Source organism: Prosthecobacter sp. (genome assembly GCF_044227185.1).
Classification (GTDB): Bacteria; Verrucomicrobiota; Verrucomicrobiia; order Verrucomicrobiales; family Verrucomicrobiaceae; genus Prosthecobacter.
The window spans coordinates 342,705-400,375 of the sequence record NZ_JBGAFO010000004.1 but is presented as its reverse complement, the minus strand read 5'-3'; the positions used below and the strand labels follow the sequence as shown (position 1 = coordinate 400,375).

Genomic DNA, 57,671 nt, shown 5'->3' with positions numbered 1-57,671 from the left:
GCATGCAGTGCGCGCAGTGCCATCATCATCCCTTTGAGAAGTGGAGCCAGCAGGACTACTACGGTTTCGCCGCCTTCTTCAGCAATGTCAGTCGCAAGCCCTCCACCTTTGTGGGCGAGGAGATGATCTTCAACAAACGCGGCACCGCTCAGACCACCAACATCCGCACCAAGGAGGCCGTCATGCCCACCAGTCTCGGCGGCCAGGCCCTGAAGCTGAAGCCCGAGCAGGATCCCCGTCTGGCCCTCGCTGAATGGATGAGCCAGAAGGAGAACCCGTTCTTCGCTCACACCCTGGTGAACCGTTACTGGAAGCACTTCTTCAATCGCGGCCTCGTCGAGCCCGAGGACGACATGCGCGAGACCAATCCGCCCGTGAATCCGGAGCTGCTCAGCGCCCTCGCAGGGGACTTCGTGAAGAGCGGCTACGACCTCAAGCACCTCATCCGCACCATCACCAATTCCACCACCTACCAGCTCAGCGCTGTTCCCAACGCGCACAATGCCCGGGACCGCCAGAACTTCAGCCGCTACTATCCGAAGCGCCTGAATGCTGAAGTCCTCTACGACTCCGTCAACACCCTGCTCGATGTGCAGACCGCCTTCGCTGGCCAGGCCCCCGGCACTCGTGCCGTCGCACTGCCGGACAACAGCTACAACCAGAGCACCTACTTCCTCAGCGTCTTTGGCCGCCCTGACTCCTCCAGTGCCTGCGAGTGCGAGCGCACGCAGGAGGCCAGCCTCGCCCAGAGCCTGCACCTGCTGAACGCCGCCGAAATCCAGACCCAGCTCTCCCGTGGCAATGGCCGCGCCGATACCCTCACCAAGGACACCCGCCCTGACGATGACAAGATCTCCGATCTCTACCACATCGCCCTCAGCCGCGACCCCAACGCCAACGAAATCAAATTCGCCCACACGCATCTCGATAAAAAAACGGCGGGCAAAACCGGGGATGAAGCCTTCAAAGGCAAGAAGGAGGCCTATGAAGACATCCTCTGGGCGCTGCTGAACACCAAGGAGTTCCTGTTCAATCACTAAGCTCCCCGTATCATGCCCCTCTCCAATTTTCAGTTCTCAGTTTTCAGTTTACAATTTTCAGTCCTGCTGGCCTTCGCCGCCCCGGCATTCTCCCAGGCCACCTTCCCCTCTCCCACACTCACATCGATCTCACCCCTCGGTGCCAAACCCGGCGCCACCCTCGAGCTCACCCTGCGCGGTTCCGATCTCGACGCTCCCCAGTCGGTCCTGCTCAATGACCGCGTCATTCCGGTCAAAAGCATCAAGCCCAACCTCCTCAGCGTCACGCTGCCCGCGGACTTAAAGCCCGCCTTGTACGACTTCCGTTTTCTCGGTCATTACGGCGTCTCCAATCCGCGCGTGTTTGAAGTCAGCACGCTCGATTCCGTGGTCTCCTCGGGGGCAAACGCCAGCCCGGACAAAGCCCTCAAGGTGGCGCTGGGTTCGGTTATTCAGGGTGCCTTCAAATCCAGCTCCCCGCAATGGTTCACCATCGAACTGAAGCAAGGCCAGCATCTCACTGCGACTTTTGACGGCCGTCGTTTCGACACACGTACCGAGCTTCTCGGTACGCTGAGCGATTCCACGGGGCGGGAACTCGCCCGCATGCGCGGCGGTGTTCTCACCTTCACCGCGCCGGCCACCGCCAGCTACAGGCTGCGCTTCAATGAGCTCATGTACCGCGCGGGCGATGACTATGGCTTCTGCATTGCCCTCTCACCCGCGCCGCCACCGGTCATTGCGGCCGGCAAGCCGGGCGCGGTGCGCCCCATCCAGATCGGCCAGACCATTCGTGACACCTTCCTCCCGCATGGTCTGCCACAGGTCTTCGATCTCTCATTCAAGACCGGCGAGAAATTCATCATCGAGGTGCATTCCCACCAGCTTGGCCAGGCCACCGATCCGTATTTGGTGATCGAAAATCTCACCAAGGACGCCGCTGGAAAGGAAGCCCTCAAGCCGCAGGCCGAAGTCGCCGACGCACCCGCCATCACACCCGTGCCGGACATCAATATTCCCAACCGCGATCCCTCCTATCCTTACGAGGCCAAGGCGGACGGAACGTTCCGCATCACCCTCGGCGACAACTTCAACACCACGTTTCCCTTCGAAATCCGCATCCTCAAGGAAGCGCCGAAGCCCGCGCCGCTCATCGCGCTTAATGCCATCCTGCCTGGCGCCAAGACCAAGGGCGCGGAACTCGGCAGCGCCAATGTCCCGCGTGGCGGCATTGCCGCGCTGGAAATCATCGCGCCCAACCGCAACTCATTGAGCGAACCCCTCGAACTCAAGGCTGCGAAGCTCCCAGCGGGTGTCACCTGCCTCGGCGGCTTCATCGGCAAAGGCCAGTCGCTCGGTTACCTCGCCTTCCAGGCCAGTGCCGATGCACCTCCCGGCGCCAGCATTCTCAGCGAAATCCCTCACAGCCGCTTCGTGTGCTTCCCTGTCACGGACGCCGCCAGGGACAACGTTCTCTACCGCACCACCGGCTCCCCCGCGCTCGGTGTCAGCGCTCAGCCCGCCGCCGCATCCGTGCAGACGGAGAAGACCGACATCCTCGAAGTCGCCGCCGATGCCAAGCTTGAAATCGCGCTCAAGATCACCCGCCATGCCGATTTCACCGACGCCCTCAAGCTCAAGGCCCTCGGCCTCATCGACACCGCCAAAGCTCCCGACGCCGATATTCCCGCCAAGGCGAATGCAGGCAAATTCACGCTGGATGTGAAAGCTCTCAAACTCGCCCCCGGCGACTACGGCTTCATTCTGCAGGGCCCAGCGAAGATGAAATTCCGCCGCGGCCTCGAAGAGCTCAGCGCCGCGGAGGCCGATGCAAAAAAAGCCGCGGAAGCGCAAGCCGCTGCCAAAAAGCAGCTCGATGCCGCCAATGCCGACGCCACGCCCAAAAAGGCCGAGCTCGTCAAAACCGCCACCGCCGCGCTTAAAACCGCAGACACTGCCAAAACCACCGCCGACAAACTCGTCAAGGACCTCACGGCCAAGTCCGCCGCCAAGGAGGCCACCTTCGTCGTCTGTTCCAACCCCATCCGCATCCGCGTGAAGGAGCCCGCCAAGAAATGAGATTCATCCTTCCATTCGTCATTCTGCATTCGTCATTCGTCATTGCCGCCAGCCCGGCTCCCATCGACTATGACAAACAGGTCCGTCCGTTCCTGAAGGACAACTGCATCGCCTGCCATAACAAGACCACCACCAAGGGAGGCCTCAACATGGAGACGCCTGAGCTCATGGCCAAAGGCGGCGAAAGCGACAAAGGCATCATCCCCGGCAGAGGCGCGGACAGCGTCATGTATCAGGCTGCCGCGCATACCTGGGATTCCGAAATGCCGCCGAAAGGCAACAAAGTCGGCGCCGTGAATCTCACTCCCGAACAGCTCGCGCTCTTCAAAGCGTGGATCGATCAAGGCGCCAAAGCCTCGGCGAAACAGGAGATCGTCATCGCCTGGGAGCCGCTGCCGCCGGGCCTGCACACCATCTACTCCGTGGCCGTCTCTCCCGCGGGTGACTATGCCGCCGCGGCCCGTGCCAATCAGATCAGCATCTATCATCTGCCCACACAGAGCCTCGCCACCCGCCTCACCGATGAGACGCTGCTCAAATCAGGCCTCTACAAGCAGCCCGGTGTCGCTCACCGCGATCTCGTTCAGTCCCTTGTCTTCAGCCCCGATGGCACGCGCCTCGCCACCGGCAGTTTCCGTGAGGTGAAGCTCTGGAAGCGCAGTGCTCCCGCGGTCCCCGCCTTCGCCCCTTCCGCCAAATTCACCGCCACCCAGGAGGCGGACAATTCCATCAAGCTCACCGAAACCGCCGGTGGCAAGCTCATCGCCCACATCAAGTCCGACCTCGCTGCCGAGCAGACCGCGGCTCAGCACAATGTCGCCGCCGTGCGCGCCGCTCTGGAAGTCACCTATCAAAACGAAGCCATCAAAAAAGCCGAGACCGACGCCACCGAGCAGGGCAACCGCCTGAAGAAGGCCAACGAACTCGCCGACCTCGCGAAAAAGGCGCTCGAAGACAAGAAGAAGGACATCAAGCCGAAGGAAGACGCGAAGGCCGCTGCGGAGAAAGCGGCAAAGGAAATCGCCGATCAGGTCGCCAAGGCTCCGAAGGACAAGCCCGACGAGGCCCTCGCCAAAAAGAACACCGAGGCCCAGGAGAAGGCCACGAAGGCGGCGTCAGACCTCAAGCTCGCGCAGGAGGCTCTCACCCGCGCCGAAGCGGCCATCACCGACACCGCGAATGAAATCAAGCTCGTCACCGAAAACGAAAAGAAGGCGAAGCAGACCGTCGCCGATGCGAAGGCCCGCCTCGAAGTCGTGAAGAAAGCAGCGGAGAAGGCGAATGCAGATCGCGACCTCTTCGCCAAAACGCTCACCACCGGCCTGAAGAAAGCCAGGGCACTCCAGTTCTCCGCGAACGGACTCGAACTCGTCGCCGAGCAGGACAGCGGCCCGCCTCTCGCCTGGAGCACCGTGAACGGCAAACCCATTGTGCCCGGCAGCACCGGCACCACCTGGACTCTCGAGCGCACGCTCGGCACCGGCGATGGCAAATCCCAGATCACCGACCGCGCCAACAGCCTCGCCTTCAGCCCTGATGGCAAAACCCTCGCCATCGGCAGCGGCGAACCCTCCCGCAGCGGCGACATCACCCTGTGGGACATCGCCACCGGCAAACTGACCACGAACTACGCCGAGCGCCATCTCGACAGCGTCTTTGCGCTCGACTTCTCGCCCGATGGCAAACTCCTCGCCTCCGGCGGTGCCGACAAAGCCGTGCGCATCACCGACTTGAGCACCGGCAAGGTCGTGAAAGTTTTCGAAGGCCACACCCATCACGTGCTCGGTGTTTCATGGCGTGCCGATGGCCGCCTGCTGGCCAGCAGCGGTGCGGACAATGTCGTCAAAGTCTGGGACTGGACCACCGGCGACCGCCGCAAGAGCGTCGATGGCTGGGACAAGGAAGTCACCGGCATCCACTACCTTGGCGCTGCAGATCAGATCGCCACCAGCGCGGGCGACACCAAAGTCCGTCTCATCACCAGCGACGGCGGCGAAGTGAAACAGCTCCCCGGTTCCACCGCCTTCCTCCAATCTCTCGCCACCACCAAGTCCGGCGATGTCGTCCTCGGCGGCGATCAGGACGGCAACCTCCGCGCCTGGGATGTCGCCACGGCCAAGGAGATCGCTGTCTTCAAGCCCTGAGTGCAACGCAGGCCTGGGAGCGCGGGATTCATCCCGCTGCACTCCGCTACCTCCCCGGCTCCGCTTGAGTCATGGTGGCCGGCTTCAGTGCACTGAACCGGCAGTCCCTGGAAAGGATGCGTGCAGCACACCGTTTGCCTGCTGTATCTCACATTCACACCCAGTCATCATGCACCGCCTCCTGCCTCTCCTCGCCGTTCTCGCACTTCCTCAATTCTCTCGGGCCGAAATCGCCGTGAAAAACGGCGATAAAATCGCCTTTCTCGGCGATTCCATCACCGCCGGCGGCTGGGGCAACCCCGCCGGATATGTGCGTCTCGTGATGGCCGGTCTGGAAGCCAACGGCATCAAGGCTGAAGCTGTGCCCGCGGGCATTGGAGGTCATAAATCGGATCAAATGCTCGCCCGCCTCGAGAAAGACGTGCTCAGCAAAAAGCCTCAGTGGATGACGCTGAGCTGCGGCGTGAACGATGTCTGGCACGGCCAGCGCGGCGTTCCTCTCGATGATGCCATGGCCAAGGCCGGTACTTACGATGACAAGGTCACCACCCGCGGCACCTACAAAAAGAACATCACCGCCATCATCGATCAGGCACAGGCCGCTGGTGTGAAGCCGGTCATTCTGACGGCCACGGTGATTCAGGAGAACCCCGCCAGCAAAGAAAACGGCCTGCTTGCTCCTTACAATGCCTTCCTCCGTCAGCTCGCGAAGGAAAAGAAAATCCCGCTCGCCGACCTGAACGCCATGTTCCAGGAACGCCTCAAGTCCGAGAACAAGCCCAACGAAAAAGTGCTCACCAGCGATGGCGTCCACATGAACGTGGAGGGCAACAAGCTCATGGCCATCGGCGTGCTTCAGGCCTTTGGCCTCAACACCGCCGAACTCGCCAAAGCCAAGGCCGCCTGGCCTCCGCTGGAGGCCGCCGGAATCGAGGCTGCGAAGAAAGCCGCTGAAGCCCGGGCCAAAGCCGCCGCTGAGAAAGCAAAGCAGAAACAGGACGCCAAGCAGAAGTGACCGGCAGTTCGGTATCTCCATCATGAAATTCCTGATTCTCTCATGCGCTGCGGTGGCACTGAGCAGCCCGCTCTTTGCCGCGGATGACATCACCTGGCTCATCACCTACGAAGGCAAAACTCTGCCCGAGGCTCCCTGGACCACCGTCGGCAAAACGAACGCCAAGGTCGAGGCGGAGGGCCTGCGCATCGCGGACGATGGCAATGAATTCGGACACTTCCGTGCTCCGTGGGCTGCGCATCCTGGGGACGAAATCATCGTGGAGGCCACGGTAAAAACCGGGGCCATCACCGGCTCGCAAAAGAAAAAACCCGCCACCTCGCTCTGGCCCTGGCGCGATGGCGCTCCGGTCATGGTCCAGGTCAGCGATGGCCATCATCAGGAGGGGCTGGTCCTGTTCCCCGCACAGGCCACCAGCTTCACGGACCGCTTCATCCCGATGGACACAGCGAACCGTTTTCACACCTATCGTCTCGTCATTAAAAAGACCGAGATGAGCATGTGGGTGGACGGCGTGCAGAAGATCGTGGGCCAGAATGCCTTCTGGAAACCTGCCGATTCACCCGAGCCCTTCATTCAATTCGGATCCAGCGCCAAAGCCGCCACTGGCGAGGCCGTGTGGTCCTCCGTGAAACTCGGCGTGCGCAAAGCCGCCACACCTCCGCTGCCCGACCCCGTCAAGATCAAGGTCAGCGAGCCATGGCAGATCCCCCGCGAAGACGTGAAGCAGACGCGCCCCTATCTCTATGACATGGGGAAGGGCCTTCTCCTCACCAGCGTCGCTCAGGGACCTGATGCTTTCTACGAGCCCTACGGCCTGCTCAAATCCACCGATGCGGGCAAAAGCTGGACTCCCATCCCCGGCCTCGACCAGATCGACACCACCCCGCTGCCCTGCCTCCGCCGCCCGGATGGCACCATCCTCGGCATCTCGCGCTGGACTCGCACCCAGCCAGACGGCCGCGTCGTGGGCAAGACCGTGCGGCTCAATGCAGACGCCACCAGTTTCACCATGGTGGACAATGAGATCATCCTGCCAAAGCAGTACGCCAATGAATCCAAAAGCGACCAGACCATCTGCGAACGCCACATCTGGAACGATGATGACGGCGGCATCACCATGGTGGTCTGGAGCCGAAAATCGGTGAAACTTCCAACCGGCCGCAACAGCACCGAGCGCTGGTCCCACCTCATGCGCAGCACGGACGAAGGCAAAACATGGACGCATTTCTCTGTCGTGGGTCCCGGCGGCGAGCCGGCCGTCGTGCGCCTCAGCGCCACCGAACAGACCGCCGTCATTCGCGGCGACCGCAATTCACTCATGCGGCAGATGTTCTCTCACGACGGGGGCAAAACTTGGAGCCAGCCCGTTGATCTCGAAGTCGGCAAAGTCCTCCCCGATCTCGTGCTGATGAGCAACGGCGTGCTTGCTTGCAGTTACGGCCGCCCTGCGAGCTGCCTCATGTTCAGCCTGGATGGCGGCAAGACCTGGCCCTCCCATCATGTGATTTCTGAAAGAACCGGCTTCAATTACACCAGCATCCGCGAGATCAGCCCCGGCCGGCTTCTCTATATGCATGATGCGCCCAAGCTCAGCGGCTTCTACATTGACGTGGAACCTGCTCCGTAAATCCATGAAACGTTCTCTCTCGATCCTCCTCGCCTCAGCGCTTCTGCCCCTCACAGCCATGGCCGGCGACGATGCCGCCTGGCTTCGCGAAAAAGGCCAGATGATCTTCCACGACGCCTTTGAGCGCGAAGAAAACGGCAATCTCGCCAAGGCCATCGGCAACGGCTGGAACAGCGCTACGGCCGACCGTGTGCCGCAGATCAAGATGGCAGATCTCGACGGCGGCATCCTGAAAATCGCCAGCGCCACAAAGAAGGCCGGTCATGCCGCCCATATCCATCACGAGGCCGGCTTCACCGATGGCGGAGCGGTCGTGCGCTTCCGCTTCCCCGGTCTCAATCCCGGCGAATCACTCCAGCTTGGCTTTGTGGACCGCGAGCTGAAAGGCGTGCACGCCGGCCACCTCTGCTACGGCATTCTCAGCCAGAGCAGCATCACCCTCATCGACCACAAAACAGGCGTCATGAATCTGGAGGTCAAGAAGAAGCGCGATGACTTCCTGGCCCGCAAAGAAAAGCTGCCTGCCGACCTGGAAGCCCTGCTCAATTCCAAAAAGGTCGTCGTCCCGTGGAAGGCCGACCATGAATGGCACGAGCTCGTCCTCGTCACCGAAGGCGATGAAATGCGCCTCAGTGTGGATGGCAAAGTGCTCGCCAGCCACCATTCGGAAGGCTACGCCCATCCCATGAAGCGCTGGTTCAGCTTCCTTGTGCCCAGCACCGTGTGGATCGACGACGTGAAAATCTGGAAAGTGAAGTGACCTCGCATGAAGCCCGCACATCTCGCCATCGCCGCCCTCCTGCTCACGCTCACTTTCGCCTGGCGCACCACGGCTGTCGAACCCGCTGCGGAGCGCATCGTCGTTCTCACCTTCGATGACTCCGTGGCCAGCCACGCCACCTTCGTCGCGCCTCTGCTGAAAAAGCACGGCTTCGGCGCCACCTTCTTCATCACCGAAGGCTTCGAGTTCCTCGTGGACAAGGAGCACTACATGACCTGGGAGCAGATCAAAGCTCTCGACACAGACGGATTCGAAATCGGCAACCACACCCGCAAGCACGCCGGTGTGGCAAAGCAGAAGCCCGACCAGCTCGCCGCGGATGTGGAGTTCATCGAGCAGCAGTGCGTCAAATACGGCATTCCCAAGCCCGTCAGCTTCTGCTTCCCCGGCTATCAGACCAGCGAACCGGCCGTCAAGCTCCTGCGCGAGCGCGGCTACCAGTTCGCCCGTGCCGGCGGCGCCAGAGCCTACGACCCCGCCACAGACGATCCTCTCACCCTGCCACAAGCCTTTGACGGCAAACCGGATAGCACGCTCGAGCAATTCAAGGCCGCCGTCGCTCAGGCCAAGGACGGCAGGATCGCCGTCATGACCTTCCACGGCGTGCCTGACATCAAGCACCCCTGGGTCAACACCGACCCCGCCAAGTTCGAAGCCTACATGCAGCACCTCAAGGACGAAGGCTGCAAAGTCATCGCCCTGCGCGATGTCGCGAAGTACGTGCCTGCGCGGAAGTAAGCCGGAATGCCAGCGTATTGGTCACAAGTTCTATCAACCATGAAACTCGTCCTCCTCGCCACTCTCGCGTTTGCCGCCACCGCGTTTTCCCAGAACGTGAAATCCAACATTCCCTACATGGAGGATGGCCACGCGCGCCACGTGCTGGATGTTTACTCCCCGCCGAACGCCAAAAATCTTCCGGTCGTCTTCTGGATTCACGGCGGCGGCTGGCAGCAGGGAGACAAATCGGACGTGGCCCTCAAGCCGCAGTGGTTCATGGACAAAGGCTTCGTCTTTCTCGCCATGAACTACCGCCTCCTCCCCGAGGTGGACATGGGCACCCTCACCCGCGATGTCGCCAAGGCCTTCGGCTGGATGGAAAAACACATCGCCGAATACGGTGGCGATCCCAAGCGCGTGCTCGTCGGCGGCCACTCTGCCGGTGCCCAGCTCGCCGCTCTTCTTTGCACCGATGACCGCTATTTGAAAGCCGAAGGCGCGTCCTTCGACTGCCTCATCGGCTGCGTTCCCGTGGACGGCGATACCTACGACGTCCCCGCCATCATCGAAACAGCCGAGACCCGCCTGCGCGTCCACCACCTGCCACCCCGCGTGAACGGCCACCGCGAAAAATTCGGCGGCACTCCCGAGAAGCACATCGACTTCTCCGCCGTCACCCACATCGCCAAAGGCAAGGGCATCCCGCCCTTCCTCATCCTGTACGTGGCCGCACATCCGGACACCGGCGCCCAGGCCGCCCGCCTTGGCAATGCCTTGAAGGAAGCCGGCGTGCCTACCACTGTTTTTGGCGGCAAGGACACCAACCATTCCAAGCTTAACAACGACCTCGGCCTCCCCGATGATCCCGCCACGAAAGCGCTGGATACCTTTGTGAGCAGTGTGCTGAAAAAGTGACCTTCATGTCCGATTCGGCCAAAATCATGTCTGTATCATGCTGAGGCCGGTGGTTGTATAAGCAGGTTGCCAACCCTGCTCCGACCGCCATGAAACTTCTCTGCGCCCTCCTGCTGGCAGCACCGCTGCTTCACGCTGAATCGATCTTCGACGGCAAGACGCTCTCGCACTGGTCTGGCAAGGCCGAGCACTGGCGTGTGGAAGACGGCGCCATCACCGGTGAAATTCCCGCGAACCAGCAGCTCAAAGGCAATGAGTGGATCTTCTGGGATGGCGAGGTACACGACTTCGATCTCACCGTCGAGTTCCGCATCACCGGCGGCCCCAGTGCCAATTCCGGCATTCAGTACCGCTGCCAGCAAAGCCCGGACGGCCACGCCAGCGGCTATCAGGCCGATCTCGATCAAGGCGCCGTCTGGCTCGGCCGCATCTACGATGAGCACGGCCGTGCGCTTCTCGTCGAGCGCGGTTCACGCGTGAGCATCGCACCCGATGGCCGCCGATGGGCCGATGTCTTCGCTGAGCCGAAGAGCCTCGCCAGCGTCATCAAGGCAAACGACTGGAACAAGTACCAGATCACCGCCACCGCATCGCACGTCGAGGTTCGCGTGAACGACATCCTCATGAGCGTGCTCGATGACCACGAAGCCAAAGCCGCCGAATGGAGCGGCAAGATCGCCTTCCAGCTCCACAGCGGCCCCGGGCCTGCAAAAATTCAATTCCGCAACATCCAGCTCACCCACCTCGGCAAAACCGCCATGCCGCAGCGCAGTACCGCGGGCATTCCTGCCCGCAGTCCCATCACTGCCGACGTCCCCTCCATCTCACCGCCCGCCGAGCTCAATCTCGGCTTCGAAACCGGCACCCTCTCCGGCTGGAAAGCCGAAGGGGATGCCTGGGACAAGCAGCCCATCGAAGGCGACACCGTCGCCACCCGCAAACGCGGCAACTCCCAGCACGCCGGCAAATTCTGGCTCGGCGGCTACGAGCGCCTCGGCGACAAAGGCACCGGCACTCTCACCTCCACCAGCTTTGTTGCGTCTCATCCTTGGGCCAGCTTCCTCATCGGCGCAGCCGCCGATGCGAAGACCGTCGCCGGCAAACGCATCTTCATCCGCATCATCGACCAGTCCAAGGCCGGCTGGGGCCACGTGAACTTCGACGACTTCGTCTTCCACGATCAAAAGCCCACCTTCGCCATCGCAGCTCCGAGCATCAGCGCAGACCGCTCCAAGCGTGGCGATGAAAGCCCCGTCCTCTGGCACCTCCTGCCCAATCCCGCCAAACCCACCAGCATCAAAGACGAAGCTGCCCAAAAACTCGTTGCTGGTATGAAATTGCAGGACGGCTTCCAGGTCGAGCTCATCGCCGCCGAGCCGGACGTACGCCAGCCCATCGCCTTCTGCTTCGATGAGCGTGGCCGCATGTGGGTGGCTGAGGCCTTCAGCTACCCCAATCGCCAGCCCGAAGGGCAGGGGAAGGACCGCATCAGCATCTTCGAAGACAGCGATGGCAATGGGTCCTTCGAAACCAAGAAAATCTTCTGCGAAGGCCTGAACCTCGTCAGCGGCATCGAAGTCGGCTTCGGCGGCGTCTGGATCGGCGCAGCTCCTTATCTGCTCTTCATCCCCCGAGACGGCGACAAGCCCCTCCCCAGTACCCGGGCCATTCCTGGCCCGAGTAACGCAGGAACCCTTCCCATCGCACAAGTCCCCGGCCTCAACTTCACCGCCCACATCCTCCTCGACGGCTGGGGCTACCAGGACACCCACGAAACCCTCAACAGTTTCACCTGGGGCCCCGACGGGTGGCTCTACGGCAATCAGGGCGTCTTCACCCAGTCACTCATCGGCAAGCCCGGCACGCCCGATGACCAGCGCATCCCTATGAACGCCGGCGTCTGGCGCTACCACCCCGTTCGCCATGTCTTCGAAATCTTCTGCCACGGCGGCAGCAATCAGTGGGGCCTCGACTACAACAGCAACGGCCACTTCTTCATGACCCACTGCCGCAGCTTCTGGGGCAAAGGCGGCACCACAAACGCCATCCGCAACGGCCACTTCTGGAATCAGGCGAACAGCAAATACGCCCCCTTCATCTCCGCCACCGCGCCCGACTTCGCCCCCGATCTGCAAAACTTCCTCCCCGCCTCCGCCCGTTACGACAGCGGCGAAGGCGGCGCAGGCAAGCCCGGCACCACCGCCGTCTATGGCGGCCACTCCCACGTCGGTACCCTGATCTACAACGGCGACAACTGGCCCGCCATCTACCGCGACCACCTCTTCACGCACAACCTCCACGGCCATCAGATCAATCAGCAGCACATGGTCCGCACCGGCAGCGGTTACGAAACCTTCCACGCCGGTTACGACCTCCTCTACAGCCCCGCTCCCGACTACATCCCCGTCGATCTCCAGACCGGCCCCGATGGTGCCGTCTATGTCATCGACTGGACCGACACCCAGCACTGCCACAACCCCGAAGACGAAAAATGGGACCGCACCAACGGCCGCATCTATCGCATCTCATGGAAAGAGACTTACAAGCCGGTGAAGGTGGATTTGACGGGGCTGGAGTGGCTTGCCGGAGCGTTTAGGGACGGTTCTGTGGTGTCAGGGCGGAATATCTTCGAACCTGAGGCTCCAACTTCCAAAATCGATGCAGAGTGGGCCGCGCGGATGGGGCGAAAGATGATTCGGGAGATGGCAAGCAACCCAACAGAGCCACAAAGACAATTCCTTGGCCGATACTTCACACTGAATGACTCTCCTTCACACCCCGACCGCGACCGTAAGCTGAGCATGCTTTGGATCGCGCCTGCTATCTACAATCCTACGATCTTCACTACTGAAGGTTTAACTCGTCTGGAAGAGCACTTTGCAAAAAAACTGACGGACAAAGACGACGTTATCCGCTCCTGGGCCATCCAGCTCGCCACCGAAGAACCCGGCAAGCCCAAGCTCAGCGCCGCCACCCTCCTCAAGCTCGCCCAGACCGACCCCTCACCCACCGTCCGCCTCGCCCTCGCTTCAGCACTGCCAAATCTCGACACCAAAACCGTCTGGGAAGTCGCCTCCGCCCTCGCCATGCACGGCGAAGACAAAGACGACCGCTTCCTCCCCAAGATGATCTGGTTCGGCCTCGGCCGCATCATTGCCGAAGACTGGCCCCGCGGCCTCGCCCTCGCCGCCAAAACACCTCTCCCATCTCTCGCCGATTCCATCCGCTGGTTCGCCTCCACGACTCCCGCAGGCCGCGATGCTCTCATCCCCACCATCCATACCGAGCGCGATCTCAAAATCCTCGCCTTCGGCATGAAGGACGAAGCCAAAGCCGCCATGCCCAAAGCCTGGCCGCAACTGCAAACCAAATTCCCCGGCGCTACTTCCGATCAGCTCTCCGCCCTCTTCGGCGACAAAGCCGTGCTCGCCAAAATGCGCGGCATCCTCGCCGATGACTCTCAGCCACTGCCCCAGCGCCGCACCGCCTTCGATCTCCTCAAGCGCGTCAACGACACCGAAGCCACACCCATCTTCGCCAAACTCCTCGATCAGCCCGCCTTCACCAGCACCGTCATCCCTCTTCTCTCTCGCTCCAGCGATCCCGCCACGGCCACAGCGCTCATGAGCCGCTTCTCCAAACTCAACGACACCGACCGCAGCGCCGCCCTCGGCACCCTCACCAGCCGCGCCGAACTCGCCCTGCCGCTGCTCACCGCCGTCAAATCAGGCACCTTCGAAAAGAAATATCTGAGCTCCCTGCAAATCCGCCAGATGCGCAATCTGAACAACGCCGAGATCAACACCCTGCTCGATGCCACCTGGGGCAAGGTAAACGATTCCAGCGAAGCCGCCAAAGCCAGCATCGCCAAATTCAAGAAAGCCTATCAATCCGCCCCACTCTGGGCATTCAATGCCAGGTCAGGCGAAGAAACCTTCAAGCAAGTCTGCGCCGTCTGCCACGCCATGGGCGGCGTCGGCGGCAAGCTCGGCCCCGACCTCGCCGGATCCTGGCGCAACGGCCTCGACTACTTCCTCGAGAACATCATCGACCCCAATGCCGTTGTGGGCGACAACTTCCAGCTCCACGTCCTCACAAAGAAAGACGGCAGCGTTATCTCCGGCGTCATTGAGCAGGAGACAAACACCGCCATCACCGCCCGCACAGTCACGGAATCGGTCATCATCTCCAAGGCCGATCTCAAAGACCGCCAGAAAATGCCCGTCTCCCTCATGCCCCCCGGCCTCCTCGAATCCCTCCCCGAGCGCAAAGCCCTGGAGCTGCTCAAGTATCTGTTGAGCAAGCGCGAGTAATCGTTCAGCCAAGGTTCTCCGTCGTCAGAAGCGAAACCCAGTCATGAATGGCACTTGGTTAAGGCAGGTTTTCGCGCCTGTTTCACATGTCCACGAGCAGTGGTAATCACACCTGGTCCCGGCACACATCAGCACCAAAGGTGCGGCCTATCGCAGCCCAGGGCAAGCGAGCCTGAGCGAGCACCGCCCTGGGTTACTGCACCACCAATCCGGGCAGCAAATCCATCGTCTTCTTCCCACACCGTGCCCTCCAGCAGCGTTTTCAGCGCTGCTCCGCCGCAGACGGCGTCCGCAGGCTCCCATAATCCTCGATCCCTGTCATTCCAAACATCAGCTTGGCATATCCGCTTTGCTTGATGCGTATGATTCCGATCATGAAGCCCGTTTTCCCGATCCTTGCCTTCGCTTTCGCCTTTGTTCTTCAGACCTCAGCACAGACGCCCGAATGGAAAGCAGCGGCCGCCAAAACGGTGATAACTCCGACAGAGCCGATGTATCTCGCCGGTTTCGCAAACCGTGAGGTTCCCGCAGAGGGAACGGCGATGGAGCTGCACGCAAAGGCGCTGGCGCTTCAGGATGCGCAGGGGGAACGCTTCGTGATGGTCACGCTCGATCTAGTTGAGGTGACAGCTCAGCTTCGCGATGCAGTGGCGGAGGCCGCGAAGACAAAGTTTGGCCTGCCGGAGAAAGCGCTGCTGTTGAACTGCTCGCATACGCATTGTGGCCCGGAACTGCGCTACACCGAGCTCGAATTCATGAGCTTCACCGATCCGCTTCGGAAGGAGCGCTGCCTGCGCTACAACGCATGGCTGAGGGACAGGATCGTCGCCGCCATCGGCGAGTCATTGCAGCACCTTGAGCCAGCCACGATCAGTTACGGCCATGCACGTTGCGGCTTCGCCATGAACCGCAGGCTGAAGAGCGACAAGCCCGCCGGAGATCCCTACTTGAACAGCCCAAATCCCGAGGGCGTGGTGGATCACGATGTGCCCGTGCTTACGGTTCAAACCACGGCAGGCAGGCTGAGCGCCATCGTGTTTGGCTACGCCTGCCACAACACATCCATGAGCATCAAGCAATGGCACGGTGACTATGCAGGTCATGCGCAGCAGTTGATCGAGGAGGCGCATCCAGGCACCATCGCATTGTTCATGATGGGCTGCGGGGGTGATCAAAACGCGTATCCACGTTTCAGTCCCATCTTCAGCCTGCGCCACGGCCAAAGCCTCGCCACGGCGGTGGAGGCGGCGCTGGATGCGAAGCCAAAACCGCTGCATGGCCCGCTTCGCATTGACTGGCAGACCACACGACTCGACTACCAGTCCATTCCCACGGCAGACCAGATCGAAAAACGGCTGAGCACAGGTGAAGGCTATGAAAAAAGCTACGAGGTCTATCAGCGCAAGTGGGATGAAAAGCGGTTGTATGCCACCAAGAACGGCGGACTCCGCGACCACTACGACTACCCGCTTCAGGTGGTGCATTTCGGTCATGACCTGACCTTCGTGGCTCTCAGCGGTGAGACGTGTGTGGACTACTCGCTGCGCCTGAAGCGCGAGTTCAAAGGGCCGGGAGCATTGTGGGTCGCAGGCTACAGCAACGACATCCTCGCCTACATTCCGAGCAGACGCGTGCTGCTGGAGGGGGGCTATGAGGCCTTTCGTTCGCTCATGTACTGGTCCAACCCGCTGCATCCGGACAAGTTCGCGGATACACTTGAGGAGCGCATCATCTCCACGGCGCAGAAAATGATGCAATAAAGGTTCGCCTGTAGCGTGATGAGCCGGAGCCTGATGCAAATACGTTCTTGCGTCAGTGGGGCATTCTTAGTCATGCTGTGAGCATGATCCGTCTCCTCGCATTTCTCAGTCTTGCTTTCGCCATCTCCCTCCACGCTCAGGAAAAGCGCCCCAACATCCTCTGGCTCATCGCCGAGGACTTCGGGCCGGATCTCGGCTGCTACGGCGCCAAGGAGGTTTCCTCTCCGGTGCTTGATGCCCTCGCCGCCAAAGGCATGCGCTTCACCCGCTACTACACCACCGCGCCCGTCTGCTCCGCCAGCCGCTCCGCTTTCAATACCGGCATGTATCAGACCACCATCGGCGCGCACAATCACCGCTCCCATCGCGATGACGGCTACACCCTTCCGGCAGGCGTGAAAGTCATCAGCGAGCGCATGCGCGACGCCGGTTACTTCACCGCAAACGTCAGGGACCTGCCACCCGAGGCTGGCTTCAAAGGCACCGGCAAGACCGACTGGAATTTCAAAGAACCCGCCAGGCCCTTCGACTCCGCCAACTGGGACGACCTGAAACAGCACCAGCCCTTCTACGCCCAGCTCAATTTCCAGGAAACCCACCGCACCTTCCACGCTCCCCCTCATGCCGATCCTGCCAAAGTTGAAATTCCCCCCTATTACCCGGACCATGAAGTCACCCGCAAAGACATGGCGCAGTATCTCGACGCCGCCACGGAGCTTGATCGCAAAATCGCCAAGGTCATGGAGCTTCTGAAACGTGACGGCCTCATGGAAAACACCGTCATCTGCTTCATGGGTGACCACGGCGCCGCGCACGTCCGCGCCAAACAATTCTGCTACGAAGAAGGCCTGCACACACCGCTCATCATGCACTGGCCCTCCGCCATCCCCGCTCCTGCCGGCTACGAAGCCGGAAAAGTCAGCGACCGCCTTCTCATGTCCATCGACCTCACCGCCACCACCCTCTCATGGGCCGGCATTGCCAAGCCCCAGGGCATGCAGGGCCAGGTCTTCATGGGCGCCCATGCCGAGCCGCCGCGCGAGTATGTGTTTGGCGCGCGTGACCGCTGCGACATGACCGTCTTCCGCTTCCGCACCGTGCGCGATGCCCGCTACCGCTACATCCACAATTTCACCCCGGACCGCCCCTTCCTCCAGCACAACGCCTACAAGGAGAAGCAGTACCCCGTGTGGAATCTCATCAAGGAACTCGCCGCGCAGGACAAGCTCACCCCCGCCCAGGCCGTGCTCGCCGCACCCACCATGCCGGAGGAAGAACTCTACGATCTTCAGGAAGACCCCTTTGAGATCCACAACCTCGGAAAATCAAACAACCCCGAGCACCGCGCCGCGCGCGAGCGCCTCAGCTCGGTGTTGGATGCCTGGATCGAGCAGACGAATGACCAGGGTCGCATTCCCGAGCCCGAAGACGTCGCCAAGAATGAAGGCCGCACAAAGCCGGCTCCTCCCGCAAAGCAGGGAAAGGCGAAGAAGAAAAAGGCATGAATGACGAATTCAGAATGACGAATGGGCGGCCCCGGCCATTCTCCCGCGCGTGAAGCTGCTCCCCACTCATCGTGCGCATGACGCACAGCATCTCATCCAGCGCTGGCGCATGCTCGCACGTGCCGCCGGTTGTCGGGCCACGGTCCTGTGCGAGGTGGCAGGCATGCCAGTGCTCGCGCTGGAATCCGCCGCCGCAAAGGCTGGCGAGCCCGCCGTCTATCTCTCCAGCGGCGTGCATGGAGATGAGGCGGCCGCGGCCTGGGGCCTGCTCACCTGGGCGGAAAAGCACCTGAAGGACCTCAGGCGCGGATCTTTTCTGATCGCCCCCTGCCTCAATCCCGCGGGGCTTGTCCTCAACACACGGCTCGATCACCGCGGCCTCGACATCAACCGCCGCTTCCACGATTCATCCGATGAAATCTGCGGCCCCTGGCAGCAGTGGATCACCGGCCGTGCGATGCGCTTCGGCCTCTGCCTTCATGAAGACTACGACGGCCAGGGCATCTACCTCTATGAGCTCAATCACGCGCGGAAGACCCAGGGGCATGAAATCATCGGGCGCTGCGCCCCCACCATCGCGCCAGATCCGCGTACAAACATCGACGGCCAGCGGGCGCGCGGCGGCGTCATTCGCCGCCGCACCCTGCCCACGCACCTTCCCGGCATGCCGGAGGCCATCGAGCTTCACGTGCGCGGCTGCCCCGTCACCCTCACGTTTGAGTCCCCCTCGGAGTTCGCCCTCGACACTCGCGTGCGCGTGCAGGTGAAGTTTGTGGAGTCCGCGCTGGCCGTTCTCCCTTGACCCATGACCGCACCATTTCTCCAGCGCCTGCTCATGCTCACGGTCGTCATTGTCCTGAGCAGCTGCGCTTCCGTGAAAAAAATCACCGGCGGCCCCGCCGCGCTGCGCACCGATGAATGGGTGAGCAACGATGGCAAGACCATGCCCTGCAAATCATGGCCGGTTCCTGCCGGCGTGAAACCGCGCGCCATCATCATCGCGGTGCATGGCCTCAGCGGCGCGAAGTCAGATTTCTGGTATCTGGGCGAGCAGCTCCCCCCGCATGGCTACACCGTCTATGCCTACGATCTGCGCGGGCAGGGGAATGACCCCGTCGTCTCCGAGCGTGGCGACATCAAAAATGCCACCGCCTGGCAGCGCGATCTCGCCACCTTTCACGCTTTGGTGAAACGCAGGCACCCCCGTACACCCGTGTTCTGGTACGGCGAGAGCCTCGGCAGCCTCATCTCCCTGCACACCGCCGCGGACCTCCTTGGAAACCGCGCTGATCCCGCTGGCATCATCATGGCCTCCCCCGTCGCCGGCCTGCGCAAGACCATCAGCGGCTTCCAGCGCTTTCTCCTCGAAACCGCCGCCAGGCTCTCTCCGCGCACACGCTACACTCTCGGCGAGCTCGCCGGCGTGGACGAGAAAAAAATCCAGGTCACCTCCCACTCCACGCACGGCGGCCAGATGGCCGTCACTCCCCACCACGTCAGCTCTTTTTCCCTGCGCCTTCTGTCCACCATCGGCGGCATGCTGGATGGAAACACGGATTCCGCGCATCATTTGAAAATGCCCGTCCTCTTTGTGGCCTCGCCCAATGATGTGCTCTCCTCCGCCGATCAAATCCAGTCCCTCTTCGCCGAGATCCGCAGCCGCGACAAAAAGCTCCTCTGGTACACCCGTTCCTATCATCTGCTGCTGCACGATGTGCAGCGCGAGGAAGTGGTGAAGGACGTCACAGGCTGGCTGGACCTCCACACAGCCACCACCCGCCGCTGACCCGCCATGACTCTCGATCACGCCATCCATGAGGCCCTCACCCGCAGTGAGCTCCCGCTCAAAGCCACGGAGATCACCAGGCTCATCAGGCCGCAGTTCGGTCGTGCCGCTACGCCCAAGGCCGTTGCCGCAGCACTGGATCAGTTGACAGCCGCCGGCACCCTGCACCGCATTCCCGGCGCACACCCGTTCTTCACGCCACACAGCTCCGAGGCGGCTGCCACAGCCCTCTTGAAAAACGCGGTCCATTCCGCCAAAAAAGAGCAGCCCGCCGCAAAGCTGAAAGCAAAGCTCCCCTCCGCGCTGCATCCTCATTTTGAGCCGGCCCTGGCCGGAGTCGTCGCCCAGGGTGCCGCCTTCGTGCTTCCCGGCACCAGGCGTCTCGTCTTCTCCCGCCGGCCCCTGCCTTCAGCACTTCTCAGCATCGCCCAGCGCCGTGCTTTGAAAAAGACGCTCGACGCAGTCAACAGCCTCCGCTCCCAGCCCGCCACCCTGGAAGACCTCCTCGCCTGGCTGGATGCCTCCGCTCCTGCCCAGCCGCTACCGTCACCACCACCGGCGGAGTCCGCCCTCGCTCCTCCCGGCGAGGCCGAGCTGCGCGCCTGGTATGACCTCGACCGCGCCCGCTCCTCCACCATGATGATCCCCATCCCCCGCACCTTCTCCCACTATCAGGCCTGGGCGGCGGAACGCGGCACAGTGGCTGATAGTCAGGTTTTACGAAGTTTGCTTGAGATGCTTTACAACAATGGCCACCTCCTGTTAGAACCTTGTGAAAGGCCGCAAGATCTCCCGGAACATGAACGCGCCCTGCTTGTTCCGATGTCTCTCGGTCCTCCCGGTTATTCCTGGTGCTGGATTTCCTGATCCCGCTCCGTTTTTTCCAGCCTCCCGAACTGACTCCTAAGACCATGCCCTCTTATGCTGACCTGAATCCCTTCATTTCCACGAGCGTGGGCGAGAACGACCTCTGGAATGCCGCCTCCTTTCTGGATGTGCCCTACATCCACTCCGTGCCGTTTGGCGCCCTGCGCATCGCGGTGGACCAGGTCCGCGGCCAGCACCGCAGCCAGGTGCGTTTCGTGCGCGGTGCCGGCGGCTCGGGCAAATCCCACCTCTTCTCCCGCCTCCGGCGCGAGTGTGCGGACTCCATCTTTTACGCCTATGCGCCCAATCCTCCCCTGCAGCCGGAGGCTTTGGAAAACTTCATCCTCACACGCTTTGTCAGCAGCCTGCGTCATCCAGCGCGCAGCAAGGAGGGCAGGGAGGCGCCCTACAGCCAGCTCCGCCTGCTCGCCTACGCCCTGCTGAAGCCCGTGGTGGAGCAGGACTTCACCTTCCCTCAGCTCCATGAAGCCTGGGCGGAGATCAGCCTCGAAACCCGCAAGGAGATGATCCATCAGGCGGTCCAGCTCCTGGAGGCCGAGCACCCCATGGTGCCCCGCAGCGTACTGCGTTGCCTGCTCAATGTCCTGCGCGATGACAAGGAGCACCTCGCCGCGCAGTGGCTCTCCGGCGCCGCCTATCTCACCGAAAATGAGCTGAAGTACCTCGGTGTCGTGGAGCCGCTGGCACGCGCGGAAATGGGTGGCGTCATCCAGCTCTTTGGCAAACTGGCCTCGCAAGCGGGGTCTCCCGCCGTCCTCGTGCTCGACCAGCTCGACCTCGTCATCAGCCAGCCGCAGCTCGATGAAATGCAGCGCCTCCTCTTCACGCTCATTGATCAAAGCGAAAACTGGGTCGTGCTCATCGGTCTCGTGGCTGAACGTTTCGCCGCATGGGATGCCGCCCTCACTCAGGCCCTTCGCGGCCGTGTCGGTGTGCCGGACTCCAATGCCCCGCTGGGCTTCCGCCTTCCGGTCGTTGACATGCTGCCCATCGCCAATGAGCAGAAGCGTCTTCTGCTCCATTGCCGCCTCGAGACTCCTGCGCTTGTCGAGCAGCGCCAGAAAGACGGCATCACCTCATCCATTTATCCGCTGCTGGAGGAAGACGTGGCACGTCTCACCAGCGGCGGGGCCATCTTTCCGCGTCATCTTCTGGCGGCTGCCGCCGAGGCCTACGCCATGCGCACCACTTCGTCGGCTCTGCCGCCTGAAGTCATCGGCGCCGTCGCTGCGCAGCCTGTGGCTCCTCCGTCATCGCCTGCACAGCCAGTCGCTGCGCCGCCGGTATTCGCAGTTCCGCCAGCCCCGGTGGCTGCTCCTCCACCTTCGGCACCCGTGATCGTGGCCGCGCCTGCAGTTCCCATGGTCGCCCCCGCAGCGGCTCCGGCGGTGCCCGCAGCGGTTCCTGTGGCGGAGGTGGCCAGGGAGGTGCATGCAGTGGCTGTTCTACCTGCACCTGCTGCGGTGCCGGTGCCCTCGCCTCTCCCTGCTCCTGCCGCGTCGGCCGTTCCCAAGACTCCCCTGGCGGAGAAGGTGGACGAACTCCTTCAGCAGGCTGTGGCCGCGGCCCGCGCCGAAACCGCCAACCCCACCGCCATCGACCTCGGCGAGCGCACCCGTGATCTCATCCAGTTCATGGTCGCTCCGCCCGTCACCATCACCGAGGGCGACATCCGCAAAACCTACGACAACTTCGACGGCTCCGACCGCTGGTTTGAGTGGGGCGGCGGCCGGGTGCGCATCGTCACCAGCGATGCCATGCGCGGCAGCCTCATCGCCGTGCTGGAGCGCATCAAGGAGGCCGCTGGAGACACCCTCCTGCTGCGCAACTACTTCGCCCCCGTCTCCGGCCAGCTCACCATGGAGCTGCTCAATACCTTCAAGTCGAGGAACACCTTCCATCACATCCCGGCTTCGGAGGCCGCCGTTCTCATCGCGCTCGGCAGCATGCTCGCCGCCCAGCGCGAAGGCTCCTACGACCACCTCGTCACCGAGCCGCCCGCCACAAAGGACAACGTTCTCGCCGCCCTGCGCGCGCACCCGCTTCTGCGGGGCCTCCGCTTTTGGGAGATGATCCAAAAAGTGCACGCCCCCAAGGCGGCGCCGTCCGGCCCTCCGCAGTCTTCCGTGCTCTCCTCCATCATTCGGCCTTCCGCTGCACCGGTGGCAAAGCCCCCGCCCGTGGCTGCTTCACCGGTCGTTCCTCCCGCAGTGGTGGCTGCACCTGCAGCCGTTGCACCGGTTGTTGCTTCTCCCGTCGCTGCCGCACCCATCGCCCCAGTCGCCAAGCCTCCGGTCGCGCCCCCTGCCATCCCGGGTGCCAAGCCGCCACCACCGCCCCCTTCGGGTGCCACCAAGCCTCTCGCCCGCCCGCCTTCACCACCGGTTTCGAAACCCATCGCCAAGCCGCCGGCACCACCCATGATGAAGCCGCCTCCCGGAGCCGCCCGCCCGCCCGTGGCCAAGCTCCCGCCCCCTTCGCAGGGGACGAATGCAGCCTGAGTCAATTCCCGGCTACAAAGCCCGCCTGCGCGACGTTAACCCGCGCACCATGAAAGCACTCGTCTGCCTCCTCCTCGGCACCTTCACGCTGCACGCCCTCGCCGCGGAGGCGAAGCGCCCCAACATCCTCTTCATCTACGCCGACGACCAATCGACAAAAACCGTCGGCTGCTATCCCGGTTCCTGGCCCTGGGTGAAGACACCAAACATTGACGCCCTGGCCAAAAACGGCACACGCTTTCACGCCGCCTATCTCGGCTCCTGGTGCATGCCCTCCCGTGCCACCATGCTCACCGGCCGCTTCCCGCACGGCATCGAGTCCATGTCCATGGAGGGCAAATACCCCGGCAGCACCTACGATCCAAAACAGTGCCCCTTCATCCCCGCCGAGATGCGCAGGCAGGGCTACCACACCGCGCAGATCGGCAAATGGCACACCGGCACAGACACCGGCTGGGGCCGCGACTGGGACCATCAGATCGTCTGGAACCGCCCCCTGCACCCGGAAAACGCCGGCGCCTACTACACCCAGCAGATCATGAGTGTCGATGGCAAGGAGCAGACCATCGAAGGCTACCCCGCCGACAACTACACCCAGTGGTCGCTCGACTACATCCGCGGCAAAAATCGCGATGCCGCAAAGCCCTGGTATCTCTGGGTATGCTATGGCAGCGTTCACGGCCCCTCCACCCCCGCCAAACGTCACAAAGGCAGCTATAAGGATGCCCCGGTTCCCATCCCCGCGGACATCTTCCCACCACGCCCGGACAAGCCCGACTACCTCAGCAAAATGCAGGCCTGGACCAAAGGCCCCGACGGCCACCCCATGGCGGGGAAAGGCGGCGAAGCCTTCGGCGAAAGCAAGAAAGGCAAGCGCTTCGACGACTGGGTGCGCCAGGTGAACGAATGCGTTCCCGCCATCGATGAAGGCGTCGGCCAGCTCATCGCCGCCCTCAAAGAATCCGGCCAGTACGAAAACACCCTCATCATCTACACCGCAGATCAGGGCTTCTCCATGGGCGAGCACGGCTTCCGTACGAAGCTCGCGCCTTATGACGCAAACTACCGCTCCCCCCTCATCATCAGTATGCCCTCCCGTTTCCCCACCGGAAAAGTGTGCGCCGCCTCCGTCAATGCCCCCGACCTCGCCGCCACCTTCCTCTCCATCACCGGCGTCAAAGTCCCCTGGCAGACCCATGGCCGCGATCTCACCCCGCTTCTCGAAAAGCCCGACACCCCATGGCCGCACGCATGCTACTACGAGCACATGGGAAATGAATACGGCGCCAAAGTCAGCCAGACCATCCTCACCGGCGCCAAGCAGGACAATCATCAAGGCGTGCCGCTCTACAGCGCCCTCGTGCAGGATCAGTTCAAGCTCGTCCACTACCTCGACGGCAAGTCCGGCGAAGAACTCTACGACCTCAAGAACGATCCCGAAGAACTCAAAAACCTCATCACCGATTCCTCTCAAGCCGAGCGCCTCAAAAAACTCCGCGCCGCCATGAAAGCCGAACTCAAACGAACCCAATCCGGCTTCACCGATTTCGTCAAATAACGCGCGGCACCACTCCGGAACGTAGGATGGGCATGGCGACAGCCCGCCGTACAGTACTCATCTCGCTCCGCGAGATGAGCCCAGCGCGCTCAACCCGCACAGCGCTCCCAAACACCCATCCCACCTCCGTTCCCCCTTCAAGGCCTCAACACCGCCCCCTGCCTCACCAGCTCTTCCTGCATCTCCCCCACCGGCACCTTCCGCAAATCCACGCCATGCTGGATCGCCAGATGCGCCGCCACTCCCGCCGCCTGCCCCAGCGCCATCCACGTCGGCTCCAGCCGGATGCTTGAAAACGCCACATGCGTCGTGCTCGCAGGCACCGGCACGATCAGGCCATCAATCTTCTTCGGCACCATGATCCGATACGGAATCTGATACGGCCGCGTGATCTTCTTCAGCATGCCCAGGTAACCCTCCAGCACCACCGTGTCCCCCGGCTGCCGCTTCTGCATCGGAAAACTGTCGATCGGAAACTCCCCCACCGCGATCGCATCCTCATGCCTCCTCTCAGACGGCAGTCCCTCCTGCTCCGTGATGTTCCTCTCGCTTAGCGTAAACTCCCCCACCAGCCGCCGGCCCTCCCTCACATAAAGCTGAAACGGAAAGTGCCCATACTCCGGAAACTCATCTTTGCACGGCTGATACTTCAGCGCCGTCTCACGCGCATTCTGCGGCACCTCGCTGTCATGCTGCAAAAACCACAGCAGCCCCAGCGAGAGATCCCGAATCTTCTTGGTGATCCGCTCCCGCTCCGCCCACCCGGCCTCAATGTAGCCCGCATTCTCCTCCGCAAACACAAACCCCAGCGGCAGCGGCTTCATGTTCAGCTCCACCTTCTCATTCGGCAGCTTCCTCACCGTGAAAGCAATCGTCGTCAGATTCTCACCAAACCTCCCACCCTTCAGATCATCAAAATACCCCAGATACCGCGCCCGGTCATACCCCTTCGGCGCAGCAGTCAGCGGCACCTGATTCTCCGGATTCGAAGACAGCGGAATCCGAAACGTAAACGCCTGCATCCGCTTGTCCCCCTCACCCGTGCCACCGATGCGCTCACCGCCAGGCACATTGTAAATATGCCCCGCATGCGGCTCCCCAAACTCATCCCGCCCTTCACGCCCCAGTCGAAACTCCGCCCCCGCCGCAGCAATCAAATCCCCCTCATAAGTCCCATCCACAAACACCTTCGCCTTCAGCTTTCGCTTCTCCTTCGTCCCCCGGTTCAGGATCGTCACTCCCACCACCCGCCCATCCTTCACCTCGGCACTCACCAGTTCATGATGCTTCAGCACCGTGATCTCCGGCTGCTCCTTCACAAAACTCTCAAGCACCTCCTCCGCCACCTTCGGCTCATACCAGTAGCCATCTTTGCACAGCTTCACCGCCTCCGACTTCTCTCCATAAGCCGCCACATAGCGCGCCTTCACGCGATCCACAAACTCGCGAAAAAATCCCTGAATCATCGCACGGTTTTCAATGTCACTCGCCCCCAGCCCGCTCGCGCTCATCCCGCCAATACGCTGGTGATACTCCACCAGCGTCACCGCATGCCCCAGCCTCGCCGCCGTCACCGCCGTGGCGATTCCTCCAGGCGTCCCTCCAATGACAACAACTTCCTGCGCCCGCAGTGCGGTTGCGCACAGCGCGATCAATAAACAAAAGTACTTCATGGCTTCGTTTGCAGTTTTTTCCCCGGCAGCAGAAACAATCTCCCTGCTTCGTTGCAGATAAGGAGGTTCGGCCCGTTGCCACCCAGCATTGTGCCCACCGCGCCCGTTTCGTGCGCACCACCCGGTTGAATGACCTTGCCCTCCGCATCCTGAAACGTCAGCGGCCTCGCAAATTTCATCTTCGCATTCGTCCCCGTGTTCAGCATCACCAGCGGCGTTCCCAGCGTCTTCTTCAGCTTCGTCGGCAGCGTGGAATCCACCAGTTTCCCAATCACTCCGCCCACCACCGGATTCTGCCCCAGAGCCGCCATCGGGTATCCCGTCGCCCGGTCAGGAATCGAGCACACCCGTCCCGTGCCGATCACAAAATCCAGTTTCCCATCCTGGTTCCAGTCAAAGAAGTCCAGCTTGCACCTCCCGCTCATTCCCGCCACGCCACCACTTGCACCTATGGGCTTTCCATCCTCCAGCAGCAGCTTCCCGCCATCCTCCACATTGAAGTCATCAATGCGCCAGTACAGATGAAACTGATCGTCTCCATCCACGATCGCCAGCGCCACCCGCTCCCCGATCTTCGCCAGCGCCGCACGGCAGCGCCACATCCCGTGTAGATCAATGCCATCGCAATAAATCGGATGCGCCGCCTCCAGCTTCGCCTCAGCCTTCGTGCCACGATTCATGTAGATCATGTAGTTCCCCGTGATGTCGCCTGTGATCAGATCCGGCAGTTCATCTCCATTCCAATCCATCACGTTCGGCGAGAGATACCCCCACCGCGCCTCCTGCAGTCCCTGCAAACTCCCCGCATAGCCTGCCTGCACCTGAATCTCACGCCCGCCCGCCCGCACCCGCGTCGCCGGCAGAAGCTTCGGCTCCTCATCGCTCCCCACATTTTTAAAGAACAGCACAAATCCCTCCGAATTTCCCGCCAGGATGTCCAGCACCCCATCGCCATCCCAGTCCACCGTCGTCGGTGCCGGCAGCGTTCCCGCATACAGGTCCGCATGCTCCTGCAGCACCGAAACCGGCTCCGTAAAAACCGGCGCACCCGCCTGCGTGAACTTCCCCGTAAACCGGTAAAAATACAGCGACCCCTCACCGCACGCGATCAGCCCGCCACCATACGCGCACACACTCGGGTTGATGCTCGGATGCCTCAGCGCATTCCCATCCTCCCCCGCAATCAGTCGCTTCGTCTCCAGTTCAAACCCGCTCACCGCTTTGTTCCGGTAATACACCAGATTCCCCTGTCGCGATCCCGTCACCACATCACGCTCATGCCCCGCACCCAGATTCACCCCCGTGATGCCATGCATCGAAAAATACACCTCATTCTTCGTCTTCGTGATCTGCTTCGCTTCTCCTTTGTCCGTCACTCCCATCAGATAGCGATACCTTAGCTCTCCCACGGCAATCCCCGATGAATTAAACGGCCGCCACTCCTCCGTGTTCGGGCTCCCCTCCGGCCCCTTGCCCCCGTTCGACATCTCAAATGCCAGATCATAGCTGCCATCCTCATTCAGCAGCACCCCCACGCTCCCCGGCGACCTCACCGCCCCCGGCAGCTTCACACGTTTCGTCTCCCGAAACTCCAGCTTCTCACGGTCAAACTCCGTCGTCACCAGCGCATCCTTGTCAATCCACAGTCCGACAATCGCACCATCCTTCCGCTGAAACACACTCCCCTTGTCTTTAAACGCGCACTTCACCTCCACCGGCCGCGCAAACACAGGCGCACCCGTCTCCGCCGTATCCACCCACCGGAACAAATGCACCGCCAGCGGCCCCCCATACCCCGCCACAAACAAATCATCCTCCTTCCCCCCAAACACCCGCGCATGCCCCAGCACATGATGATTCAAATTCACCAGCGCCAGCGGCCCCCTCCCATTCACCGCCGCCGAAGCCAGCGCCCTCGTCCCCTCCGGCAGATGCGGCTCTGCCGCCAGACACGTCGCAGCAAAAAAGACGAACACAAAAAGCAGTTTCATAGAAGATCCAATGCGCCTCAAGCCCAAAGCCTCAGCGCATCCACCTAACGCTCGATTCCCCATGTCATTTATCCACCATTCACAGTCACCTGATGCACAATCTTGAACCCCGCATGCGCATCTTTGACATGCGAGGCATTCGCCCATGCATCAACGCTCTCTTCGCTCTCCAGCCCTGAAAGGGCGACGTAATATAGCCCAGGGCAAGCGAGCCTGAGCGAGCGCCGCCCTGGGTTGTTTTGCAAAAACAGGAAAGCAAACCCAACGTTTCGCCGCATCCAGCAACCCCTAGCAGCGTGCACCACCCGCTCCGCCGCACACGCAGTGCCAGCGCTCACTACCGCCACGGCACCCTACTTCGCCGCAGCCCCCGGAGCCCCCAGCTTGCACGACTGCCACGCCAGAAACTTCCATGTCCCTCCCTCAAGCCGCCACACCGCCAAAAATGCCAGCGTCGGCTCGATCATCCCCGCCTGCGTCCCAATTTTAAAGTTCGCGCTTCCCGTCATCAGCGCGATCCCCGGAGCTGGAAACGTAAACTTCCTCTCCACATAATCGATCTCCTGGTACTTCGTCGTGCCCTTCACCAGCACCTCGATGAACGAGCTTTTCGTGTCCACCACACCCGATGAGTGCGCATAGCGCAGCTCATCCGAAAAAATCGCGCCCAGCTTGTCACGATCCGGGGACTTCATCGCCGCCACCCGCGCATCATCCGCCGCCTGCACCGCAGCCAGCGGCGCCTCCTCGGCAAAGGAGACAAAAGCGACAAGGCAGAGCAGGGAGGTAATCAGTGTTTTCATGGCTTGGATGTTTTGGCGGTCAGTTGTTTCACAATGAAATTCCAGATGTCGTCATACCCTTCGGTGGGATGACCCGGATACTTCACGTAGCAGGTGGCTCCGGCTGCAAGCGCCAGCTTCTGAAATCCCACCGCCCACGCCGGCGAATGCACGTCATAATTGTTCTGCGTCAGCGGCGTGCGCACCTTCGTCTTCTTCCCACTGCTGTCCACCTTCGTCTCCACGATGTCATCCGGCTTCGTCATCCCCCACTCGTTCTCAAAATACATCGGTGTCGCGTTCTTGTGCAGCAGCCAGTCCGGCGACCACTTCTTGATCACCGGCAGCAGTTCATCCCGCCGCTTCAGCGACTCTTCAAAGCTGCACCCCAGCGCCGGCGCTCCCCACTGCACCCCCGGCACCCACTCCTGCATCCGCTTCGGATCAATCGTTGGCTGGCAGCGATACGCCGCGATGCACGTCACCAGCTCCGGCGCTTTGCACCCCACATACAGCGCCGGCAGCGCCCCCTGCGATCCACCACCCAGCGCGATGCGCTTCGGATCCAGCTTCCACTTCTCCGCATTCTCCACCACAAACTTCACCGCGCTCATCGCATCCTCCAGCACATAGGAGATCGGCTCCGCCGCCTTGTCCCTCGTCGCATCCTCCATCGTCCGCACCTCCACCGCGATCACCGCAATCCCATGCGGAAAAAAGCGGTTCACATCCACCGCATGCTTGGACGCCTTCCAGATCCCCCCAAACCACAGCAGGGCAGGGAAGGGGCCCTCTCCCTTCGGCGGCACATGAATGTCGATCAGTTGATGCGGATGCACCCCATACGGCACATCCGCCTGCGTCGGCTCCGGCGGATTCGCCGCGCGCGCAGAAGTCACAGCCAAAGCCAGGGCAGCAAACAGAAGACAAAATTTCATGATCATTTCGACTGGGTTTTCTTCAGATACTCCGAAGGCGTCATGAACACAACGTTCTTCGATTTCAGAAACTCAATGATCCCGGTGAATCCTGCCCAGCGCTTGTCATCCCACTGGTCCGGATGCCCCTGCAGCACCAGCACCTCCCGCTTCGCCGCCTTCGCTTCATAGAAGGTTTTAAATTTCTCCAGGTCCGGCACAAACGTCGGATTCTCCAGCGCCATCACCCGCGGAATGCTCAGCCGCTTGTAGTACTTTGGCTTCTCCGGCCCATACAGCCAGATCGTCACCTCCGGCACCAGTTCCATCGCTTCATCCGTGGCCTCAGTCGTCCCGCTCCAGTGCGGGCCAAAGGCCGGCAGCGTGAAGCCCAGCTTCTCCTTCGCCAGCTTTTCTCCCTTCGCCAAAATCGCCCGCTGCTCCTCCGCCGTCCCATGCTCAAACTCCCCCGGCTCACTGGCCGTCTTCATGTGATAGCCATGCATCCAGAACTCGATCATCCCCGCCGCCTGCACTTCCTTCAGCCACTGAAAATACACCGCATTGTCCTTCTCCAGCGACTCCGTGATGATCCCAAACGATCCCTTGATGCCGTTCTCCTTCAGGTAGTCATGCACCTTCAGCCATCGGTCAGACACCGGCTTCGTCCCCACCCGCCGCGCGATCACATCATCCAGCTTCAGCAAAATAATCTGCTGTGCCTGCACCTTGGCAGCAAACAATGAAAGCAGAATAACAGCGGTGAAAAGAAAGGAGCGTCGCATGGCAGAAAGCAAAACTGCCCCGCCCCAGCTTCTTCCGCCAGCCTTTTTCACCTTTGATTTTGATCCGCCCCACGTTAGCTCCGCGCATGATCGAAATCCTGCAAACCATCCCCGTCCTGCGCATCTTCGACGAAGCCAAAGCCCGCGAGTTCTACTGCGGCTGGCTCGGCTGCACCGTCGATTTCGAGCATCGCTTCGAGCCCACCGCCCCGCTCTACATGGGAGTCACCCTTCACGGCCTGTCCCTCCACCTCTCCGAGCATCACGGCGATGGCACCCCCGGCACTCACGTCTTCATCCGCTGCAAAAACCTGCGCGCCTGGAACGCCGACCTCCTCGCCAAAAAATACAACTACAACCGTCCCGGCATCGAAGACGCCTTCTGGGGCGGCATCTGCATGACCCTCACCGACCCCTTCTGCAACAAGCTCATCTTCAGCGAGCAGGACGCAGCCTGAGCACCGCGTCCTGGTCCGTACTGGGAGCGCCGGCTTGTAGCCGGCTCTGGCGCTGCCCCCCTGAGTCACAAGCCACTCACTTCGCCCCATGCTTCAACACAAAGTCCACCAGCTCCCGGCACTCAAAAAACGAAGGCCCCACCTTGTGCCCCTCACCAGGAATCACCTTCACTTCGATCTTCCCGCCACCCGCCGCATACCGCTCCTTCAGCAGCCCCGTGTTCAGTTCATACGGCACCACCACATCCGAGTCCCCATGCACCACAAACATCGGCACCTTGTTTGCCAGCAACCCCTTTAAATTGTCGATCGGATTAAACTCCTTCAGCTTCGCGTTCAGCTCCTCTTCCGTCATCCCAAAATCCGCCAGCGTCTGCGCCTTGGAGTTCTTCAGCGGCCAGCTCGCCAGATTGCACACCGGGTAGATCCCCACCCACGCGCGCACCTTCTCCGGATTCCGAAACGCCCACGCCAGCGTCATCATTCCACCGCGGCTTTGCCCCAGCAGAATCGGCTTCGGCGAGTATCCGCGCTTCACCATCTCATCATAAAAAAGTGTGAACTTCGCCGTGCTCCCCGGCGCCCCGCGCACCTCGCCCAGGTCATATCCCGCGATGGCGATGCCCGCCTTCAAAAACGCATCCGTGTACGTTTTCCGGCCAAACAGCCCGATGCCCTTCAAAGTCGGCGCATACCACAGCCACGGCTTCCCCTCCGCCGGCTTTGGAGCTGCATACAGAAAAGCCTTGTGCCCATCGACCTCAAAAACCTCCGCCGTTTTTGGCAGCACCTCCTGCGCGAAGACCGGGCACGCCAGACTCAGGATGAGAAAAAGAAAACAGCAGCGGTTCATGCTCATAGAATCGAAAGCTCTCATCCGATTATTTCCGTGTTTCAAACGCCCGGAAATAATGCAGCACCGGATATTCATAACGGTTGCCCAGCGCCTCCCTCAGCTTGCCCAGACTCTCCATCCCATGCTCTGCCGCTGCCGCCCGCAGCTCCGCTTCTTCCTCGGCGCTGTAGTAGTCACGCGGATCCGCCTTCACCTCGCCCCGCTGAATCCCTTGCGCGATGTGGCTGTGAATCGTGCTCACCACCAGCCCGCGCAGTGCGGCGATCTTCTCCGCGCTGTGCCCCTGCCGTTGCAGCCGCAGCGTCTCCAGCACCGTGCCTGTCAGTCCATCCTCGCTCTTCATCTTCGGCGGCGGTGGCGGCGCGGCCTCAGCGGCAAATTTCAGCATTTCATGCCCCTCCAGCCACTGCGAGATCACACCCATGAAGGCCGCGCCATAGTCCGCCAGCTTCTGGCTGCCCACGCCCGGAATCGCCAGAAAACCCCGCTCCGTGTGCGGATACTCACGGCACATGTGGCGCAGGCTCGCATCGCCAAACACCACATACGGCGGCACTCCCTTCTCATCGGCCAGCCGCTTGCGCAGCGCACGCAGCTCAGCAAACAGCCCCTCATCACACGCGATGCTCCCCGCCTTCGCCACCTTCCCGGTGCTCGTGCCCGCCTTCACGGCTATCGGTACTCGCGTCAGCATCACGGGCGTGCGGTTCATCAGCGTCGCCAGCCCCTTCTTGGAAAGACTCAGCGTCTGAAACGAATCCGCTGTCGCATCGATGTAGCCTTCCCGGATGAGCTGCCGCCCCAGCACCGCCCATTCCTCGCGCGGCACATCCTTGCCGATGCCATACGTGCTGAGCTGGTCATGGTACCACTTGCGGATCTTCTCCGTGTTTGCCCCCGCCAGCACTTCCACCACATGATTCAGCCCCGTGCTAAATCCGCTCTTCTGCCGGATGCGGAAGATGCAGCTCAGCAGTTTCTGCGCATGCGTCGTCGCGTCCCACTGCTCGCGTGGCTGCAGGCAGATGTCGCACCCGCCGCAGTTGTCCCCCGGCCACTGTTCGCCAAAGTAATCCAGCAGCGCCACACGGCGGCATTCCGTGCCCTCCGCAAAATCCGCCATCATGCGCATCTGCCGCGCCGCGATCTCCGCCGCCTGCGCGTCCGTCATCTCGTCGAGAAACTTCAGGTTCCTCACCAGGTCACCGCGCGAATACAGCAGCACGCACTCGCTCGGCAGGCTGTCGCGCCCCGCCCGCCCCGTCTCCTGGTAGTAGCCCTCGATGTTCTTCGGCAGATCCGCATGGATCACATAGCGCACATCCGGTTTGTTGATCCCCATGCCAAAGGCGATCGTCGCGCACACCACATTCGCCTCATCCCGGATGAAGGCCTCCTGGTTCGCCGCACGCTCCTCCGGCTGCAGCCCTGCGTGATACGCCACCGCCTTCACCCCCTCCGCGGTCAGCGCCGCCGCCAGGCTCTCCGCGCTCCTGCGCGACTGCACATACACAATGCCCGCCTCGCTCGGCCGCTGCCTCACAAAATCATACACCTGGCTCGTCGCCTTCGCCTTCGGCAGCACCGTGTAGCTCAGGTTTGGCCGGTTGAAGCTCGCCAGAAACACCTCCGGCTCATGCAGATGAAGCTGGCGGATAATGTCTTCGCGCACCTGCTCCGTCGCCGTGGCCGTCAGCGCCAGAAACGGTACTCCGGGCAGCGCATCACGCAGTTGACCCAGCGCGCGGTACTCCGGCCGGAAATCATGCCCCCATTGGCTGATGCAGTGCGCCTCATCCACCGCGATCGCAGTGACATTCCACCTTTGCAGATCGCTTACAAAATCCGGCATCATTACCCGCTCCGGCGCCGCATACAGCAGCTGGTAGTGCCCCTCTTCCAATCCCGACCGCCTTCGGTGCGCCTCGCTCCCTTGAATGGATGAATTGATAAACGTCGCCGCCACCCCGCTCGCCACCAGCGCATCCACCTGGTCCTTCATCAGTGCGATCAGCGGCGAAATCACCAGCGTCAGCCCCTCACGCGCCAGCGCCGGAAGCTGAAAGCACAGAGACTTCCCCGCGCCCGTCGGCAAAATCGCCACCACATCCCGCCCCGCCAGCGCCGCCTCCATGATCTCCCGCTGCAGCGGGCGGAACGTGTCATAACCAAAAGTCTGCTTCAGCAGTGGGGCGAGGTTGGCATGTCTCATGTCGTTTGCGCCTTCATAGTGAAATGTCCTCCCCAAATTGCCAGTCGAAGCTGCGCAGTTCACGGCCCCTCCGGCAGCTCCTTCAGCCACGCCAGATTAAAAACATAATGGTTCCTGCTTGTGATGAGCTGCACATTCCCGTCCCGGCTCTGGATCGCGGAAAGATAGCCGCACGGCTCCGCCATCGTGTCACTAAGTGCGAACATCACCCGGTCAATCCCATTGATGCTCCGCTCCTTCCCTCCAGGCGTGATCAGCCTCCGCACCGGCCACGTCCTCCCCTCATCAAACGACACCGCTGCAAACATCCCATATCCGCTAAACTCGCCCTTCTTCGACTTAAACCTCATCCCCTTCCGGTTCTTCCAGTCGCTCCACTGATCCGTAAAACTGCACAGCAAAATGCCACCCTCGCTCAGCCGGATCATCACCGCCCGCTGCACACTGCTGATCGCCGGAAATTCGCTCGCCTCATAGCTCCACGTCTTCCCCAGGTCGCTGCTGTAGCTGAACGGTGTCTTGAACCCAAACTTCGCCTGATCCTCCGCCTTGTCATTGCGACTCACAGCCATGATCCGTCCATCACCAAGCTGCACGATCGGCGCATGAATCCCCGGATAGCGAAAGCCCTTGCCACCCGGCCGAAAATCACTCGCCCGCTGCTTCACATCATTAAACTCCCACGTCTTCCCATCGTCGTGGCTGAAGACCAGGCTGCACTGCCGCGCATCATTCGTGATCACCAGCGTCCCGTCCGCCAGCCGGATCGTCTGATTCCCAAACTCCCCCACCGGCTGCGCCAGGACCGGCACCGACCACGTCACACCATTGTCCTTCGAAGTGCGCACCACATTCTCATCCCGCCCACGCACCAGGTGATACAGCGTGTCCTTGCCATCCCACCAGATCTTCGGCCCATGGTCATTCACGTCCGCCCCATCCCAAAACGGTGATGCCTCCTCCCACTCGCTGCTCCCGCGTCGCAAACGGCTCGCCACATTGCACAGCTCGTTCCCGCCCTCATCCACGCACGAATACCACACCGCCAGCAGATCCCCGTTCGGGCATTCCGTGATTCCCGGGCTGTGATTATGCGTGGAAAACAGCGGCCCATAGGAATCTGGCGCAATCTTCACAAATGGCTTCGGTGCGACAAAGAACGGCGGCTCATTTGGACCCGGCATGTCGTACCTGAGCACCTCCTGCCTGACATTCTGCGCATTCAGGGGCGGCGGTGCGGGAGGCAGCGTCTTTCCAGATGACATCTCTCCCATCACCACCCGAAATCCCACCCTGTTGCTCTGCGTCTGCGGCAGCCATGCCTCACGATTAGCCGACCGCAGCAGCCGCGCAAAGCTCGAGTGATGCCCCCCGCGAATCACCCGAAAATCCCCCGCGCTCCTCCCCATCGCATCGCTCTGCTCCCCCGCCTCATACGGCCCATACCAGTCCAGGCACCACTCGGAAACATTCCCGTGCATGTCATGCAGTCCCCACGCATTGGCCACCGTCTGCCCCACCCGCAGCCCCGCCTTGGCATCTCGCCGATACGGCTGCGGCCACTCACCCGTCCCGAAATACCGTTCTCCGTATCCCTTGTCACTCCACCACGGTTGAAACCCATCCGGCAGCGCATCACCCGTATGAAACAGCGTCGTCGTCCCCGCCCGGCACGCATACTCCCACTCCGCCTCGGTCGGCAGCCGGTACGTCTTGCCCTCCTTCTTCGTCAGCCATTCGCAGAACTTCACCGCCTGCTCCCACGTCACCGCATTCACCGCCTCATCCTCCGCCTCCTTCAGCCGAAAATCCGCATCATACTGCCGATACTGCCCCACCGTCACCTCCGTCATCCCCATGTGAAACCTCTGCGTGATCTTTACCCGATGCGCCGGCTTCTCATCCCAGTCCGCATCATCAAACTTCTCCGGATGCTTCACCATCTTGTAATCCGCCGCCGGCCCGTCCTGCCCCATCACAAAAGCCCCCGGCTCAATCCTCACCAGCCTCATCCCAATCGAATTCGTCACCGGCTCCGCCGCATGCAGAGAAGCCATCAAGGCAAAGCTCAAAACAAAACTCCGTGTCATAAACAAAATCATCAGTTGTTAATCGCACTCAGTTAAGCTCGGATTTCGTACGCTTTGCAACCACCAACGAATGCACGACCTTGAACCCCGCATGAGCATCTTTGACATGCGCGGCACTCGCAATTCGTTCAGCCCTGAAAAGGCGACATAGTACAGCCCAGGGCAAGCGAGCCTAGGCGAGCGCCGCCCTGGGTAATCGACAAGCAATCCGGGAAGATACCCAGCTCTCCTCCACACTCAGGGTTCACCAGCAGCGTCCTCAGTTCGCTCCGCCACACACCTGCCGCTCAACGCACGCCATCCCCCCTCACTCCCTCTTCACCACCACCCGAAACGGCCTCAGCGGCAGCCCCGCCCCGTTCTCCAGCGAAAGAATCGGATTCTCCGCCCACGCATACCGCAGCTCCTGCGGATTCGGCGCCTCCTTGCTCCACACCACCACCTGATTCCCCTCGATCTTCCCTTCCGCCCACACCCACTTTCCCTCGGCATTCTTCAGCACAAAGCCCCGCACATCTCCCCCACGCGCTCTCAGCCCCTCCGCGTGCTTCAAACGCACACGGACCTTGTCCCCCTCGACTGCATGCGATGCAAACTCCGGACTGTGCACCTCCCCCATTTCAAGCCCATACACCTCCGCTAGCGCCAGATTCGCTAGCCGATCACCCACCGGCTTCTTCACCGGAAAATGCGCATTCTCCGCGATCCCCAGATCAATCGCGCTCACCACACCCGTCTTTGGCAGCTTCAGCGCCGCATTCTGTACTTCACGGACCCAGGGCAAAGGCTTGTCCTCATCCGGCTTCGTCTGCAGTGGGTGCATGTTGTTCACCTCCACATAGTAAAACGGCAGCTCCGCATGCCAGTGCGCACGCCACGTGCGGATCAGCGTTTGAATCAGCTCCGGATATTCCTCCGGGTGCTTGCCATTCCCGTCCCCCTGAAACCAGATGACACCTTTCACCGCATAAGGCTCCAGCCCCGCGATCTTCCCATTGTAAAGCCGCGTCGGCACCTTGCTCCCATCCGGCGTGTAAAAAGGCCGCGGCCTCAGCTTCGCATTTTTCACCATGAGCTCCTGCGTCGGATTCGCCTTCCGCCACGCCGCCTCCTCTTCCTTGTACTTCGCCTCCGCCTCCTTCGAGTAGCCCTTCAGCGCCTCCTCATGCCGCTTCCAAATGGCCGCCCCCACCGAGGTCTCATCCAGCTCCTTCTTCGGAAGCCACATCTCCGCTCCCGTGCCGCCCACGGACGAGACAATCAGCCCCACCGGCACATGCAGCTTCTGCTGCAGCGCCAGCCCAAAATACCACGCCACCGCCGAGCATTTTCCAATGGTCTCTGGCGAGGCAATGGCCCAGTTTCCCCCCACATCCTCCTGCGGCTCATCCGCCCCACGGCTGCTCACCACAAAAAATCGGATCGCAGGCTTCACCGTCAGCGTCTGCGCCTTCGCTTCTGCCAGAGTCTCCGGCGCCACATTCGGTGCCCCCACCTGAAACGCCATGTTCGACTGCCCGCCTCCCAGCCACACCTTTCCAATCAGCACGTCCTTCACCGTCACCGTGTTCGCGCCCTTCACCGTCAGCGTCTGCGGCTGCTCAGTGGCCTTCATCGCACCCAGCATCACCTTCCACTTCCCATCCGCACCCGCCTTGGCGCTCTTCGTTTCCGTCGCCAGCGTCACCGTGATCTCCTCCCCCGCCTTCGCCCATCCCCACACCGGCACCTCCGTCTCCGCCTGCACCACCATGTGGTCGGAGAAAAGCGCGGGGAGCTTCACATTGGCACGCACCGAGACGGCGCAGGAGAGGAGCAAAACAAAGACGGCGAATGTTTTCATGGGCTTGGGGGTGCTGCTATCAACGTCAGTTCAAATCACTTCTTCAGCGTTCCTTTGCTCTTCTCAAATGCCTCCTCCATCAGTTGCGGCTCACGGCTCTTGTGCACTCCACCTTCACTATCGGCCAGCCGGTTGATCATCTGCTTCAGCTTGCTCCCCTCCGTCACAATCTTCCCCGCCTTGATGTCCGCTTCGCTGAACTTCGCAAACAAGATCTCCTGCTCGTCCTTCTCATACCGCCCGCGGTCATACGTCACATAGATAAATCCGTTCGCGCCCTCCGTCCCGTCCGGATAGCTCACCCGCTGCCGTTCATCCAGCATCAGCTTGTGCGGCCACGTCTTGCCATCGTCCTCGGAAAGCATCGCCGTCAGCCGGTCACGTCCTCGCGGCACATCATTCACCACCAGCAGCAGCGCGCCGGAGTTCAGCTTGCGCAAAAAGAAGCGCGTGTTCAGCCCCCGCTCCTTGGTAAAAGGCCCCTCGTTCACCCACGTCGCCCCATGGTCAAACGACTCCGCCTGCGCGATCCCATACGTCGTCCGCGCCATCATGAGCAGGCTCCCATCCTTCCTCTCCACCGCCATGTGCTCCGCAAACGACACATCCTTAATGCTGAACTTCGAGAGAAACGAATAGCTCTTCCCCTGATCTTTCGACACATAAAACTGCGTCCTCGTCCCCTGCTTCGTTTCCTGATTATTATCAATCGGCCTCAGCCAGTCACCATTCGAGAGCACCGTCGGCTTGTTCAGCCCCAGTCCAAAACCCGCCAGCACCGGCGCGTTCCACTTCGGCATCGCATCATCCGGATTTTCGCAGCAGAATCCCCACAGCGAGCGGATGCCCTCGGGATGTTTCACCTTCAAAATCCGAAACACAAACCACCACAGCCGCCCCTGCGGGTCGATCCACACATTTGGGTCCCCCGTGCTCCCTTCAAAAAACGTCGTCGGATCATACACCGCCACTGGGTTGCTCCACGTCACCCCATCATCATCGCTCGTCACCAGCAGCGCATGATTTCCGCTGCTCCCCTCGCTCAGCGGCCCCGCATACCACGTCGCCCACAGCCGCCCCTTTGCTGTACGTTCAATGCTCGGAATCCCCTGCCACATCCGCAGGCGCGGCCAATACTTCGGCCCCGGGTCCACCTTGATCACCGGCGGCGTCCTCGTCGTCACCCCAAAATCATCCGGCACCAGCGCAGTCGCCGGATCATTCGGCGGAGCCGCCATCACTGAAACCGCGCGCAGCAAAATCAACCCCAGCGCAAATGGGTTAAAACAAGACCTCTTCATTTGGTTTTCGTCATTGGTTCGATATTCAAAACACTTCCAGCCTCCAACAGCACCCGCTGCACCAGCCCCGGATCCAGCGCCCGCGGTTGGACGTTGTTCTGAATCGACAGCGCTGCGATGGCCCCCACTGCCTGCCCCATCATCATCGTATGCGGCTGCAACCGCGTAGCCCCATTCACCATGCGTGATTGAGAAATGTTTTTCTCCGCCGGCAGAAACCCATCCACTTTCTCCGGAATAAAACTCTCAAACGGAATCGCAAACGGCCCCGACCCCTTCCCGCCAAACTTGTCCGGAATATCCGCCTCACGATCCAGGTCCAGCTCCAGCCACTGCTTCTGCATCGACCCATGCATGTCCACCGGATAATCCCCCAGCGCCACCGTGTGCGGAAACTGCACCGGCTTCCCATTCTTCCGCTCGATCTCCCTCGCCGTCATCGTATGCAGCCCGATGATCCTCCGGCTCTCCCGCACATACGGAATGATCGAGAACTGATAAAAAATCGCGCGATACGGCCCCAGCTCCGGCCTCTCCTGCAGCCACTCATCAATCGCCTCGCGATTGCACGGCGTATCATATCCTTCGTCATTCGCCACCGCCCAGTCCGTCTTCCCCAGCGTATGCTGCATGAAGTAAATCAGATGCAGCGTCTTCAGCCGCATCGCACGATCAGTCGCCTTGCGCTGCACCGGATCCTCAATCTCAGCCACACTCGCCACATAGTCGTTGTTATAGTTCAGATGCGTCCGCGTGATCGGCGGCGAATCCCCCGGCCTCGAACTGTCCGGCATCCCGCGATACCCGATAAACGTCGCCCACGTCCACGGCTTGTCCTGGCTGCCCACCTTCTCACCATCCACCAGCGTCTTCACAAACGCCGCATGCACCTTCTCCGTATAACCCGGCGGCGCCTCAGCGATGCGCAGCTCCTCCGGCACCCCCTTCGAATACTGCTTCACCACCGCCGTCCACGTGTTGTCCTGCACCCGCCGCTTCACATCGATCGCGTCACTCGTGCAATTCCCCACCCGATACCTTGCCCCCGTCAGCGGGATCACATCGCCCCACTCCGTCGCATCGATCAGCACCCGGCATTGAATCGCCCGCGTCTTCCCATCCTTCTCAGTCAAATCCACCACCTCCACACCCGTCACCGTATCACCCATTTTTATGACCTTGCTCACCCGCGCACGCTCCACCAGATCCAGCACACCCTTGCCACGCGCATCACCCAGCAGCACATGCAGCAAATGGCGGCCGACTCGTGGCTCCAGGCACGTGTGGCTGTTCCAATACGCCGTCATAAAGTTGATGCCCAGTGGCTGATAATGCGAAGCCACCAGCCCGCACCATTCACGATAAAGCCCGCGCTTCCTCACCAGCGTGCCGCCTTCATCCATCGAGGTCACCGCCGCCGCGTTCATCTGTCCGCCGATCCAGTCTGTCTCCTCCAGCAGCAGCACCGTGCAGCCCATGCGCGCCGCCTGCATCGCCGCTCCGCATCCACCGGTTCCCGCACCTGCGATCACCACATCATAGCTCTCCTTCAGCTTCGCAAACGCCATCGCCTCCAGCGGCTTCACACTCGCAGACTTCGGTGCCTCCATCGGTAGCCTTCCCACGATGCGATCCAGCACGATTGCCACATTCGCTCCGTTGCACTGGCCACCTGCCACCGCATTCTTCTTCCAATAATCCGGCGAACTGATCAGCGCGCGTTGCACCAGCACATCCAGCGCCTCCTCCTTGGTCGCCACAGGCTTCAGGACTTTCACCAGCTCCACCAGCAGCCCCGCCACCTTCGCCCCGTCGCACTTGCCGCCTTCCACGGCATGCTCCATCCAGTACTCCGGTTCGCTGATAAGCTTCTTCTTTTGCAGCAGCGTGATGTTGTCTCGCGTCGTTTCCGGTTCGCGACCAGCGCCCAGCACCAGGGGCGATATAAGGAGCAAAGTGATGAGAAAAATGTTCAATTTCATGCGCGTGTGAGCTTTCTTTACTTCCAGGTGGAAAAGGGATTCTCGACAATCGTCAGCGGAAAGCTCACTCGCTCACCCTCGCGCACATGCGAAGCCATCACTGCCGTGATCATCTCCACCGTCAGCCGCCCATCCGCCCCGCTGCACAGCGGCTGCCTCTCCTTGTCTTCAATGCACGCGATCAAATCCAGCGCACCCGTCGCATGGCTCATCACCTGCTTGCCAATGTCCGCGATCGGCTCCGGTTCACCCACACCCGCCGCACTGATCGGCACCCACGTCCGCGCCTCCTTCATCGGCTGAAACGGACTCCCCGCGCACAGGTGCGCCAGCGGCGTCTGATCCACGCGAATGTCGATGATCCCCTTCGTGCCAATGAGCTGCAGCCCAAAGCCCACCTTCGGATCACCCGCCTCCTGGATCGAATCAAAGTAAAACGGCACGCCCGATTCCAGATCAAACCGCGCATGCACCTCGTTCCCCGCCATCGGGCCAAAGTCCGCCTTCGTCTTGATCACCTCAGTCTGTGTCACCGGCTTCCCGTTTTGCATGATCGCCCCCGAGCACGCCACCGGCTTGCCCGCCAGAAACACCCCCAGGTTCAGCACGTGCGAGCCGAGAGTCCACAGATCCTCCATCCCGCCTCTCCGGTCTTCCTTCCCACGCCCACGAATCTCCAGCAACCTTCCGATCAGCCCCTCCTGCACCAGCCTCTTCACCACCGGCAGCGTCGGGTGCCATCGGTTGCGATGCGCCAGCGCCAGCTTCACCCCATGCTTCTCACACGCCGCGATGATCTCATCCGCCTCCGCCAGCGTGCGGCAAAACGGCTTCTCCAAATAAATCCCACGCGCACCCGAAGCCGCCGCCACCAGCGCCATGTCCCTGTGCAGCCCCATCGCCGGACCAATCGCCACCACATCCGGCTTCGCTTTCGCAATTTGACGATAGTCCGCAAACCCCTGCGTGATGTTCAACTCCTTCAGCGTCGCCTCCAGCTTCTTCGCATCCGGATCCGCCGCCGCCACGATCTCCGTCCCCGGCACCTTCAGCCACATGGTATCAAGACTGTGCCCATAGCTCCCCTTGTTCCCCAGCACCACCACCCGCCACTTGCGCGCAGATTCAGCGCCACGGGCGGCAAGTACAAAGGTGGAGGCGGCAGTAGTGATGAAATGTCGTCGGTTCATGGTTGGTTCGGAATGTTGTTCAAAGTGTAATGCGCAATTTCAGGCGTGAGCAATGCCTCTTCTGTGGAATGCAGCCCTTTCACCGTCAGCTCATGCACATAGCCCGCGCGCAGCGGCTCGATCTCCAGCTCTACGCTCAGTCCATCTGCGGCCACATCAACAACGCGCACCTCAGGCTCCTTCACATCCATATCCGGTCCTCCGTAGTCAGCGTGATACTCATAAGTGTAGCTCCGCATCTGCCACTTCGCCGCCATCACTGCCTCCTTCGTCACCGGCTGTGTAAACGTACACCGAAACCCCTTCGGCCTCGCCTCCATCGTCCTCATCGAGAACGGACCCTTCCCAATCCACACCACCCGCTCCACGCCATACGGCTTGCTCCCCACCGAGCTCCATCCGCGGCTCGTCTCTCCCACAAACAGTGACCCATCTTCCCCAAACTCCAGCCGCAACACCCCCGACTGAAAGCGCTCCATGAAAGGAAAGCATGCCCCCTGATACTCCTCTCCCACCTTCTCCAAAAACACACGATTGATCGCCGCCTGCGTCAGCTCCCCCACAAAGAACTGCCCCGCAAACGGCCCAAAATTCCCGCCCGTTCCATCATACGCCATGTCCGTCGTGCTCATCCCCATCTTCCGATACGGCATCCACACCGCCGCAGGTTTGTAGATCGGCATCCGCTTCGCCGCCTCGGCCACCGGCACATTTTCCACCAGCTCCTTCGGCTCCGCAAACGGCGCCCCCGGCAGCTTCGCCGAAGCAAACGCCGCGATATGCCCATGAAACCGCCCTTGCTGAATATGATGAATCCCGCACGCCGAATTCCAGTGCCCCTGCTGATCCGTGTAAAACACATCACCCTCTGGATTGATGCCAATGCCACACGGCGAACGCATCCCGCCTGAAACCGGCAGCCACTTCCCATCCGGCGTCATGCGCAGACTGTAGCCGCGCCAGTCCCGGTTCGGCAGCACCACATCTCCCATCGTGCAGTTCAGCGTGATCCACATGTTCCCCGCCGGATCAAACTTCGGCCCATACGTGTACTCATGGTACGCCCCGGTAACTCCCCACCCCTTCGCGATGCAGCGATACTCATCCGCCACTCCATCACCATTCGTGTCCCGCAGCCTTGTCACCTCGCTGCGCTGGCTCACATACAAGTCCCCATCGTGAAACGCCAGCCCCAGCGGCTCATGCAGCGCACTCGCAAACTTCTTCCACACCACCCCGCTGCCATCTTTCGAGTACGCATTCTCCGCGATCCACACATCCCCACGCCTCGTTGCTACAGCGAGTTTCCCGCCCGGCATCGGCGCAATTCCCCCCGCCTCCAGCGTCAGCTCCTCCGGATGTTGCAGCGCAATCCGCCGATACGCCTCCTCCGCAGTGCCATTCACCGCGCAGAGCAAAGCAACGATCCAAACAGAAAACTTCACCATGAGATGTCCTCCACAAATTCCGAAACTCCCTCTTTAAACTCAAGCCGCGTCACCCCGCCCGGCACCGACACCTTCACCTGCGCCACCGGCTTCACCACAAACTGCACCACTTCTGTTGTCTGCCCCGTGATTCGAATCACCCGCTTCAGTCCCTGCGTGCCATTTGGCTCTACTCGGTCCTCTACATGCAGCGCTCCCAGATCATACTCAAACACCGGCACCCCCTCCGCCGTCACCCGATATCCCCGAAACTGCGCCACCACCTTCTCCTCACCCGCAATCGCAATCACACCCACGTCTTCCAGATGCACCAGCGCCTCTCCCAGCGGCTGCTCCATCTTCGTGTAGCGCTGATTCCACGTCCCATCCGCATCAATAAATTTTCCGCGCCACGCCATCGACCACTTCACCGCTAGCGCATCAAACGTCACATTCATCCCGCCCGGAAAACCCACCGCAATCGCATGCGTTCCCGTGCCCTTGATAAACGTGCGGAAAACCATCGGCCTCTCCTTAGGCTCCAGCACCAGCGACGCACGGCTCGCCAGCCCCTCCGGCGGCAGACTCTCATCCACCTCCGCCAGATAGCGCAGCAGACTGTCGATCTGCCGCTCCGTCGTCCCACCGCCCAGCGTCGGATTCATCGGCTGCCCTCCCGGCCAGAACGGCGGCATGCGCGATCCCGTCGGAAAGCCTACCGGATTCATCAAAAAGTCGCGCATCCACTCCGACCTCAGCCGCTTCGGCATCTGCGCCAGATCATACGCCCCGATCCCCAGCGAAGGCTGTCCATTGATGTCATGGCAGATGATGCACGCATACCCCTTGATCCCCACCATCTCACGCCCCCACTCCGCCGTCCCCGCATGCTCCGCATCCTTCGGCCTCACATACGGCTTCACGCTCGCATCCGCATCCGCCTTGCTCAGCAGCTTCCCCAGCTCATTCGCCAGATCATCGCCAAAGCCCGGCATCTTCACCCGCATGTAAGTCCGCACCGGATCACGCCCCCGCAGAATCGCCCCCAGCGCACTCCCGATAAACTTCCTCCCCACTCCATCCAGCGGCGGCGGCAGCCTCCCCAGATCACCCAGATCATCCTTCGTCGAAGTAAAATGAATCCCAATGTCCGGCGTCGGCCCGCCCATCCCGCCACGCTGATGACACGCAAAGCAATTCCTCTGCAGCATCACATGCCGGATCTCATCCTTCGGCTTCGTCGCATCCCCCGCCGCCAGCGTCATCAGCAAAACCTCCCGCTGCTCATCACTCAGCGCATACCTCGGCAGCCCCATCTTTGGCCCTATCTCCAGACATCCGCCCTTCATCGCCACCAGCGGCACCGTCTTCGCCACCGGCTCCTTCCCATGACAAGCCACACAGCCCAGCGCCGCAAAGCTCTTCCCTCCCCGCTTCGCTCGTTCCTCATCCACCACAAAAGCCTCCGCCTTCACCACCTCGGGTGCCAGATAAGCCGCCAGATTCGCCGCATCCTTCTTTCCCACCCGCTGCTCCGGCATACGACCCGCAGGCCGCGCCGCCAGCGGCGACATAAGAAACTTCGCCAATTCTCCCGGCGCATACTTGCCCTCCAGCCCCTTCATCGGCTCCTTGCCATGGCAGGCCACGCAGCCCAGGCTCAGAAAAACCGTGCGTCCCGACTTCGCCGCACCCACCACCGGCTCCACCGTGCTCTTCCGCTTTGCGCGCAGATTCATGAGATGATGCGTCAGATCCTCGATCACCTCCGCCTTCTTCTTCTCCTCGATTCCGGCCAGCATCGCAGGCATCGTCGTCCCCGGCTTCACCTTCGCTGGATCCGCCAAAAAAGCACGCACCCACTCCGCCCGCAGCCTGTCTCCCGCAGCAGAAAGATCCGGCCCCGCCTTCCACATCAGCGTCGGTGTCTTCGGCGTCCCCTCATGATGACACGCCGCACACGAAAGCTCCGAAAAAAGAATCTTCCCCGCCTCCACCTTCCACTCCCCGCCTTCGGCCCGTAGCCGCTCATATCCCGGCACAGCGCACGCTACCTCAGCACCACGCGCACTCGCCACAGCGACAAAACAAAAAATCAAAATCCGCTTTATAGATGGCACTCGGTTAAGGGCCTGCATCGTGCAGTTTGGACCTTCTTTCGCGTCGCATCGAATCAAAGAATCTACCTTTCCAGCACCGCTTCCAATCTCGCTCCAGCCCTGAAGGGGCTGCGGATGATAGCCCAGGGGTGCCGAGCCTTGGCGAGGCTCCCCTGGGTTGCCGTGAGCAAACCGGGAAGCAAAGCCAGCGCTGCGCCGCATCTGCAGGTGACCAGCAGCGTCTGCAAAAGGCTCCGCCACACGCCTGCGCGCAGTGGCACCGACGCACCCGATTAGCCGGCATAACCGAGTGCCATTCATTCGCATCATCATATCAGCGCACGCCCGAGGGAGTTATCAGTTCCAGCTTCACATCATCCACATAGTGGCTGCCAAATTTCACCGGCTCAGCCGATCTAGCAGGCTTCGCCCGCATCACTGCCACATGCACCAGCGCATAGCTCGCCTGCGGTGGCATCGGCATCATCACATTGATCGCCTTCCACTGCCCATCCCCCTTCAGCGGCAGCTTCCGTGTCGCGATGGCCGAGCTGTTCTCGCGATACCACGGCAGATTGTCCGGCGGCACCACCGGCATCACCCCCTCCTCCACCGCACACAGCTCCACAAAGCACACATACTCCTCTTTCTCGGATGCCGACGCGCAGGCAAAATTCGCCACCAGCCTCAAGGACGCCGTCTCTTCCCCTGCGACCCCGCTCAGGTCCACCAGCCGGTAAACATTGCTCCACGCGCTTTTGGGCGCGTTCTCACCTGCATGAGTCGCGCTGTTGAATCGCAGCATCTTGTGCCCCGTCTTCGCCTTCAGATCCCCCGCCGCATCCACCACCTCCGCGTCATCCCCGCCCCATGTTCCTGTCTCTTTCGGCAGCCCCGGCACCGTGCGCACCACCTCAGACTCAAATCCCTCCTTCATCAAAACCACACGCTTGGCCATCTGCGGCGCCACATACGCAAACACCATCGACGTCCCAAACATCCCCAGCACAATCCCCGCCGCCGCCGCCGCAATCGGCCTCCATTGCAGCCATACCGACCGCACCTTCGCCCGTGGCTTCACGGTCTCCTCCACCCGCTGCCCCTGCAGCTCCTCATGCAGCAGCGCATGGCTCTCTGCCAGCTCCCAAAATCGCGCCCGATCCGTCGCCGAATGCAGCAGCCGCTCCTCCAGTTCCGCCCGTGCTTCATCGCTCATCGTCCCGTTCAGATGCTCGTCGATCAAATGATCCAGTCGTTCGTCAGTCATGCTTTTGCCTCCGCCAGTTGTTCTTCAATGCACTTGCGCAAAAATCCCCGCGCCCGCGACAGCGCCACACTCACCGCCGCCGGTGTCCACGAAAGAATCCGCGCGATCTCCTGCGGCTTGTGCTCATGCTCATAAAAAAGATCCACCACCCGCCGTGCCTGCGGCGCCAGTTTCATCAAACATCCCGGCAGCGCGGTCAGCTTCGAATCATCCCTCGCCTCCACCGGCGCACTCGCCGCCAGCGCCTCCAGCACCTCATCCGAAAATCGATCCGCCGCCCGTCTCTGTTGCGCCTGCGCCTTCATCACCTGAAACCGCGCGATCTGAAACGCCCACGCGATAAAATTGCTCCCCGCCTCAAACTCACCCGCCTTCCGCTGCACCACCAGAAACGTCTCCTGCACCACATCCTCCGCCCCCGCAAAGTCCGCCATCAGCGACACAATGAACCCCTTGATCCGCCCCTGATGGCGTACAAAAAGCTGAAGCACCTGCTGCTGATGAGGATCGGTCATTCCCCAGAATATACCCCAGCCCCCACAAACCTTAGCAAGCCCCCTCATTCTTTTTCTTCCATCGCAGCCAGGTAGGGAGGCTGGTCCCCAGCCTCCGCCGGACGTCCCTCAGCCCTTTTTGGTGCGCCATCTTCCTCCTCCTCTTACTCATACTCTTCCTCCCTTTCTGTTTCCGGAGAGGAAGAGCTGCCTCCACCCACCCACCCTACAGCTTCGTCCCCGTCATCTTCGTCCACGGGCTCCACGCCCCCATCGCATGCTGCAAAATCTTCCGCTTCCAGATCTTGTTCATGCAAAACGCATACAGCGTGTCCTTGTCCTTCCCGCCAATCGCCACCGCCGTCACCCGGCTCCGATCCGGCACCGGCAGAATGATCTGCGTCGGCCCATCATCCGCGCTTATTTGAACCCCGCTCTTCGTCGCAATGAACTGCCGTCCCTCGATCGAGTAGCACAGGCACTCCGGCCCCGCGTCATCATCCCAGTCCGCCACATGCAGGTGGAAAAAGCGCTCCTTGTTCTTGAGCGTCCCATCCTCATCAATCTGATAGCTGTACGCCCACTTCGAGTGCCCCTCCGCCACCGAAAGCAACCACTGGTCCGGCCGATACGCCATCCCCGTCGCAAACTTAATGCCTTTATCGACCTGCGTCTTCTTCCCATCCTTGATCAGCCACACCGTGCCCTCTTCCCTCGGCTTGTCCCCATTCGTCGTCACATACAGCACTCCCGTCGGCATCGCCAGAATCGAATGCCCCAGGATGTCCTCCATCACCACGCTGCCCGCACCAGTTGCATCAAACGACATCAGCTTCCCCGACTTCTCCGAGATCGTGTACACCTTCCCATCCGCACCCACGCTCACACAGTGCGCATTCACATCCTTCGCGAACTCGCTCACCTTCCCATCCAGTTCAATCCGGTGAATCTTGTTGTTGCTCGTGTCCGCAAAGTACACCTCCCCCTTCTCATTGCACGAAGGCCCGCGCGTACTTTTAAAACCCTCCGCCAGCAGCTCCCATCCCTCGTTAGGCACGATCACCTCCTGCGCACGCGGCGCGCTCGTCCCCGCCTTCACACGCTCCGGCCAGCCCTTCCACAGAAACGCCATCGCCTCCAGGTAGTTCTCCCCATACCCCGCCACATGCCGTCCCTCGATGCTGCGGAACTGATAGTCATAGCCTGAAAACTTCAGCGCCTTGTCCATCTCCAGATCCAGCAGATACCAGTCGCCCGCGCAGTTCTCCATGTCATGCGTCGCCGTCGTCAGGTATGAGCGGATCGGCTTCGCCTCAAACTTTCGCACCATCGTCGGAAACTCATGCCCGCCACGAAAGGCCACCCAGCTCCCGCTCGCCGCATACACCCGGCTGAAGGCATCAGGCCGGTGCCACGCCGCCGTGAATGCCGCGATCCCCCCGCTGCTCCCGCCCGAAATGCACCGGTCATTCCCGTCCGTGGACATCTTCAAGTTGAACTCCTTTGCCACAAACGGCAGCAGCTCATCGTGGAGAAAGCGCACATTCTCATCGCCCACCCCATCATACTCCAGATCACGATTCCGCCGGTCCATCGTCCCCTTCATCGGCGCAGGCAGCGTCCCCGGTTTCACAAACACACCAATCGTCACCGGCATCTCCTTCGTCGCGATCAGCGTCTCCATGAAAGCCTTCTCTCGCGCATTATAGCCATCCGTCTTCACATACACACACGCCGGCTTGCTCCCGTCATACTGCGCCGGGATGAAGACCGTCACATCCCGCACCGTCCCCGGGAAAACCTTGCTCTGGTTAAACTGCGTCTGCTTGATCGTCCCCGGCAGAATCTCCTCCGGCTTGATCGCCACCGGCACATACGTCGGCGCAGCCGCCGCCTCCGCCGCAGCACCCGCGATCACCGTCCCCGCCAGCGGTTTGATCTGCCACTGCAGATGCTGGTCATTCGCATTGTGCTGCCACAGATCAATCTTCGCTCCCGCCTCCTTCTTCCCGCCCAGATCATCGATCCCCTGCGTCGGCGCATGCTTCGGAATGATCGAGTACGAGCCCGACTCATTCTTCTGAATCTTCCACATCTGCCAGTCCTTCCCGCTGTCCGTCTCCAGCACGATGCCCGTGCCATTCTTCACCCCACCCTTGTCCGCCGCCAGCGTCAGCGTCGTGCTGTATGAAGGCCTGATCGCATAAAAGCCGTTGCCCTTGTCCACGATCACCCACTTCTGCTCCGCCTTTCCCGCCGGATTCCCGATCGAAACCTTCGTCCCCTCCGCCGTCCCCGCATCCACCGCCTCCAGCACCATCGCCGGCGCACTCACCGGCACGATCACATACGCCCCCCAGTCCTCAGCCAAAGCAGGTGCGGTAAAACCAACGGCGGCAGCCAGAAACAAACGGCGAAAAGAAGCGGGAGACATCATGGGAAAGGGGAGAAAAAGGAGGAAATGAAACGCACCGCATGCGCGCATTCATTCCCTCCAAATTCGTCAAACTTTACGCGGTACACTCTTTCTTCACATACTGCGCCAGCCCCGTCGCCACCCCCTGCGGATCCTTGATGATCGCAATGCGCCCGCCATCGTTCGGAATCGCCATCGCAGGCATGATCACCTTGCCGCCCAGTCCTTCCACCTTCGCCAGCGTCGCATCCAGATCATCCACCGTGATGTAAGGCATCCAGTGCATTTTCTTTTCGCCCTCGCCACAGTGCGCATCCGTCATGCCGCCCAGCATTTCACCACCACGCCCAAAAACATGGTAGCCCGGCATCGGCTCCCCCTTTTTCTCCCAGCCCACCAGGGCCGCGTAAAAATCCAGCGCACCCGTCGCGCTGCTCGTATGCAGTTCAGACCATCCCAGGTCGCCTTGTGTGCAGCCCTGCTGTCCCATAATGTGAATGAAGTAAGAGGTTGGTTCCCGGACGAATGGACAGCCGCCACCGGAGCCGGTGCGATGAGGCTGGCCCTCAATCAGACCCACTCCACGTGCTGCGCAACCTGAGTCTTGTGTCAGGTCTGCCGCATCACTTCTTGTCCACCGTGAAGCTCCCCAGCATCTTCTCCACATCCGGGAAATACTCCGCCTCCTTCTCCGGGAAAATCGTGCTCACGATGAAGTAGCACGCGTTGTCCACCATGAAGACCCAGTGCCTCCAGTGCACATCCCCGCCCGTCCGGGCCGGGATCATCGCCTCAAAATGCAGCGCCTCATACGCTCCCACCTTCGCAGGCTTCAGGTCCTCCGCCTTCGCCTCGGGTTTCACCCGCTTCGCCCACTCCAGCGCCACCTCCTTGCGCACCTTCTCAAACAGCGCCGCCTCGTCCTCCTTCTTCTTCGCGGAGTACGTGCCCATCTCATAGATGTCCATCCCCACCGGAAACGTCGCCGGTCTGCACGCCAGCCAGTGGCCCCGGTCCTCCGCCTGCCACCCCTTCGCCAGCTCCACCTTGTACGGCTTCCTCGGCTTCGCCTCCGCCACGACGGATGTGAAGGAAAAAATCACCAGATGGTCATCCTCCGTTGTCTCAGCCTTGCTCGAGTTCGCATACTGGTCCTCCTTCCGGTAGCTCCAGGCGGAAAATGTCTGCAGCGCGATGCTGTCCATCAGCTCCTTCAGCGTCGGTTTGTAAAATTCAGGAAACACCGGCTGCAGCTCCGCCTCGGCGATCTCCTTGCTCATGCCCTTCAGCCCCACGCAGACTCTGAGGTCCATCTGGCTCCGCACCATGAACATGTTTGCAAACGCCCCGAATGAATCCCCCAGGCCGCCCTCCAGCCTCTTTCCCAGCAGCTTCGCCTGCTCCTCGTCAGAGAGCACCTTCAGCGGCACTTTTTTGTCATACACCTTCTTCTTCGCATCTTCCCCAAAGCCGGATCCCACGCTCAGGCCCAGCAGCACAACAACCAGCAGATGAATTTTCATCCCCCCATTCAATCACATCCCCCGCCCACCCCGCAAGCCTTCTCATCCGCGCAGTACAGTACTCATCTCGCTCCGCGAGATGAGCCCAGCGCCCCCGCCATCTCCCGCCAGGATCGAAACCTCCAATCCCCCCTTACAAAGAGTGAGCCTTTCGCGCCCGATCAACCCAGCCCCGTATTGGAGTACCGGCTTTAGCCGGAATCCGGGATCTTGACCGAGCCCAAATCAACCAGCCCAGCCCAGCACTTCGCCCGCAAACCACGCCTACTTCGCCGGCATCGTCACATCCGCCTCCGGCACCAGTTCGATCTTCACATCCTTCCCCTGCAGATGCTTGTCGAAGAAATTCTGCATCAGTTGCACCACCGCCGGCTTGCCAAAGCCCCCGCCGCCATGACCGCCCCCCGGCAGTTTTTGAAACCACACCTCCACGCCTTTCTCCTTCAGCGCCGCATTCAGCTCCTCGCTCTGCGCAAAGGGCACCAGCGTATCATGCGTTCCATGCAAAATCAAAAACGGCGGGTTGTCCTTGCTCACATAGTGCACCGGGCTCACCGTCGCAGTCTTCTCCTTGTCATCCAGCTTCGTGCCGATCAGCTCCGAGTACGGATCCTTCGGCGTGTTGAACTCAAAGATATTCTTCACGTTCTTGTCCTCCGCCGCCTGCTGCACCACGGTGCTAAAATCCGCCGGGCCAAAGATGTCGCACACCGCCTGCACCCGGTCAGACTGCTCTTCGTTCCCGCCGATCATCGGAAACGCCTTCTTCCCTCCCGCCGTCCCCACCAGCGCGGATAGATGTCCGCCCGCCGAGCCACCCACCACCCCCACCCGCTCGTTGTCAAAGTGGTACTCCTTCGCATGCGCCCGCAGCCAGCGCAGCGCCGCCTGGCAGTCCTGGATCTGCGCCGGAAACTTCGCCTTCTGGCTGAATCGATACTCCACGCTCGCCACCGCATAGCCTCTCAGCACCATCAGCGCCACAGGGCAGGGGAATTTGCTCCCGCCCATCCATCCGCCGCCATGAATGTGCACAATCAGCGGCAGCGGCTTCTCCGCCTCCTTCTCCGGCAAATACAAATCCAGCCTCTGCGCCACATCCCCATCGGCGATATACGCAATGTCCCTCTCCATCTTGATCCCCGCCGGCAGTTGCGGCGTTTTCGCCTGCGCAAAAACATCGCCTCCCACCATCAAGGCCACACCCACGATCAAAGAGAACCGAAAGATAAAACAAGATTTCATGCGCTACCTCAAACGCTCCCCACCGCCCTTCCTAGCTTAAAACCCACCGAATCTCCCTCCACCTCCGCAGCACAAGCATTGTAGTACCTGCTTTAGCAGGCTCCGGATGCGCCACCCATGGCCTGCTTTTGCGCAATCACCCACTCGGCTCACTCCCCGGTCATTCGTCATTCCTCATTCTGATTTCATCATTTCCCCTCCGGCGCCCTCCAAAACGTCCCCTCAATCGCCCGGTCCTCCCCCTTCGGCCCATTGTAATAATACACCGTCAGCACCCGCCCATCCGGCCTCACCACACTCCGCGGATACCCCAGATCCCCGTCAAACCCATCCTGCCGCAGCACGATCTCCGCACCCCACGTCACCCCGCCATCCGCGCTGATGCACGCACGCATGCCCGAGGGCTTGTGCCGGTAGCCATAGCTCATGGCCACACGCCCATCCTGTAGCTGCACCAGCGCCGGCGGATTCCCACCGATGCCCGTCACTGCCTTGCCCGCAAACGTCCACGTCTTCCCCAGATCCGCACTCCGCCACGCCTCGATAAATCCCGACACCTTCGGGTCCGACCGCCGGATCATTGTCAGCAGCGTCCCATCCTTCAGCTTCAAAGACGACGGCATGATCGCATACCCGCCCTCCACCGGCTCCGGCCCGATCAGCGCCACCAGCTTCCAGCTCATTCCACCATCCGTTGTCCGCGCGCAAAAAACACGCCCCTCTTTCCCATCGTTCTTCTTCGCGCAGCTCCCAAACATCAGGCAGTCATGCTTCCCCAGCACGATCAAATCCGTCCGCGTGCAGATCCGCTCCACACCCTCCACCGCAAACGAGTACGGCCCCTGCCATGTCTTGCAGCGGTCCACCGTCGTGTAAAACCACGAAGGCCCCGCGTGCAGGCTGCCAAAGCGAAACATCAGCGCAAAATCCGCCGCCGTGAAATCAATCGGCGTCGTGAGAGCCACCGGCTTCGCCTCATTCTTCGGATCTTTAAAAGGCACATCCTCCTCCGTCTTCCACGTCTTCCCGCCATCCACACTCCTCGCCTGAATTTCATAGCTCGGCTTCGTTCGATCAATCCGATGATCCGTCGTCGTCTCCTTGTACCACGTGGAGGTAAACCCCGCCACCAGCTCATCTCCCCACTGCCACAGCCCATGATTCGCCGGCCAGCCGCCATAGCGTCCCGGCTCCTTGTAGATGATCACATTCTCCGCCGCCGCCGGCCTCAGCTTCGGCGCATTCGCCTTCCCTTTGTCACCAGCGATCTCAAGTTTCGCATCAGCGGCAAAACCCGCGGAGCTTCCAAACACAATGGAGATGAATAAAAACGTTCTCATGGAAACAATTGATGACGGCGCGCCTTCCAGCAGGCCGCCAGATGGTAGATGATGCCACAGCTGGAATTGTGCATGTAGTCAAAGCCCCGGAGCAGTTCAGCCAGCGCCTTTCGCTGCTCCATCGAAACCATCGTCGGATCAATCATCAGCATCACCAGCGCCGACTCCCCCGCCTCACGCGTCAGATGCCACACCTCCCGGTACGGCCCCCACTGCGGATTCGGATACCCCTTCTGATTCTTCCACACCGCCACCTTCCGCCAGTCCGGCCCCACCATCCGCATTTCCTCCGCACTCTTCTTCGCGATCTGTGAGAGCACCCACGTGAAACGCTTCGCCGCCAGATCGCGCACATGCGCCATCCTCTCATGGATCGTCTTCTTCACCACCGCATCCGTTTCAAGCTCATGCAGCACCTCCAGCGAGCACTGCATCTGCAGCAGCGCATACGCCGGCTTGTGCTCATCCGGATTCGCCGACTGCTCGATCGCCTCCGTCGCATACCGCCGCCACTGCACACGGTAGCGTTCCTCACCCGTCACATCCCACGCTGCGGCGTAAATCATCGGCAGCCGCGCCGCCTCATGCGCCTGCACATTCCACATCCGGCAGATCCCCAGCGGGCAGCGCGTGCCATCCGCGCGGCAGAAATCAAAATCATTCTCCGGCGTCACAAAGGCGATCATTCGCTCCGCCACATCCGCCAGCACTTCACGAATCTCCTTCTTCGTCCCCTCATCCGCCAGCGGACTTCGGTAATACTGCCACAGCCCATGCACAAAGTGCGTCACCTGATCTCGCGAGGAGTTGATATACACACTCTTCGCATCCTCCCGGCACACATTCCGCGCCACAAAGCCCCGCACCCCATGCACGGTCGCGCAAAGCTTCAGCCCCGCAAACACGCTCGCCGCCTTCTCCCGCAGCCCCTCCTCCTTCATCACCGCAAACCGGTCACACAGCACGCTCAGCATCGCCCCGCCTAAAATCGCCCCGTCCTCCATCCCCGTGCTGTACCCGCACGGATTCGGATACAGCCTCTTCACCTCCTCCGCCGCCGGCAGATGCGCCTGCTCCTTCCCCTTCTCATAGCTGCTCAGGTAATCCCCAAACGTCCGCACCTCCGGCAGATAAAACCGCCCCCACGTCACCTCCCACGCCCGCTCAATCTGCGCGGCCATTACCGGCTCATCCGCAGCCCCTTGCGCATGCGTCTGACTCAAAGCCATCGCAGTCAAAACAACAAAAATCCCGTGAATGAAAAAAATCATTTTATACCATGAACTATTGAAAACGAATCTGCCCTCCGGCCGAATAAAGCCCTCTGCTTCGAATCGTCTTCAGGGCGCCTCTGGAAACCTCTTTGTCTAAAAATTGAGATGCTGAAGATGAATGTTTACGGTGCCATTTTCTCTGAAAATCGAGGTGTTCAAAGGTGCCTTTCAGACTCTTTTGATCCCGGAGGGGATCACAGCCGGTAGCCAGGGATAAGCTCGCGTAGCGAGCGCCATCCCTGGAAAGAGCGCAGCTCCGGAAAGCAAAGCCAGGGCTTCCTGAACCACACCGCGCGCTCCAGCAGCGACTCACCGACCTGCCGACGCAGCCATCGCGCACAGACAGACGCTGTCCTCTTTGGCGGGTCACAAGGGATCTTTGGAAGTTTGCCATCGGCGCTTATTCAGACCCAGGTTCTACTGTCGATTGAATTACTGCGGCCACTGGCCACCCACAATGGGTTTCAGCACCAGCTTCTCCGGATCCACCACCAAATGCTTCACCTTCTGCCGCTTCCACGTGTAGGTGATGTGCACCAGCCCGTCGCTCGTCTGAATGATCGCCGGATAGCTGAACTCCTTCTTCGGCTCATCCTCCAGCACCAGCGCCGCCTCCCACACCTTGCCATCCTTGCTCAGCGCCAGATTCAGCGGACTCCGCCCCTTCGCCGTGTGGTTGTAGATCAGCAGATGCCTCCCGTCCTTCAGCGTCACCGCATCCGTCCCCGAGTTCGGATTCGGCAGCTCCGTCAGTGAAATCTCGCCCCACGTGCGGCCCGCATCACCAGACTCAATTTGAAAAACTTTCCCCTGCCGCGTGCGCCCCACCGCCTCCAGCTTGTCGCCACCCAGGAAAAGAATGCTCGGCTGGATCGCGCTCACCTTCAGCCCGTCATGCAGCAGCTCCGTGCGTTGCCAGGTTTTCCCCAGATCACTCGTCCGCTCAAAGTAAATCGCCCACGCGCTCGGCTTGCTCTCCGTCTCATTGCTCGTCGGGCACAAAATGTCGCCATTGGCCAGTTGCACCGGCTTGTTCTTGATCGGCCCAAAGATCCCCTCCGGCAGCTTCTGCGCCGCAGACCACGTCTTGCCACCATCCTCCGAAGTTTTCAGCTCACCCCACCACGTGCTCGGCGAAGGCCCCACCTTATAAAACAGCATCAGCGGCGCACCCTTCGGCTGAAACAGCACCGGATTCCACGTCGGATGCCGCTTCCCATCCGCCTGCACCCCGTTGGCCACTTCCACGCTCTCCGTCCACTTCCCATCCACCAGTCGCGAGACCCAGATGCACACATCCGGATTCCTCTCCGCCGTGCCGCCAAACCACGCCGTCACCATCCCCGTCGGCGTCTCCACGATCGTCGTCGCATGGATCGAAGGATACGGCCCCGTGTCATAAATATACTCCGACTTCAAAATTCCCGCCTGCGCCTCCTTCGGCTTCACCCACTCCCACGAGGTCAGCTCCCGGCTGTTGTCGATCTTCTGCCACACCACCACCGCCGCCTTCTGCGCCGTCGCCCCCTCCGTCACATGCAGCACCATCTTGTAGTTCATCCCCGCCACCACCTGCCGCTCCGAACTCTCAATGCTCTGCAGCACCAGCTTCGCATCCTTCGTCTTCACCGCAAACTCCGCCGCCGCCTTCACCTCCTTGTCACCCGAAGACACCTCACTAAACCCACCCGCAATCTGCTGCGCACAAACACCGCACACAGACATCAAAACAGTCACAAAACAAATCAGTGAAACAGATCTCATAAGTAAAAAAGTAAGTTTTAAAAACGCCGCTCAAACATTCCGGTTTCCGAGTATTCCGTGGTTAAAAAATTCAGGTCCTGATCAAATCTCACTCCAGGCTTCAAAGCACAATGCGCTCGATCTCAATC

The 57,671-nt window shown here is 61.1% G+C and carries 41 protein-coding genes (2 of these 41 cut by a window edge); 17 read left to right on the top strand and 24 right to left on the bottom strand.

Going from position 1 to position 57,671, the window contains the following annotated elements; translation table 11 throughout:
* From ACILSQ_RS12190 to ACILSQ_RS12115, 16 genes are all read left to right on the top strand, one after another.
* Nucleotides 1–1,040, top strand: partial view of a DUF1549 domain-containing protein gene (locus tag ACILSQ_RS12190; RefSeq protein ID WP_395743907.1) — the final stretch only. 1,159 nt of this gene lie to the left of the window's left edge; the window shows 1,040 of its 2,199 coding nt (coding positions 1,160–2,199); the start codon falls outside the window, past its left edge; it ends in the stop codon at nucleotides 1,038–1,040.
* Nucleotides 1,041–1,052: 12 nt separating this feature from the next.
* Complete coding sequence (locus tag ACILSQ_RS12185; protein ID WP_395743906.1) at nucleotides 1,053–3,098, top strand: hypothetical protein; 2,046 nt, start codon at nucleotides 1,053–1,055, stop codon at nucleotides 3,096–3,098.
* Entirely contained in the window at nucleotides 3,095–5,242 is a 2,148-nt protein-coding gene (locus ACILSQ_RS12180; RefSeq protein WP_395743905.1) for a c-type cytochrome domain-containing protein, read from the top strand. The genes ACILSQ_RS12185 and ACILSQ_RS12180 overlap by 4 nt, the downstream gene beginning before the upstream one ends.
* A 169-nt stretch (nucleotides 5,243–5,411) precedes the next feature.
* Nucleotides 5,412–6,257, top strand: a complete 846-nt coding sequence (locus ACILSQ_RS12175) for an SGNH/GDSL hydrolase family protein (RefSeq protein WP_395743904.1) — start codon at nucleotides 5,412–5,414, stop codon at nucleotides 6,255–6,257.
* Between the two features lie 22 nt (nucleotides 6,258–6,279).
* Nucleotides 6,280–7,887 (top strand): exo-alpha-sialidase, encoded by a 1,608-nt coding sequence (locus ACILSQ_RS12170; protein ID WP_395743903.1) that lies wholly within the window; start codon nucleotides 6,280–6,282, stop codon nucleotides 7,885–7,887.
* 4 nt (nucleotides 7,888–7,891) lie between these two features.
* Entirely contained in the window at nucleotides 7,892–8,647 is a 756-nt protein-coding gene (locus ACILSQ_RS12165) for a hypothetical protein (RefSeq protein WP_395743902.1), read from the top strand.
* 6 nt (nucleotides 8,648–8,653) lie between these two features.
* Nucleotides 8,654–9,406 (top strand): polysaccharide deacetylase family protein, encoded by a 753-nt coding sequence (locus ACILSQ_RS12160; RefSeq protein WP_395743901.1) that lies wholly within the window; start codon nucleotides 8,654–8,656, stop codon nucleotides 9,404–9,406.
* 39 nt (nucleotides 9,407–9,445) lie between these two features.
* Nucleotides 9,446–10,303, top strand: coding sequence for an alpha/beta hydrolase (locus ACILSQ_RS12155; RefSeq protein WP_395743900.1), 858 nt, complete (start codon nucleotides 9,446–9,448; stop codon nucleotides 10,301–10,303).
* 89 nt (nucleotides 10,304–10,392) lie between these two features.
* On the top strand, nucleotides 10,393–14,616 hold the full coding sequence (locus ACILSQ_RS12150; RefSeq protein WP_395743899.1) for a PVC-type heme-binding CxxCH protein: 4,224 nt from the start codon (nucleotides 10,393–10,395) through the stop codon (nucleotides 14,614–14,616).
* Between the two features lie 374 nt (nucleotides 14,617–14,990).
* Nucleotides 14,991–16,376: a neutral/alkaline non-lysosomal ceramidase N-terminal domain-containing protein gene (locus tag ACILSQ_RS12145; RefSeq protein WP_395743898.1), complete on the top strand. Its 1,386-nt coding sequence runs from the start codon at nucleotides 14,991–14,993 to the stop codon at nucleotides 16,374–16,376.
* An 83-nt stretch (nucleotides 16,377–16,459) separates the two neighbouring features.
* Entirely contained in the window at nucleotides 16,460–17,881 is a 1,422-nt protein-coding gene (locus tag ACILSQ_RS12140; protein ID WP_395743897.1) for a sulfatase, read from the top strand.
* A 49-nt stretch (nucleotides 17,882–17,930) separates the two neighbouring features.
* A complete protein-coding gene (locus ACILSQ_RS12135) occupies nucleotides 17,931–18,683 on the top strand; it encodes a M14 family metallocarboxypeptidase (RefSeq protein WP_395743896.1) in 753 nt (250 codons plus the stop codon).
* A 3-nt stretch (nucleotides 18,684–18,686) separates the two neighbouring features.
* Nucleotides 18,687–19,667 (top strand): alpha/beta fold hydrolase, encoded by a 981-nt coding sequence (locus ACILSQ_RS12130; RefSeq protein WP_395743895.1) that lies wholly within the window; start codon nucleotides 18,687–18,689, stop codon nucleotides 19,665–19,667.
* Nucleotides 19,668–19,673: 6 nt separating this feature from the next.
* Nucleotides 19,674–20,534, top strand: coding sequence for a hypothetical protein (locus ACILSQ_RS12125; RefSeq protein WP_395743894.1), 861 nt, complete (start codon nucleotides 19,674–19,676; stop codon nucleotides 20,532–20,534).
* 44 nt (nucleotides 20,535–20,578) lie between these two features.
* Nucleotides 20,579–23,056 (top strand): hypothetical protein, encoded by a 2,478-nt coding sequence (locus ACILSQ_RS12120; protein ID WP_395743893.1) that lies wholly within the window; start codon nucleotides 20,579–20,581, stop codon nucleotides 23,054–23,056.
* 49 nt (nucleotides 23,057–23,105) lie between these two features.
* Nucleotides 23,106–24,614, top strand: a complete 1,509-nt coding sequence (locus tag ACILSQ_RS12115) for a sulfatase-like hydrolase/transferase (RefSeq protein ID WP_395743892.1) — start codon at nucleotides 23,106–23,108, stop codon at nucleotides 24,612–24,614.
* 137 nt (nucleotides 24,615–24,751) lie between these two features.
* On the opposite strand, the gene ACILSQ_RS12110 is transcribed toward ACILSQ_RS12115, so the two are convergent.
* The 5 genes from ACILSQ_RS12110 to ACILSQ_RS12090 all read right to left on the bottom strand — a co-directional run bounded on the left by ACILSQ_RS12110 (nucleotide 24,752) and on the right by ACILSQ_RS12090 (nucleotide 30,762).
* Nucleotides 24,752–26,287 (bottom strand): FAD-dependent oxidoreductase, encoded by a 1,536-nt coding sequence (locus ACILSQ_RS12110; protein ID WP_395743891.1) that lies wholly within the window; start codon nucleotides 26,285–26,287, stop codon nucleotides 24,752–24,754.
* Nucleotides 26,284–28,278, bottom strand: coding sequence for a VCBS repeat-containing protein (locus tag ACILSQ_RS12105; protein ID WP_395743890.1), 1,995 nt, complete (start codon nucleotides 28,276–28,278; stop codon nucleotides 26,284–26,286). Before ACILSQ_RS12105 ends, ACILSQ_RS12110 begins: the two co-directional genes overlap by 4 nt.
* Nucleotides 28,279–28,631: 353 nt before the next feature.
* Nucleotides 28,632–29,081, bottom strand: a complete 450-nt coding sequence (locus tag ACILSQ_RS12100) for a nuclear transport factor 2 family protein (protein ID WP_395743889.1) — start codon at nucleotides 29,079–29,081, stop codon at nucleotides 28,632–28,634.
* Nucleotides 29,078–29,998 carry an alpha/beta hydrolase gene (locus tag ACILSQ_RS12095; protein WP_395743888.1) on the bottom strand — a complete coding sequence of 307 codons (921 nt, stop codon included), beginning with the start codon at nucleotides 29,996–29,998 and terminating at the stop codon, nucleotides 29,078–29,080. The genes ACILSQ_RS12100 and ACILSQ_RS12095 overlap by 4 nt, the downstream gene beginning before the upstream one ends.
* A gap of 2 nt (nucleotides 29,999–30,000) precedes the next feature.
* Nucleotides 30,001–30,762 carry a DUF2334 domain-containing protein gene (locus tag ACILSQ_RS12090; protein WP_395743887.1) on the bottom strand — a complete coding sequence of 254 codons (762 nt, stop codon included), beginning with the start codon at nucleotides 30,760–30,762 and terminating at the stop codon, nucleotides 30,001–30,003.
* A gap of 86 nt (nucleotides 30,763–30,848) precedes the next feature.
* On the opposite strand from ACILSQ_RS12090, the gene ACILSQ_RS12085 reads away from it, so the two are divergent.
* Nucleotides 30,849–31,220, top strand: a complete 372-nt coding sequence (locus ACILSQ_RS12085) for a glyoxalase superfamily protein (RefSeq protein WP_395743886.1) — start codon at nucleotides 30,849–30,851, stop codon at nucleotides 31,218–31,220.
* A 76-nt stretch (nucleotides 31,221–31,296) separates the two neighbouring features.
* On the opposite strand, the gene ACILSQ_RS12080 is transcribed toward ACILSQ_RS12085, so the two are convergent.
* The 19 genes from ACILSQ_RS12080 to ACILSQ_RS11990 all read right to left on the bottom strand — a co-directional run.
* A complete protein-coding gene (locus ACILSQ_RS12080; protein ID WP_395743885.1) occupies nucleotides 31,297–32,073 on the bottom strand; it encodes an alpha/beta hydrolase family protein in 777 nt (258 codons plus the stop codon).
* A gap of 28 nt (nucleotides 32,074–32,101) precedes the next feature.
* Nucleotides 32,102–34,288 (bottom strand): DNA helicase RecQ, encoded by a 2,187-nt coding sequence (gene recQ / locus ACILSQ_RS12075; protein WP_395743884.1) that lies wholly within the window; start codon nucleotides 34,286–34,288, stop codon nucleotides 32,102–32,104.
* Nucleotides 34,289–34,347: 59 nt separating this feature from the next.
* Complete coding sequence (locus ACILSQ_RS12070; RefSeq protein ID WP_395743883.1) at nucleotides 34,348–36,378, bottom strand: SUMF1/EgtB/PvdO family nonheme iron enzyme; 2,031 nt, start codon at nucleotides 36,376–36,378, stop codon at nucleotides 34,348–34,350.
* Between the two features lie 307 nt (nucleotides 36,379–36,685).
* Nucleotides 36,686–38,221, bottom strand: a complete 1,536-nt coding sequence (locus tag ACILSQ_RS12065; RefSeq protein ID WP_395743882.1) for a sialate O-acetylesterase — start codon at nucleotides 38,219–38,221, stop codon at nucleotides 36,686–36,688.
* 35 nt (nucleotides 38,222–38,256) lie between these two features.
* Nucleotides 38,257–39,486, bottom strand: coding sequence for a sialidase family protein (locus ACILSQ_RS12060; protein ID WP_395743881.1), 1,230 nt, complete (start codon nucleotides 39,484–39,486; stop codon nucleotides 38,257–38,259).
* A 32-nt stretch (nucleotides 39,487–39,518) separates the two neighbouring features.
* A complete protein-coding gene (locus tag ACILSQ_RS12055) occupies nucleotides 39,519–41,504 on the bottom strand; it encodes an FAD-dependent oxidoreductase (RefSeq protein ID WP_395743880.1) in 1,986 nt (661 codons plus the stop codon).
* A gap of 17 nt (nucleotides 41,505–41,521) precedes the next feature.
* Nucleotides 41,522–42,694, bottom strand: coding sequence for a Gfo/Idh/MocA family protein (locus ACILSQ_RS12050; RefSeq protein WP_395743879.1), 1,173 nt, complete (start codon nucleotides 42,692–42,694; stop codon nucleotides 41,522–41,524).
* Nucleotides 42,691–44,142 (bottom strand): hypothetical protein, encoded by a 1,452-nt coding sequence (locus tag ACILSQ_RS12045; RefSeq protein WP_395743878.1) that lies wholly within the window; start codon nucleotides 44,140–44,142, stop codon nucleotides 42,691–42,693. The genes ACILSQ_RS12050 and ACILSQ_RS12045 overlap by 4 nt, the downstream gene beginning before the upstream one ends.
* On the bottom strand, nucleotides 44,136–46,220 hold the full coding sequence (locus tag ACILSQ_RS12040) for a c-type cytochrome (RefSeq protein WP_395743877.1): 2,085 nt from the start codon (nucleotides 46,218–46,220) through the stop codon (nucleotides 44,136–44,138). Before ACILSQ_RS12040 ends, ACILSQ_RS12045 begins: the two co-directional genes overlap by 7 nt.
* 334 nt (nucleotides 46,221–46,554) lie before the next feature.
* On the bottom strand, nucleotides 46,555–47,487 hold the full coding sequence (locus ACILSQ_RS12035) for an anti-sigma factor family protein (RefSeq protein ID WP_395743876.1): 933 nt from the start codon (nucleotides 47,485–47,487) through the stop codon (nucleotides 46,555–46,557).
* A complete protein-coding gene (locus ACILSQ_RS12030) occupies nucleotides 47,484–48,002 on the bottom strand; it encodes a sigma-70 family RNA polymerase sigma factor (protein WP_395743875.1) in 519 nt (172 codons plus the stop codon). The genes ACILSQ_RS12035 and ACILSQ_RS12030 overlap by 4 nt, the downstream gene beginning before the upstream one ends.
* 205 nt (nucleotides 48,003–48,207) lie before the next feature.
* Nucleotides 48,208–50,415: an RICIN domain-containing protein gene (locus ACILSQ_RS12025; protein WP_395743874.1), complete on the bottom strand. Its 2,208-nt coding sequence runs from the start codon at nucleotides 50,413–50,415 to the stop codon at nucleotides 48,208–48,210.
* A gap of 76 nt (nucleotides 50,416–50,491) precedes the next feature.
* Nucleotides 50,492–50,887 carry a VOC family protein gene (locus tag ACILSQ_RS12020; RefSeq protein ID WP_395743873.1) on the bottom strand — a complete coding sequence of 132 codons (396 nt, stop codon included), beginning with the start codon at nucleotides 50,885–50,887 and terminating at the stop codon, nucleotides 50,492–50,494.
* A gap of 133 nt (nucleotides 50,888–51,020) precedes the next feature.
* On the bottom strand, nucleotides 51,021–51,920 hold the full coding sequence (locus ACILSQ_RS12015) for a hypothetical protein (RefSeq protein WP_395743872.1): 900 nt from the start codon (nucleotides 51,918–51,920) through the stop codon (nucleotides 51,021–51,023).
* Between the two features lie 264 nt (nucleotides 51,921–52,184).
* The gene (locus ACILSQ_RS12010) at nucleotides 52,185–53,165 is read right to left on the bottom strand and encodes an alpha/beta hydrolase fold domain-containing protein (protein WP_395743871.1); all 981 of its coding nucleotides are present in this window, start codon (nucleotides 53,163–53,165) and stop codon (nucleotides 52,185–52,187) included.
* A 188-nt stretch (nucleotides 53,166–53,353) separates the two neighbouring features.
* Nucleotides 53,354–54,505 carry an exo-alpha-sialidase gene (locus ACILSQ_RS12005; RefSeq protein WP_395743870.1) on the bottom strand — a complete coding sequence of 384 codons (1,152 nt, stop codon included), beginning with the start codon at nucleotides 54,503–54,505 and terminating at the stop codon, nucleotides 53,354–53,356.
* Nucleotides 54,502–55,626: a hypothetical protein gene (locus tag ACILSQ_RS12000; protein WP_395744078.1), complete on the bottom strand. Its 1,125-nt coding sequence runs from the start codon at nucleotides 55,624–55,626 to the stop codon at nucleotides 54,502–54,504. The genes ACILSQ_RS12005 and ACILSQ_RS12000 overlap by 4 nt, the downstream gene beginning before the upstream one ends.
* A 585-nt stretch (nucleotides 55,627–56,211) precedes the next feature.
* Entirely contained in the window at nucleotides 56,212–57,543 is a 1,332-nt protein-coding gene (locus tag ACILSQ_RS11995; protein ID WP_395743869.1) for an exo-alpha-sialidase, read from the bottom strand.
* A 100-nt stretch (nucleotides 57,544–57,643) separates the two neighbouring features.
* Nucleotides 57,644–57,671 carry the end of a GxxExxY protein gene (locus ACILSQ_RS11990; protein ID WP_395743868.1) on the bottom strand. It continues 353 nt past the right edge of the window, so only the last 28 of its 381 coding nucleotides appear in the window; its start codon lies beyond the right edge, outside the window; it ends in the stop codon at nucleotides 57,644–57,646.

Coding starts and splice junctions, on each gene's coding strand:
- recQ (WP_395743884.1), bottom strand. CDS start 34,288: ATGAGACATGCCAACCTCGCCCCACTGCTGAAGCAGACTTTTGGTTAT.
- ACILSQ_RS12140 (WP_395743897.1), top strand. CDS start 16,460: ATGATCCGTCTCCTCGCATTTCTCAGTCTTGCTTTCGCCATCTCCCTC.
- ACILSQ_RS12010 (WP_395743871.1), bottom strand. CDS start 53,165: ATGAAATCTTGTTTTATCTTTCGGTTCTCTTTGATCGTGGGTGTGGCC.
- ACILSQ_RS12090 (WP_395743887.1), bottom strand. CDS start 30,762: ATGCGACGCTCCTTTCTTTTCACCGCTGTTATTCTGCTTTCATTGTTT.
- ACILSQ_RS12125 (WP_395743894.1), top strand. CDS start 19,674: ATGACTCTCGATCACGCCATCCATGAGGCCCTCACCCGCAGTGAGCTC.
- ACILSQ_RS12085 (WP_395743886.1), top strand. CDS start 30,849: ATGATCGAAATCCTGCAAACCATCCCCGTCCTGCGCATCTTCGACGAA.
- ACILSQ_RS12005 (WP_395743870.1), bottom strand. CDS start 54,505: ATGAGAACGTTTTTATTCATCTCCATTGTGTTTGGAAGCTCCGCGGGT.
- ACILSQ_RS12025 (WP_395743874.1), bottom strand. CDS start 50,415: ATGTCTCCCGCTTCTTTTCGCCGTTTGTTTCTGGCTGCCGCCGTTGGT.
- ACILSQ_RS12015 (WP_395743872.1), bottom strand. CDS start 51,920: ATGAAAATTCATCTGCTGGTTGTTGTGCTGCTGGGCCTGAGCGTGGGA.
- ACILSQ_RS12175 (WP_395743904.1), top strand. CDS start 5,412: ATGCACCGCCTCCTGCCTCTCCTCGCCGTTCTCGCACTTCCTCAATTC.
- ACILSQ_RS12045 (WP_395743878.1), bottom strand. CDS start 44,142: ATGGTGAAGTTTTCTGTTTGGATCGTTGCTTTGCTCTGCGCGGTGAAT.
- ACILSQ_RS12185 (WP_395743906.1), top strand. CDS start 1,053: ATGCCCCTCTCCAATTTTCAGTTCTCAGTTTTCAGTTTACAATTTTCA.
- ACILSQ_RS12160 (WP_395743901.1), top strand. CDS start 8,654: ATGAAGCCCGCACATCTCGCCATCGCCGCCCTCCTGCTCACGCTCACT.
- ACILSQ_RS12095 (WP_395743888.1), bottom strand. CDS start 29,998: ATGAAATTTTGTCTTCTGTTTGCTGCCCTGGCTTTGGCTGTGACTTCT.
- ACILSQ_RS12130 (WP_395743895.1), top strand. CDS start 18,687: ATGACCGCACCATTTCTCCAGCGCCTGCTCATGCTCACGGTCGTCATT.
- ACILSQ_RS12115 (WP_395743892.1), top strand. CDS start 23,106: ATGAAAGCACTCGTCTGCCTCCTCCTCGGCACCTTCACGCTGCACGCC.
- ACILSQ_RS12150 (WP_395743899.1), top strand. CDS start 10,393: ATGAAACTTCTCTGCGCCCTCCTGCTGGCAGCACCGCTGCTTCACGCT.
- ACILSQ_RS12120 (WP_395743893.1), top strand. CDS start 20,579: ATGCCCTCTTATGCTGACCTGAATCCCTTCATTTCCACGAGCGTGGGC.
- ACILSQ_RS12070 (WP_395743883.1), bottom strand. CDS start 36,378: ATGACACGGAGTTTTGTTTTGAGCTTTGCCTTGATGGCTTCTCTGCAT.
- ACILSQ_RS12180 (WP_395743905.1), top strand. CDS start 3,095: ATGAGATTCATCCTTCCATTCGTCATTCTGCATTCGTCATTCGTCATT.
- ACILSQ_RS12020 (WP_395743873.1), bottom strand. CDS start 50,887: ATGGGACAGCAGGGCTGCACACAAGGCGACCTGGGATGGTCTGAACTG.
- ACILSQ_RS12110 (WP_395743891.1), bottom strand. CDS start 26,287: ATGAAGTACTTTTGTTTATTGATCGCGCTGTGCGCAACCGCACTGCGG.
- ACILSQ_RS12080 (WP_395743885.1), bottom strand. CDS start 32,073: ATGAACCGCTGCTGTTTTCTTTTTCTCATCCTGAGTCTGGCGTGCCCG.
- ACILSQ_RS11995 (WP_395743869.1), bottom strand. CDS start 57,543: ATGAGATCTGTTTCACTGATTTGTTTTGTGACTGTTTTGATGTCTGTG.
- ACILSQ_RS12155 (WP_395743900.1), top strand. CDS start 9,446: ATGAAACTCGTCCTCCTCGCCACTCTCGCGTTTGCCGCCACCGCGTTT.
- ACILSQ_RS12165 (WP_395743902.1), top strand. CDS start 7,892: ATGAAACGTTCTCTCTCGATCCTCCTCGCCTCAGCGCTTCTGCCCCTC.
- ACILSQ_RS12100 (WP_395743889.1), bottom strand. CDS start 29,081: ATGAAAACACTGATTACCTCCCTGCTCTGCCTTGTCGCTTTTGTCTCC.
- ACILSQ_RS12035 (WP_395743876.1), bottom strand. CDS start 47,487: ATGACTGACGAACGACTGGATCATTTGATCGACGAGCATCTGAACGGG.
- ACILSQ_RS12170 (WP_395743903.1), top strand. CDS start 6,280: ATGAAATTCCTGATTCTCTCATGCGCTGCGGTGGCACTGAGCAGCCCG.
- ACILSQ_RS12030 (WP_395743875.1), bottom strand. CDS start 48,002: ATGACCGATCCTCATCAGCAGCAGGTGCTTCAGCTTTTTGTACGCCAT.
- ACILSQ_RS12065 (WP_395743882.1), bottom strand. CDS start 38,221: ATGAAAACATTCGCCGTCTTTGTTTTGCTCCTCTCCTGCGCCGTCTCG.
- ACILSQ_RS12145 (WP_395743898.1), top strand. CDS start 14,991: ATGAAGCCCGTTTTCCCGATCCTTGCCTTCGCTTTCGCCTTTGTTCTT.
- ACILSQ_RS12055 (WP_395743880.1), bottom strand. CDS start 41,504: ATGAAATTGAACATTTTTCTCATCACTTTGCTCCTTATATCGCCCCTG.
- ACILSQ_RS12050 (WP_395743879.1), bottom strand. CDS start 42,694: ATGAACCGACGACATTTCATCACTACTGCCGCCTCCACCTTTGTACTT.
- ACILSQ_RS12105 (WP_395743890.1), bottom strand. CDS start 28,278: ATGAAACTGCTTTTTGTGTTCGTCTTTTTTGCTGCGACGTGTCTGGCG.